The sequence below is a fragment of the Chryseobacterium sp. GW821-FHT04C04 genome, from assembly GCF_059420365.1.
In genome coordinates this window covers 357255-414925 of the sequence record NZ_JBWKTO010000003.1, presented here as the reverse complement: position 1 = coordinate 414925, position 57671 = coordinate 357255, and the positions used below count along the sequence as shown (strand labels likewise).

The following is a 57671-nucleotide window of genomic DNA, read 5'->3' as shown; positions in this document are numbered from 1 at the left end:
TAAAAAATAAATAAATGTTTGACATTCAGGAAATAAGAAGTCAGTTTTCTATATTGAACAGAGAAGTGAATGGTAAGCCTTTGGTTTATCTGGATAATGCAGCTACATCTCAAAAGCCAAATTCAGTTTTGGATGTCTGTCACACATATTATACAGAACTTAATGCTAATGTTCACAGAGGGATTCATACCCTGAGCCAGCTGGCAACAGAAGAAATGGAACTTTCAAGAAGAAAGATCCAGAAATTCATTAATGCTGAGCATGATTTTGAAGTGATTTTTACAAAAGGAACAACAGAAGGGCTGAACCTTATCGCTTATATTTTAACTCAGAAACTGCAGAAAGATGATGAGATCATTATTTCATATCTTGAGCACCATTCTAATATTGTTCCTTGGCAGATGCTTTGTGAAAGAACAGGAGCAAAACTTCGTGTAATTCCAATTGATGAAAACGGAATTCTTCAGATGGATCATTTTGACCAGCTTTTAAGTGAAAAAACAAAGATTGTTTCTGTAAACCAGGTTTCCAACGCGTTGGGAATTGTGAACCCTATTGAAGAAATTATTGCAAAGACAAGAAAGAATACAGACGCTTATATTGTGATTGACGGTGCCCAGTCTGCGCCGCATTTCAATATTGATGTTCAGAAGATGGATTGTGATTTCTTTGTATTCTCAGGTCATAAAATGTATGCTCCGATGGGAACGGGTATTTTATATGGAAAACGTGAGATACTAGAAGACCTACCGCCTTTCCATGGAGGAGGGGAGATGATTGCAACATGTTCTTTCGAAGGAACTACGTATGCAGGTCTTCCATTTAAATATGAAGCAGGAACACCGAATGTGGGAGGAAATATTGCTTTAGGTGCTGCTGTTGATTTTATGAATAATGTAGGCCATGCTAATATTCAGAATCACGAGAATGCTTTATTGGAATATGCCCAGAAGCAGCTTTTGGAAATAGAAGGTATTAAAATTTATGGTGAAAAAGCAAATAGAACAGGGGTGGTTTCCTTTAATCTGGAAGGAGTAGGGATTGCGTCTGATGTAGGAATGATCCTTGATAAAATGGGTATTGCGGTAAGAACAGGACACCACTGTACACAGCCTATTATGAACTTCTTTAATATTGCAGGGACGGTAAGAGCCAGCTTTGCTGTTTATAATACTTTCGAGGAAATTGATAGTCTGGTAGAAGGAGTTAAGAAGGCACAAAGAATGTTGAGCTAATTATACAATATTCATTATTATATAAATTAAAAAGCAGCTTAATAGCTGCTTTTTTCTATTCCCATGGAATACAATGGCATCGGCCATTAATAATAACCTGATAATATCCAATGGCGCATTCAAGGCAGATCTCTCCTCCAGCCATAATGCTTTTCATTTTGTCTTTGTTTAATTTTTTCATATTCAATGATTTAAAATGTTAATGGTGACATGAAGATAATTAAAAATATTACGGGAAAACGAATAAATCTTCCAAATTTTGGAGGGTTTATTCGTTTGATTCATGGAATATTCCAAACCAGGCTGTAAATAATAGACTTTGACAATCTCTGAGATAGGAATTTTTATATCTGCTCGTCTTTCTTCTTGGAGTAATTTTGCCTTAGTCTAAATTTAATTTAATGGAATTAATAGAAAAACTGAACTGGAGATTTGCAACCAAAGCAATGAACGGTCAAAAAGTACCACAGGAAAAAGTGGATAAAATATTAGAAGCTGCAAGACTGGCGCCAACATCCAGCGGGCTTCAGCCTTTTGAAATCATTGTGATCACTAATCAGGAGGTAAAAGAGCAAATTAAGCCTCATGCATGGAATCAGCCACAGGTTACAGACTGTTCGCATCTTTTGGTATTTGCTGCCTGGGATAATTATACAGAAGAAAGAATCAACAGTATGTTTGATCTTACCAACGAGATCAGGGGCTTTAAAAATGAAGGTTGGGAAAACTACAGACAAATGCTGTTGGGAACGTATCCTCAAAGATCTGCTGAAGAAAACTTTACCCATGCTGCAAAACAGGCTTATATTTCCTTCGGGGCTGCTATTATCGCAGCTGCTTTTGAAGAAGTGGATTCTACACCCATGGAAGGATTTTCACCTGATGCAGTAGATGAAGTGCTAAACTTAAAAGAAAAAGGGTTGAAAAGTGTTTTGTTGTTGCCAATCGGGTACAGAAATACGGAGTCAGACTGGTTAGTAAATCTTACGAAAGTGAGAAAGCCTAAAGAAGCTTTTATTACCGAAGTGAATTAATAACTCATTTTTTCTTATAAAAAATCCCTCTCAATTATTTTTGAAAGGGATTTTATTTTGTATGAAATAAACCTTAAATATTCGGTTTCCAGTCAACGACTGCTCTGATGAATGCTTCTGCATTTTCAACAGGAATATTAGGTAAAATTCCGTGTCCTAAATTGGCAATGTATCTGTCTTTTCCAAAACGGTTGATCATTTCAGTTACCATCTTCTTGATCGTCTCAGGAGTAGAATGAAGCCTTGCAGGATCAAAATTCCCCTGAAGGGTCATCGTATGGTTCGTTAATGTTCTTGCAAGCTCAGGCTTAATGGTCCAGTCAACACCTAAAGCAGACACTTTAGACATGGTCATTTCTTCAAGGGCAAACCAGCATCCTTTTCCAAATACAACAACATGGGTAAGCGGACTTAATGCTTCAACAATCTGATTGATGTACTGCCATGAGAATTCCTGATAGTCAGTCGGAGAAAGCATTCCCCCCCAAGAATCGAAAACCTGTACTGCAGAAACTCCTTTCTCTACTTTTCTCTTTAAATAAGCAATCGTAGTATCTGTAATTTTTTGTAATAATAAATGAGCAGCTTCAGGCTGTTGGAAACAGAAAGATTTTGCAATATCAAAAGCTTTACTTCCTTTTCCTTCTACACAATAACACAGGATAGTCCATGGAGAACCCGCGAAACCAATCAATGGAATGTCATTGTCCAGCTTCTGAAGAGTCAGTTCAATAGCGTCAAAAACGTAGCCTAAAGTATCATTCACATCCGGAGTTTCAATATTCTGAACCTGCTCCATTGTTCTGATTGGAGTGTCTAACCATGGTCCAACAGATTCCTTCATTTTGAAATCTATTCCCATTGCCTGAGGAACTACCAGAATATCTGAAAACAGGATCGCAGCATCCAACGGAAACCTACGGATCGGTTGTAAGGTAATTTCAGCCGCAAGTTCAGGGGTCTGACATCTTGTAAAGAAATCATATTGATCTCTTAAAGCAATGAATTCCGGCAGATATCTTCCAGCCTGCCTCATCATCCAGACAGGAGGTCTTTCAACGGTTTCTCCGCGAAGTGCTTTTAAATATAGGTCGTTTTTTATCATAATCTATTTAAACTAATATTACCGGCTATGTTCGGCAACTGATATTCTAAATTTTATTCCTGATCTCTCTTCTTATCAGCTCAAAGATCGAAGTCAGTGTATTTTCTTCAGAAGTGAAAATTTCTTTCTGTGTGTAATTTCTCAACTCACCAGAAGTCGTTTCACCAATTGAAAAAAGCGTCATCCCTTCCAGAGAATTTCGCCTTGCAAAACTACGAACTCCGCTCGGACTAAAAAATACTGCAGCATGATATTTTTCAGTTATTAAAGGATTGATTTCTTCGGTGTTATAAATCGTAACTTTTTTGTATTTAATGTTTTGTAAAGGAAGCTCCTTGTCCAGAACATTAATGGCAAGATTCCCACAGAAGTGGAGAAACTGTTCGTGCTGGCATTTTCCGATAATGAATTTCGAAAGAGTTTCAGCATTTTTCAGAACCTTAAATGTTCCAAACCCATGTTTCCTCAATTCCCTTTTCGTTTTTTCACCCACACAATAGATCTTATTGTAATTTTTTGCAGTGAAATTTTCATTGGGCTTAAACTTGTTTTTAAAAAACGAAATCACTCCATTGACACTGGTGAAAATCAGAGAATAGCTTTTCAGATCAAAAGGACTGATCATAATAGGCTTGGTCTTAATTACCTCAATACAGTCAACCGTGTTATCCTCTCCTAATTCTTTGGATATAATAGTCTGGTCTATATTTTTGGTAAATAAGATTTTCATGTCTGTAGGTAAAATTAAGAAGATGAAAAAATACGGTTATAAAGAATGTAAAATCTATAATAGAGATTTCTAGAGTTGGCTTTTGATTTCTGCCATTAATTCTTTTCCACCATTTTCTAGAACTACTTTTGCATACTTTTCTCCAAAATTTTCTGTTGGAGTATAAACAAAGTTTTCGTCTACGGCAATACTATTTTTACCATCTAAAGAGCAAAGTGCTGCTTTGAAACGGATCTGATCACCGATAATTTCTGCAAAAGCTCCAATAGGTGCAGTACATCCGCCTTCTAAAGTACTTAAGAAATTTCTTTCAATCTCTACACAGATCTGAGTCTGTTTATGATTGATCTGATGTACAATTTCGTTGATCTCAGGTTTGTCCGTGTGTCCAGCCACAGAGATTACTCCTTGTGAAGGCGCAGGAATCATTAATGGAAGCATCTCATAATCGATTTCCATTTTCATTCTTTTGATGCCGGCCAAAGATAAAATGGTTGCATCAAAATTCCCGTCTTCCAATTTTTGAAGTCGTGTCTGAATATTTCCACGGATGTCAGAGAAGTCAGTGTTTGGATAATTTCTCAGCCAAAATGCTCTTCTTCTCAAACTGCTGGTTGCCAGTTTGAGCTCATGGAACTCCTTGTTCCTGGCAGATTCTTTTCTGATCAGGATGTCTTGGGGATAATCTCTTTCCAGATAGGCGATCATCTCGATATTCTGAGGCAATAGAGTAGGAACATCTTTTAAAGAATGAACGGCAATATCAATTTCATCATTCAATAAGGCAATATCAAGGTCTCTTGTGAAAACCCCTGTAATTCCTAAAGAATATAAAGGTTGATTAAGGTTCTTATCGCCAGAAGAAACGATAGGAACAATTTCCGTTAAATAATTGTTGTTCTGAAGGTGCCTCGCAACCTCTCTAGCCTGCCAAAGTGCAAGTGCGGAATTTCTCGTTCCGATTCTAATGCTTTTCATTGAATTCGTTGTTTGGTTGTTCAACTAATATTTCGTGCATTAATTTACTAATTTCTTCGGCTTTTAAAGGATTGTCAATGATATATTTTGCAAAACGGTTGGTGATTTTCTGGATCATTTTGTCAGAAAGTTCCATGTCCGTGATGTTTATATATTTGTTCTTTCTATAAAAATTATGCATTTCATTGCGTTCCATGTTCTTTAAAACGGCTTTGAAATGATGAATATTTGGTGCTAATTTTCTCTTTTTTTCCCACTCAATGAAGTCTTTCATCAGTTCCTTGATAATTTTCTCCGCTTTCGGGATTTCTCTTTCTCGTTGCTGAATGGTTTCCTGGATCTGTTTTGAAAGCTCATCTACATCAATCAATGTTACATTCTCATTTTCGGTAACGTTCTTTTCAACATTGTGAGGAATGGAAAGGTCAATGATCAGTGTTTCTTTCCCATTGGGGAAGTGAGACTGGTTCACAATAGGATGTTTGGCTCCTGTTGCTACAATAAGAATATCGGTATTTTTTAATTCCTGGTCAAAATCAGAATAATCAACGTGAGGAATATTATATTTCTGGGAAATTTTTTCAGCTTTCTCCTGAGTTCTGTTGGCGATTTTAATTTTGGGCTGGTAAACATGCTTTACCAGATTTTCAACCGTATTTTGTCCGATTTCTCCTACTCCTAAAAGAAGGATGTTCTTTTCGGCGATTCTCTTTTGGCTATTTAAAATATAATGAACTGCAGCATAAGAAACAGAAGCAGCTCCATTGGAAATACCGGTTTCGTTTTTTATTCTTTTCGAAATCTGAATTGCTGCATTGATTGCTCTTTCCAGATAAGGGTTAGAATTCTGCCTTTCTTTTTTGAAACGGCTGTATGCTTTTTTGATTTGTCCGATAATTTCAAAATCTCCGATAATCTGGCTTTCAAGACCTGCCGCTACTCTGAAAAGATGAATCAGCGCTTCTTCCTTGGTAAGGATATTGGCAAATTGAAGAAAATCAGTAAGATGTACTCCAATGGTTTTGCAGTACTCTTCAGCAACTAAAAGGTAATTGGGAGAAGTGGTATAAATTTCGGTCCTGTTACAAGTGGAAACCACAAATGCATCCCCTAAATCTTCCTGGTGAACCCTGGAAACAAAGTTTTTGATGTTTTCATCAAAGAATGCAAACTTTCCTCTCGTTTCTACGTCGGCTTTCTCGTAGCTTATAGAAAGCACGGCAAAATTTGACGTTTGATGGATGTTGGAATACTGTAACATAAGCAGTCGCAAATTTACGCTTTTTTTAATTAATCATTCTCTGATAGTGTATATGATAATTATCGTAAAAAACTATAGGAAGTAGACGGTTTTGTAGGAAGCTAAAAAAAATAGTGAAGGTTGATGTGACGGTAGAAAGTAAGGGTAAAAATGCAAAAAGGTGAAAAAACGGATTTTCTTTAAATACTGTTAGTGAAGTTTTAAAAAGGAATTACTATTTTAATGTCGCTTTAAAGATTTGATCTTGAATTAGTTAATCAGGGTTTTTCTTACATTGGCCGGAAATTGCTGTCCTATACCCAAAAACAATTTTCAAATTCGCGTATTAACTTTCTCGGGCATATTGTTTTCTTTACCGTTTTTCTCATTTGCAATTTTGCTTTTCCGCCCTTTCAACGTCCCATTAATTTTAGTTTAACTCAAAGTCTGTAAACATCTAAATTGAAAGTTAATAAAGAATTGTAAATTTTAATAAAACTTTAACCAAATTAAGTTGGTGGGAAATTTCTTTAGTAGTCTTAAATTTATATCTTTGTAAACTTAAAATCAGAAGAAAAATATGAGTTTATTTGATATGTTTACGCAAGAAATTGCGATAGACCTCGGAACGGCTAATACCCTTATCATCCATAATAATAAAATTGTTATAGATCAACCGTCAATTGTTGCAATTGAACGTTCTACGGGTAAACCCATTGCTGTAGGGGAACAAGCTAAGCATATGCAAGGTAAAACTCATGAGGACATCAAAACAATCCGACCTTTGAAGGATGGGGTTATTGCAGATTTTCATGCTTCTGAACACATGATCAAGGAGTTTATCAAAAAAATTCCTGGGATCAAAGGTAGATTCATACAGCCAGCATTACGAATTGTAATCTGTATTCCTTCTGGTATCACTGAAGTTGAAAAAAGAGCGGTAAGAGATTCTGCTCAGAAAGTAAACGCAAAAGAAGTAAGATTGATCTACGAACCAATGGCAGCCGCAATTGGGGTAGGAATAGACGTACAGAAGCCTGAAGGAAATATGATCATCGATATAGGTGGAGGGACTACGGAAATCGCTGTAGTAGCTTTAGGAGGTATCGTATGTGATAAATCTGTAAAAATTGCAGGAGACGTATTTACCAATGATATTGCTTATTATCTAAGAACTCACCATAACCTTTATATCGGAGAAAGAACTGCTGAAAGAATTAAAATTGAAGTAGGTTCTGCAGTAGAAGATCTTGATGTAGACATCGAGGATATCCCGGTACAAGGTAGAGACCTTATTACAGGTAAACCTAAAGAAATTATGGTTGGATATAAAGAGATTGCCCGTGCATTGGACAAATCGATCATCAGAATCGAAGATGCAGTAATGGAAACACTTTCTCTTACCCCACCGGAACTGGCAGCTGATATTTACAAAACAGGTATTTATCTTGCTGGAGGAGGTGCGTTACTAAGAGGTCTTGCGGACAGAATTCACAAAAAAACAGGTCTTCCTGTATTTGTTGCTGAAGATCCGTTGAGAGCTGTAGTTCGCGGAACAGGTATTGCCCTTAAGAATATGGATAAGTTCAATTTCTTAATTAAATAATTTTAACTTTTTACGACTTTATATCTGAATGGGATTTTTGCTGAGATTATTTTCGAAGAACACTCTTTTCGTCTTCTTTATATTCCTGCAAATTATTGCTTTGGTTTTGATATTCTCCAGAAATGCAATGCAGAGATCTTGGGTAGCGGGTCAAACAGCTGCGTTCAACTCATGGGTTTCCGGATATATTGATGAAGGAGTTTCTTATCTGAAGCTAAAACAAATCAACGAAGATCTTGTCGTTCAGAATAAAGCCCTTATGACTGAACTCTATGGAAAAGACGGAACGAAAAATCCTGTTTTCAAAAGAGTTCATGATACCATTGGTGGAGGGCAGATCTATACTTTTGTTGATGGAGAAATTGTTTTCAACAGTATCAACAGAAGAAATAACTATTTTACAATCAATCGTGGGAGAAGAGACGGAGTTTTTCCTCAAATGGGGGTAATGGCACCAAAAGGTATTGCGGGGATTGTAATCAATTCTACAGATAGTTATGCATTAGTTCAATCCGTTTTAAGTGTAAACAAAATCAGAATTAATGCAGCACTTAAAAGCTCAGGATATTTTGGTACCTTAACATGGAATGGAGATAATTCAAGGGTCATGCACCTGGCGGATATTCCGAAATATGTTGCATTAAAAGTAGGAGATACCGTTGTTACTGATGGTAAATCGGCTATTTTCCCTAAAGGTGTTACCATAGGAACCATTGCAGGGTATTCTGTAGACAATAAAACCGGCTTCTGGGATATATCCGTTGAGCTGAGTGAAAAAATGGGAGCGTTGAATAAAGTGTATGTAGTGAAGAATCTTAAGAAAGCAGAAGTGCAGAAGATTCAGGACACTATGCAGGCTGTAATAAAAAAAGAAAATGATTAGCAGGACTTTATTTACTGATATATTGATCATGATTTTTCTTGTGGCATTACAGATATTTGTATTGAACAGGATTACGCTTTTCGGGAAATATACTCCGGTATTATATCCTGTCTTTGTCATGTTCTATCCCTTTTTTAGAAATAAATTTCAGTTCCTGGCATTGAGCTTTTTAATAGGCTTGTCTATTGACGGTTTCCTTAATACGTGGGGGATCAATGCATTTGCGACAACGTTGATTGCTTATTTCAGAACGTTGATCTTCAGGACTTCCACAGATACGTCTACGGACTTTTTCTCTTTTCAGTCCCTTCAATGGGCGCAGTTTTTGCTGTTTTTATTTTCAAGTATTTTCCTTCATCAGCTTTTATTACAGTATATCGAGTTCTTTAAGTTTAGCAGGTTTTTTGAAATATTATTTAATGTCTTGGTGACAAGTGTAATTTCGTTTATCTTTATAGTCATCTACGCATTAATATTTAAAATCAAACAAAAAGTTTGAACACACGTTATTTTAAAATCTTTTCCATCCTTGTTACGATCGCCCTTATTTTTGTGGCGAGGCTTGCGTATTTGCAGTTGTTTACAGACCGTTACGCACTGAATGCTGCCAATACTTCCATTAAGACTGAATATGTTATCCCTCAGCGCGGAGTTATTTTTGACAGAAACGGTAAAATCATGGTGGGAAACCAGCCTGCTTATGAGATATCTTTTACGCAGGGATTAATGAGGCCAGATTTTGATACACTGGGATTCTGTAGTCTGATGAAAATCAATAAAGCAGATTTTATCCAAAGAATCAATATTATTAAAAAAGAAAAATATTATTCAAAGCTGACTCCGATGACTTTTCTAAAAGATCTCAGCAGAGAAGATATTGCAAGAGTTCAGGAAATTATTTTTAAATATCCCGCTTTTACTATTGTACAGCGACCTCAGCGTCAATATGAAGTTTCTACTTCTGGAAATCTTTTGGGATATACCAGCGAAGTAAATGAAGCCGAAATTAAAAAAGATTCTGTGTATTATCTTCCGGGTGATTTTATCGGTAAGAAAGGGATTGAAAAATCCTATGAAAAAGAACTTCGCGGAGTAAAAGGAGTAAAATATATCCAAAAGGATATCAGACTCCGAAACGTTGGTTCTTACAAAAATGGGACTTTAGATAAAGATGTTATTACCGGAAAAGATATTACTTTAACAATTGATTACGACCTTCAAAGGACGGCAGAAGAAATGCTTGTTAATAAGCATGGAGCCATTGTTGCCATCGACCCGAATAACGGTGATATTTTAACTTTGGCAACAGGTCCTGATGTGGATCCGAATTTATTTACGGGACCTTATAAATCCAAAAATATTAACATTTTAAATAAAGATACGCTTTACGAAAATAAGCCCATGTTTGACAGGTCTGTTCAGGCAGCGTATCCTCCAGGTTCTACATTCAAACTGCTGACTGCTCTTGCTGCGATGCAAATGGGAGTAATGACCGAAAATACAGTTTTCCCTTGTGGCGGTGGATTTAATTATCGTGGATTAAGAATTAAAGGACACGGAGGAGCAGATCCCTTAATTCCATCCATTCAGATTTCCAGCAACTGTTTCTTCTCTTATGCTTATTTAGCAATTATCAATAAATATCCTGGCAATCCTTCCAAAGGGGTTGATGAATGGAAAAAAATCATGAACAGTTTCGGAGTCGGAGAATTTTTAAATAATGATCTGGCTTCAGGTGCAAAAGGAAGAATTCCAAGCGGTGAGTTTTATGAAAGAAGAATGAAATCTATTCTTAAGGCAAGCGGTTCAACAAAAGATTATAAAAACTGGGATCCTTTAGCAACAGGAGCCGTTTTCAACGGAATGGGGCAGGGAGATATTATGATCACGCCTCTTCAGCTGGCTAATTATGTTGCTGCAATCGCAAATAAAGGCTGGTATTATACCCCTCACATTGTAAAAGGTATTGATGGAAAACCAAATCCTGACCCGAGATTTAAAGTAAAACATAAGACCCTTGTTGATCCTAAGCATTTCGAACCGGTTTTAAAAGGAATGGAAGCGGTAGTTTTGAGAGGTACAGCGCGCGGATTAAAATCAAATGACTTTACCCAGCTGGCTAAAACAGGTACAGCACAGGTTCCGCAAGGAAAAGATAACTCAATTTTTGTATTAATTGCTCCTGCTGATAAACCCAAAATTGTGGTGGTTGCAGTAATGGAACATGCCGGATTTGGAGCTACCTGGGCAGGTCCTGCTTCTACAGTAATTGCAGAAAAATATATCACAGGAGATCTGAAACGTGAAAATCTTTACAAAAAGATGATCACTTCCAGTTTCATGCCCGAATATAAGAGACAATGGGTGATTGACCTTAAACGTAAAGGTTTATATGTTGACCCTAAACCTGATTCGATTAAACAAAAAAGAATAAAGGATAGCCTGGAGTTTGTGAAACAACAAAAAGCCAAACTGCAGAAAAGAATAGACGAAGAAACTAAAAACAATAAATCCGCTAAACCTGTAAAGCAATGAAATGGACAGAAGGAATAGATAAACTGGGCCTTGGGCTGTATTTCCTGCTTTGTATTTTTGCGATTGCAAATATCTACAGTGTTGACCAGAAACTGGGGGAGAAACAATTGGTCTTCTTTTGTATCTCCTTATTTGTGGGGCTTATTATATTCGTTGGAAGAAGTAAGTTCTTCGAGAATATGTCCGGGATTATTTATATTGGTGGTGTTCTTCTACTGGTAGGGCTTTTTCCGTTTGGTAAGGAGATTTTAGGACAAAAGAACTGGTATAAGTTTGGTAGTTTTACCATGCAGCCTGTTGAGTTCGCAAAAATCGGAACAGCACTTATGGTGGCCAATTATGTTTCCGGACCGGATTTTAATCTTAAAAATAAGAAGTCTCTATGGACTACTTTAGCGATTATTGGTGTTCCGGCAGTAGTTGTTCTGGCTATTCCGGATGTAGGTTCCATGCTAGTATTTATTGCATTTTTCATCGCTTTATATAGAGAAGGGCTTAGTGGTCTTTTATTCGGTGTAGGATTTGTTTTTGCCGGAGTTTTCCTGGTATCATTAGCGATTCCTCCCATCTATGTTGCAGCAGCTGTTCTGCTGATTGCCGGTGTTCTTATTGCCATGAATTATCATAGAATGTCATGGGATGTCATTTCAATTTCAGGAATTGCCGGATCTATTATTTTATTATGCGGACTGGCTTTCGGTTCTCCTTATGTTTTAGAAAAACTTCCTAAGCACCAGAGAGAAAGAATTGAGGTTCTTTATAAAGGTGAGAAAGCATTCAGAGATACTTCGGGATACAACTTATTATATTCCAAAACAGCTATTGGTTCCGGTGGGATCTGGGGCAAAGGATACCGTGAGGGATCTGTTACCCAGGGGAAATTCGTTCCGGAGCAGGAAACCGATTATATTTTTTGTACGGTAGGAGAAGAATGGGGCTTTTTAGGAAGTGCCACCCTTATCCTGTGTTATATGGTCTATATCGGAAGAATATACTATCTCGCGGAGAAACAAAAATCTACTTTTAACCGCGTATTCGGATATTGCTTTGCATCCATTCTGCTGATGCACTTTTCGATCAATTTGGGGATGGTTATGGGGCTTTTCCCTACGGTTGGGATTCCTCTTCCGTATTTCAGTTACGGAGGAAGTTCTTTGCTGGCTTTTTCTATCATGACCTTTATTTTCTTTAAGCTTAATTATTCGGATAAGAACAGCCTGGTATAACTGTCTTTGAAGAGAAAATATAAAATCGCAAAAGGACGAACGTTTTTACTGTCGTTTAAAAATCGGTCGGATGACGGAGTGTATTGTCATTTTATAAATCATAAAAAATATGAAAGAAGCTTATATCCTGGATCAGGATTTTGAAAATACAGATGTTTCTCAGTTAGAAAAAGGGGAGTACGAAAACTGCACATTCAGAAACTGTAATTTTGAATATGCAGACCTTTCCGGCTGCAGCTTTACAGACTGTGAATTTATCGAGTGCAACCTCAGCATGACAAAGCTTATCAAGACTGCTTTTCACAATGTGATCTTTAAAGAATGCAAAATGTTTGGGCTTCAGTTTAATGATTGTAATCCATTCGGATTATCTTTTAGATTTGATGCAAGTGCTTTGAATAATTCTGTTTTCTATCAAACATCCGTTAAGAAAACGATTTTCAAAAACTCTAAATTAATTGAGGTAGACTTTGCTGAATGTGATTTATCCAATGCAGCCTTCAGTAACTGTGACCTGTCGGGCGCTGTTTTTGACAATACAAATCTCGAAAAGGCAGATTTCAGAACCTCGGTCAACTATTCAATAGATCCGGCTTTAAATAGGCTTAAAAAGACCAAATTCTCCCTTTCCGAAATATATGGACTGTTATATAAGCTGGATATTGAAATTGATAAGAACAGCTGATCTCCATAGTCATGTACTGGCTGTTATAAAAGATATAATATTGATTCAATAGGAGTGGACTAAAGTCCGTTTTTCTTTAGATATCTATTCCATTGGCTTTATCCAACTAAAGCACATAAAAAAACCATCAGGAATCTGATGGCTTCATTATTTAAATCAATTATTTATAAAATTAAAAATTTGCGGGTGTAGCAGGAGTTGCAGATGCTAAGTTGTTGTAAGATTCTCCTTCTTCATTGATTACTCTTTTCGCGAATCTGAACTTAGGTCCCCAATAAGAATCATTCAGTGAAGAAATCATGACTCCTTTTGATGTTGCTGCGTGGATAAACTTGATCTCACCTTCTTCAGTAACACTTTCTACAATACCTACGTGAGAAATTCTTCTTCCATGAGAAAAGAAGATTAAGTCTCCTTTCTGTAGTTCTCCTTTTTCTATTCTTTCCCCTTCCTGAGCTTGAGATGCTGCTACTCTTGGTAAGCTAAGACCTGCTGCTGCTCCGAATACAGAAAGAACGAAAGCTGAACAATCTATACCGTTTCTTGTAGTCCCTCCGTATCTGTAAGGAGTTCCAAGGTATGTTTCAGCCTCTGTAAGGATACCATCAATGGTTTTATTATGTTTGATTACTTTCGCAATCTCAGAATTCTTAATTGCTTTTTTAGCATTTGCTATAGATGCAGCCTTTTCAGCAAGGAAAGAGTCAATAAGTCTCTGCTTATCCTGCTCCATTTTTTTGTTATCTATAGAAGCTAGTTTGGCATCTGTTTTGTATTCTTTTGCGTAAGTTGCTGGTTTTGAAACCACATAATTTGTAGCACACGATTGCATTGAAACTGTAGTAACTAAAGCAACTAAATAAAACAAAACTCTTTTCTTCATATATATTTGATTATCCGTGTTAAAAAGGAAAATTTATTTTCAAAAGCAATACAAAAGTAGAGATTCCAAATAAAAGACCCCTGTTATGATAATTATCAGGATCTTACTTTAACACATTTTAACATATTATTTACATATGTTAAAGAAAAAGAAACCGCAACAGCCTATTTTTGGTAAGTGTGCGGTTTTTTTTATTAAGATTCTTTAACAAACTTATTTCGGTTTATCCTTCATTAGTATGTTTTTTAATTTTTTATATCAGAAAAACAGATTGTAATTTTTGTTAATAAACAGATAGTTATGAGCCTATTTTGGGAGTTTAATTCTAATACTTTGTCCATCACGGATTTCTTCTGATGCACTCTTAACAATCACGTCGCTTGAGGATACCTGCCCAATGATTGTGGTGATCTCGCCATTCGCAATTCCTGAAGTGACAGGTACCCAACGGGCTATGTTTTTTTCTACTTTAATAACGAATACCCCCAAGGTAGAGTTGAGAACAGCAGAAGTGGGAACAGACAATGACTTGTTGTTTTCGCTTAAAGGAAGGATTACGTTGGCAACCATTCCCGGTAAAAGTCTTTTGTCTTTATTATAAACATCCATTTCCACCCATTGAGAGCGTAATTTGTTGTCTAAAGCTCCTGCAAATCTCGATACACTTGCTGTGAAGGTTTCACCCGGAATAGATTGAATTGAAAACTTTATAGCTCCGTTTTTATTCAACAGTCCGGTGTAAGATTCGGGGACATTTACAACCAAACGCAATCTGTCCTGCTGAACAAGACTGAACATCGGAAGATCTGATCCTTTTCCTGATGGCCCTACATACGCTCCTGCACTTACATTTCTCGTTGCAATGTTTCCGCTAAATGGAGCTCTGATCTGCAAATAGTTTTTAACATCAGCCACTTCACGATATGATGCTTTTGCGGCTTCCAATTGAGCCATATCAGATTTTTGAGCCGCTAAAGCCTGTTCCAGATCAAGGGCGGAAATTGTTCCCGGAGTTTTGCTGGTTTCTTTTAAACGGTCATACTTTGCCTTACTGGCAATATACAGCGCTTCCTTTGATTTCAAAGCTGATGAAGCAGCACTTTGCTGAGAATTGATCTCCGGGGCCTCTAAAGTGGCCAGCAATTGTCCTGCTTTTACTTCGTTTCCAACATCCACGTATAATTTTTTAACAAAACTGCTCACTTTAGCATAGACATCCACTTTCTGATAAGGCTGCAGCTCCCCAGGAATAGCTGTTGATGAAGAAAACTCTTCCTGCTTGGGATTCACCGTTTCAATTTCAGGGGATGAAGGCTCTGCTGATTTTTTTATTTCCTTTTTTTCCTCATGTCCACAGCTCTGCAAGCTGAAAACCAGTATGGTTGGGATGAGATATTTATATAATCGATTCATATTTTATTTTTAATAGCTTATTATTTTACAATTTCGGGCATAAAGTGAATGCTTTCTTCGTCTTCAGGATCAAGAGAAACACTTTGAGTGGTTGCTTTTCCTTGTCCCCATGCAAAGGCTAGCGGAAGAATGAAAAGGGCTGCAAAAGTAGAAGCAACCAAACCTCCGATCACGGCTCTTCCAAGTGGTGAAACCTGATCTCCGGCTTCTCCCAATCCTAAAGCCATAGGAATCATTCCCACCACCATCGCTAAAGCGGTCATTACGATAGGTCTTAATCTCAACGCTGCGGCTTCTCTGGCAGAAAGTAAGGCATTGCCATTATGTTTTCTTAATTGCTCTGCATTGGTAATTAATAAGACCGCATTGGAGATTGAAACCCCGACTGACATGATAATTCCCATGTAGGATTGAAGATTAAGCGTTGATCCACTGATAATTAATAAAGCCAAAGATCCTACTAAAACCGCCGGAGCTGTTGTCAATACAACCGCTGAAACTTTGAAAGACTGGAAATTGGCAGCCAGCATTAAGAAAATCACGACAATGGCAATGATCAGGCTGCTTTGTAAACTGCTTAAAGTTTCATGTAAAGTCTGGCTCAAACCAATCATTTGGATATTAAGTCCTCTCGGAAGCTCTCCGATATTATCAATAACTTTCTGTACATCTTTTGAAGCAGTTCCCAAATCGGTATGATTAAGGTTCGCGGTAACCGTTAATGTAGGCATTGCTCCCAGATTGTCGGTTTCGCCGTAAGTAAAGCTGTTTTTAATGGTTGCTACATCTCCCAAATTCGGTCTGTTGGCATTTTTCTGTAACGGAATTCCTGCAATTTCTTCTTTGCTGTTCATTTTATTTTCAGGAATCTGAACCTGTACATTGTAGCTATAGCCTGCTTTTTCATCCGTCCAGATATTTTTCTCCGTAAACCTTGAAGATGATGTAGAAGCCACCAGCGAACGTGAAATATCAGACATGTCAATACCCAGTTGAGCTGCACGAACACGATCAACATTGATGTCAAGCGCAGGATATTTTATAGATTGCCCTATCTGAACATCCCTTAAATACGGAATCTTTTTAAGCTCTGTTTCTATTTTTTTAGCATACGCCTCGTTCATGCTTTTATCTCTTCCCGATAATCGTACTTCAATTGGCGTTGGAGAACCTTGGCTAAGGATTTTTTCGGTTAATTCTATCGGTTCGAAAGATAATTTCATATCAGGATTAATGCCTTTGGCTTTCTCTCTGATTTTGTCTTTCAAATCATCCATGTTGGTGTGATAATCTTCATGTAAGCCCACCTGTAATACCGTTTCATGGGAACCGGCCATCCAAAGGTAAATCGGGCTTACCGAGAAAAGAGTAGGGTGTGTTCCTACATACGCAGAGGTGATCGAAACATTGTCTTTTCCTACAATTTCTTTAATTCCATCCAATAGTTTTAAAGTTTGAAGTTCGTTTTTTTCAATCCTTGTTCCGTCAGGGATACGCGTTCTTACCTGAAATTGATTTCCATTTACCTGCGGTAAAACATCTCGTCCAATACTGTTCAGGAATAAGGCAACCATTGCCATCATCAATATAATATAAGCTGAAACCAATATTTTTCTGTACGGCATGATCCGGTCTAAAAACTTCAGGTAACGGAATCGGATTTTTTCAAACAAGCTTACTTTTCCATCACGGTTGCTGTCTTCATTTTGAAGCAGAATTTCTTTCTGGCTCCATGTATCACTTTCGTCACTTAATCCAGCTGCCTGTAATTCCTCGGAATCCGTCAGAATATGTCCATCTTTTGCTTTGTGATGCTTCACCTTCATGATCCAGTTGGCCATGATGGGAACGAAGGTCTGTGCAAGAAAATAAGAAACAATCATGCTGAAACCTATCGCCAAGGCAAGAGGTAAGAATAATGATCCTGGAATTCCTCCCATCGTAAATGCAGGTGCAAAAACTGCCAAAATACAGAATAAGATCAGCAATTTCGGGAAGGCAATTTCCTTACAGGCATCCCAGACCGCGAGAGATTTCGGTTTACCCATATCCAGATGCTGGTGAATATTTTCTATGGTAACGGTACTTTCGTCGACGAGAATTCCGATGGCCAGGGCAAGTCCGCTTAAGGTCATGATATTAATCGTCTGACCGAAAAGATTTAAAAATAAAACTGCCGATATAATGGAGGTCGGAATGGTGAGTATCACAATCAATGCACCCCTGATGTCCCCGAGGAATAGAATGACCATCAATCCGGTGAGTATGGCGCCAATGGTTCCTTCACTCAATAAACTTTTAACAGAATTGATAACATACGTAGACTGGTCAAATTCAAAACTGACTTTCACATCATCCGGAAGATTGGATTGAATCTGTGGCAATTGTTTTTTCAAATTCTGAACTACATCCCAGGTAGAAGCATCGGCACTTTTAGCAATACTCAGATAAACGGAACGCCGGCCATTGACTAAAGCATACCCGGAAGTCATATCTGCTCCATCGGTAACTGTGGCAACATCTCTTAAGTAAAGATTCTGGACACTGCCTTTATACAAAGGGATATTTTCAAAATCCTTTACATTTTTAATCATCGTATTAGTCGGAGTAATATAATATTTATCTCCTATTCTTACGTTTCCGGAAGGTGCTGTCTGGTTGTTCAGACGTAAAGCTTCCACAAGCTGATCAGGGGTCATATTATGCTGGCGGAGCAAATCCGGGTTGGCATTGATGACCACTGTACGGATATTTCCCCCAAAAGGAGGGGATGAAACAATCCCCGGAATGGAGGTAAATGTCGATCGGACGTATACATTTGCGAGATCAAGCAATTCATTGTTTGATCTTTTGTCACTACTCAAAACAAGCTGCCCCACCGGAAGGGTAGAAGCATCAAAACGTATGATAAAAGGAGGGTTGGAGCCTGGCGGAAAGGCGGCCTGAATTCTGGTGGAAAACGAGTTTAGCTCTGCTGCAGCCTGTGCCATATCGGTTCCGGGATAGAAGTTAATTTTCATTAAAGTCAATCCCTGAATATTTTTGGTTTCAATACTTTTAATCCCGTTTACAAAGAGAAAAATATTGATGTATTGTTTGGCAAAAAATGCTTCCATCTGTTGCGGTGTATATCCGCTGAAAGGGTGAGAAACATAGATTACAGGTAAATCCAATTTTGGAAAAATGTCGACTTTAATAGAGCTTACCGACCGTAATCCGAAGAAAAACAGTCCGGCAACAATCACTAAAATCGTAATGGGTTTTCTTAATGCAAATCTTATTAAGTTCATTGAAATACTATTGATTATAATTGATATTAATCTTACAGTTCGTTTTCGAAAACAGAGAAGTCTCCCATGGCGGCAGCTTTTAACAATAAAGCATTCCACACATTGGTAATAGCGATATCTCTGTCTGTTTCGGCTCTTACCAATGCATAAATGGATTGAGACAAATCAACGAGATCTGTTAACCCATTTTTGTAGAGAACAGATCTCTGAATGTAAGCGTCTCCGGCAGATTTCAGCTGAACCGGAACCTGATCATAAATCAGGATGGCGTTTTTCCATTTATTATCAGATAAATCCAGCTGAGCTTTCAATTGTTGCTCTGCAAGGTCATATTCATGTTGTAAACCCTTACTTACATACTCCTGAGCGCTTATTTCCTTTGATAGCCTAAAGGTTTGAGTGAAGTTCCATGAAACACCGATCCCAAGAAGATAGTTGCTTCTTGTAGGGTGGATGCCATCCCAGTAAGAGGTGGAATAGTCATTTTGATTTTGTGCATATCCGTTTCCAAATCCTGAACCTCTTGTCTGGAAAATCCCAACCATTGAAAATGACGGGTAATATTGTGTTTTCAGGAATTGTTTTTCCTGTTCACTTACATTGATTCTGCTTTTATATAATGCCAATAAAGGATGGCTTTCCAGAGAAGAACCTTTTTCTGTGGGGAACTCTTCAGGAATTCTTTTTAATAAAGTGCTGTCGAGCACAAACTCCTGAGCCGGAATCCCCAGCAATTGGGCGAGTTTATTTTCCTGCTCCTGCTCGTTGTCTTTTGCTTTGGTGTAAGTAATCATTGCATTGGCGTAATCAGCTTTTGCAAGGGATAAATCAACTCCCGGAACAATGCCGTTTTTTTCTTTAACCTCAACGATTCTTCTGATCGTATCGGTTCTTCCGAGATTTCGGGCATAGGAAAGCTTTAATTTTTGAGCGGCTAAAACATTCAGATAAGCCGCCGTAACTTTTACTTTATGCTGGAAAATTTCATCGGATACATCTTTGGTGTCTCTCTGATTTTTAGATTCTGCAACTTTCACTCTTTGTTTTGCTTTTCCAAAAGAGAAAAACTCCCAGTTGACATTTGCTAAATATAAGGCTCCGAAAGAAGCGTTCCAGTTTTGATCAGGGAGCGGAAGTCCGGATGAAGCGACTCCATATCCTCCAAAACCATACAAAGGACCGTTTTGTCCGTTGACTGTTCCGTAATCCTGTTGAATACTGATGTTAAGATTAGGCAGGTATTGCCGTTTTGCCAGCTCTATCGATTCCTTTGATGATTGCCGATAAGATTCCTTGGCCTTGATAGATCCGTAATTTTGAACGGCCGTTTCCAGCGCAGACTGAAGTGTGAGAACTTCCTGTGCTTTTACGTTGTTGACAAAAAAGACGGATAATAATGCGAGAATAAAAACTCTTGAAAGCATTTAACGTATTTTTCTTTTTTCAAAGTAAAAAATACATTTTGAAGCAAATTTGAAGTTGGAAAAAATAATTAAAACGGCGATTATTTAGCAAAATTTACTATCTGTTCTACATTTTCAAAAGCGATTGTGTTTTCAGTTAATATCCTTTTAGAAATTGATAAATTGTGTACTTGGGTATTGTCGAAATAGACGGTAATACTGTGCCATCCGTCTGCAAAATCATAATGAACAGAAAAGTCATTTACCTCACAGATTTGTTTCACAATAGAAAGCCCAAGTCCTATACTTTCTTGGGACTGATTGCTTTTTTTGAATCTTTTAAACAGTTCCTGTGTGGGGACGTGGGGTGGCAGCCCGGTATTGCTGATCTGAAAGTAATTATGCGTTAAATGGATTTCAATTTTCCCTCCTTCAAGATTATGGCGGATTGCATTTGACAGGAGATTGCTCAGCAGAATCTCTGCTAATGCCGGATGAATTTTGACAAAAACACTCTTTTCACAATTCCTGTTTAAGGTAATATTCTTCAGGGCGAGATGATCGGCATACATGCATAATGCTTCTCTTTCCACACGGCAGAATTTCAACTCATCATCGGTCAGGAATTCGTTGTTGTTAAGCTTAGTCAGAAGAATTAATGAACGGTTTATTCTGCTCAGTTTATCAATAGAGTTTTGAATGTCCGTTAATAAAACAGCTTGATTTTCATTGATTTCCGTTTCTGAAAGCAATTCAATTTTGTTCTGGATAATGGCTAAAGGGGTCTGAACTTCATGCGAAGCGTTTTCTGAAAACTCTTTCATTGAAGCATAATCTTCCAGCGCTTTGTCTGTCATTGTTTTCAGAAATTCATTTAATTTTTTAAACTCTTTTGTGCTTGTTGGTAAAAGCTGCAGGCGTTCTTTTTTCTGAATACTGAATTGCTGCAGTCCATTGATGGCATGGTGAAAAGGTTTTAAAATAAATCTGGATAGAATTCTTGCGGTAATGAAAACAATGGCTGTGATTAATAGTACCTTCCAGAAAAAAGCAACCAGCATTCCGTCCATGATCTGCTGGGTAGCCGTAATATAGCCGTATGAAGATATCCTGTAAATTGTGTTGTCAACTTTTGCGTAGGAATTGATCAGGATTTTACATTCATTCTTTGAAACACCTTTATTTTCCAGACAGGTGTGAATAACCTCCGGTTCTATGGGGATATTTTTCCCTTTAAATAGGCTTACAGAAATTGGGAGTCCCTGGGATGTTTTTGCATGAGTTTCTCCTTTTTTTATCTGGTTGAGAACGTAGTTGTTGACGTTTTTAAGCCTTTCGATTTCAACACTGTCAAGGCGATGTTTTATACTGGTGTACGAAATATACATGCTTACAGGAGTGACGAGCAATACAATGGCAATAAACCAGACTGATATTTTATTCAATAAATTCATGAGCCATTATATTTTAAAGCATTAAACTTGTAACCCAAACCGTAGATGGTTTCGATATAATCATTTCCCTGGGCAGCCCCTATTTTTTTTCTCAGATTTTTGACGTGCTGATACACAAAGTCAAAATTAGCCAAATTATCTGTATAGTCGCCCCAAAGATGATTGGCGATGGATTGCTTTGATAATACGCGGTTTTTATTGACGAGAAAATAGAGCAATAATTCAAACTCTTTTTGGGTAACTTCCAGTCTTGCTTTATGAATGGCAACCTCGAATGTATCTGTATTTAATAGTATTTCATTGAATTTGACTTCACTGTAGCCGTCCATTTTTTTTCTGCGGTAAACAGCTCTTAATCTGGCATGCAGTTCTGGGAGATGGAAAGGTTTTGTAATGTAATCGTCGGCTCCTTTTTCCAGTCCGTTTATTTTGTCGTCTAATGCATTTTTAGCAGAAATAATGAGAATTCCGCTGTTGATTTTTTCGGTTTTAATGTAATTTAAAATATTCAATCCGTTTCCGTCGGGCAGCATAATATCCAATAAAATACAGTCATATGAATTGAAATTCAGGCGTTCCAGAGCTTCACTGTAATGGTAAGCGCATTCACAGATATAGTTCTCGCCTTCAAGATAATATTCCATGCTTTGGGCGAGTTCTTTGTTGTCTTCTACGATCAGGATTTTCATAATGAAAACAAAGGTAAAATTAAATTCTGTACCAATTTTGAAGTTGTGGAAGTCTTTGTCTATTAGTATTTTAAATAAAATAAAAAATTCCCCGGTTTTCCGGGGAATTTGAACTAATATGGAACTTTACAGAGGTTATTTTGTAAATAACATTTCTCTGTATTTTGTCATTGGCCAAAGCTCATCATCTACCATCATTTCCAAAGCATCAGAAGCTTCTCTGATAGGATCGAATAATGGTTTTACTTTGTTGCAGTATTGTTCTGCCTGTTTTTGGCTGTCTGATATATTTTTTGCCGTTTCTCTGGCTTTAAGAAGATCTTCAACACCAAGCTTGATTTTAGAAACATTTTCAGAAATGCTTGTAATTAAACTCATCTGTTCTTTCGCCAATGGCTTGAAATCTTTATCTCCGAAGATCTCTTTAAGACCTTTTACGTTTTCAATCAATCTGTTCTGATAGTTTAAAGCAGAAGGAATGATGTGGTTTCTTGCGATATCACCTAGAACTCTTGCTTCAATATCGATAACGGTAGAATATTTTTCTAATTTGATTTCATTTCTTGCTTCAACTTCTCTATGGTTGAAAATTCCCATTTCCTCATAAAGGTCCAGGAATTTTTTGTCCATTTCCTGTTTAAGAGCTTCCGGAGTCGTTTTAAGGTTGTTCAATCCTCTTTTCTTAGCTTCTTTTGCCCAGTCGTCAGAATATCCGTCACCTTCAAACATGATGTTCTTAGATTGCTTGATGTACTCTCTTAATACATTGAAGATCGCTTCATCTTTCTTTAATCCACCTTCGATAAGTGTGTCTACTTCTTTTTTGAAGTCGTTCAGCTGCTTCGCTGCAATAGTGTTCATTACAGTCATAGATTCTGCACAGTTAGCAGAAGAACCTACAGCTCGGATTTCAAATTTATTTCCTGTAAATGCAAATGGAGAAGTTCTGTTTCTATCAGTATTGTCTAATAAGATTTCAGGAATCTTTCCAACTACGTTTAATTTTAATTCTGTTTTCTCTTCCGGAGATAGTTTTCCGTTGGTTACTTTTTCAAGTTCTTCCAACACGCTGAACAACTGACTTCCGATAAATACGGAAATAATTGCTGGTGGAGCTTCGTTGGCACCAAGTCTGTGATCATTGCTTGCAGAAGCGATACTTGCTCTTAAAAGATCTGCATATTCATGAACAGCTTTAATCGTGTTAACAAAGAATGTTAAGAACTGTAAGTTTTTCTTTGGATTTTTTCCCGGGCTTAATAGGTTTTCACCTGTATCTGTTGCCAAAGACCAGTTGTTGTGCTTTCCGCTTCCGTTTACTCCTGCGAAGGGTTTTTCGTGGAAAAGAATATGGAAATGGTGTTTGTGAGCGACTCTTGCCATGATGTCCATCAACAAAGAGTTGTGGTCTACAGCAACGTTCACTTCTTCAAACATTGGAGCAAGCTCGAATTGGTTTGGAGCAACCTCGTTATGTCTTGTTGTTGCAGGAATTCCCAATTTCATACATTCAATTTCCAACTCTTTCATGAAGTTCATTACTCTTGTAGGAATAGAACCGAAATAATGGTCATCCAGCTGCTGTCCTTTTGCAGGAGAATGTCCTAATAATGTCTTACCTGTTAATACAAGGTCCGGACGTGATTGGTATAATGCTGAATCAACAAGGAAATATTCCTGCTCCCAACCTAAAGTAGGAGTTACTTTGGTAACGTTCTTGTCAAAATACTGCATTACATTTGTAGCAGCATCATCCACAGCGTTCAATGATCTTAAAAGAGGTGTTTTGTAATCTAATGTTTCTCCGGTATAAGAGATAAAGATGGAAGGAATACATAATGTAGTTCCCATGATGAATGCCGGAGATGTAGGATCCCAAGCTGTATAACCTCTTGCTTCAAAAGTATTTCTGATACCTCCGTTAGGGAAAGATGATGCATCAGGTTCCTGCTGGATTAGCATACTTCCACTGAATCTTTCAATCGCTCTTCCTCCTTCAATTGGGGTAAAGAAAGAATCGTGCTTTTCTGCAGTAGTCCCTGTTAAAGGCTGAAACCAGTGTGTGTAGTGAGTTGCACCTTTGCTCATTGCCCAGTCTTTCATCGCTACCGCTACCTGATCTGCGATATGTCTCTGGATCTTAGTTCCTTTTTTAATAGCATCCATAATAGAATTGAATGCTTCTTTTGTTAAATATTCTCTCATTGTTTCTTCTGAGAAAACATTTTTACAGAAAAGTTCAGATAATTTTGCAGGGATTTCGACAGCGTTGTCTTTTCTGAAATCCTTAAATGGTAGGGTTTCTAATGCTTTGAATCTTAAGGTTGACATATTTGGGTGATTTTTTACAGGGCAAATTTACGAAAAAAATGAATTGAAAACATTTTAACCCTAAAAAATTTAGGGGTGTTTTGAAAATTTATACAACTTAAACGCTTGTTTGGTGTTTTTAGAGAGGGGTGATTTGTATTTAAGTTTAAAAATGAATGACTGTAAATCCAGAAATAGAAACTTTTACTGTAATGTCCTTTTGAAAATAATCATATTAATAACAGCTGTCATGACTATTATGGTATTTGAAACAAATCTTTTATGACCACTTATGCTTGTCTAAATATAAGAATAAAATAGGGATATTCAATTTTACATTAAATAATTAAACAAAAAGGAGTGCAGATAGATCTTAAAATACACCTTCTTATCAATAGGTTTTAAACAACTTATTAAAAGACAGTTAAAATAAGATGGGCAAAGATTTTGTATATTTGTGTGAAATTTATTTTATGACAAATTCTAGAGCAAGAGAGACAACAGAAGCTATTGAAAGATTATACATCTCTATGAGACATTTATTTTATAGAGGATTTTTCAAGCCGGGAGGTGTTTCAGGAGAAAGTATCAGAAGTTTGTTGAAGACGATCAATCCGGAAATTTATGGAACCATGAATATTCCAAGCAAATTGGAACTTGACGGTTTGATGTATGTATTAGACAGACTTCCGGAAGGGATTGAAGAATGTGCTTTTATTCATCTTACATCTGATGAAGGGTTTGATAAAGGAAGTTTCGAACCAATTGTTCCAAAGAAAAGAAGAAGAAACTGTTATAGAATAGACGAACACCAGATGAATATTGAGGTTCTTTTGGGCCGTTCCGAAATTTATGACATTCTTACCCACCTTACCTTTTTATTTATAGAAGCGGATAAAATCCGTAATCTGGCTTTCATTCAGAATGAAAACTGGAAACCGACACGTGCTTTCAAAATTATAGAAGAAGTCGTGAAAGGGGAAAAGAAGTTCAGCAGAAAGGAAAAAGAAGTGGCACTTATTCATCTTTCTTCTTTAATAGGAAGATCTTTTGATGAAACGTTAAGAGCTTACAATACATTTGGTGATGATCATAATCCTGATCGTTTATTCAAAATCATCTACAACTTAGGAAAAGTAAGTCTTGAGGATGCAAAAGGAAGCAGAGAAAGAGAAGTTTATTTCAGCGCTATATTAAAGGAAAGAGTAGGACATCATTATTTTGGTGAGAAATGGGCCAACAAAGTGAAAGAGGTTTTATTTGATAACAACCTTCACATGCGCCCGCTTCATATCATTTCTGCCAACATGCACTCTGTGAAAAATATGCTGTATGCCAACAATGCCGTTAAAAAGAAACAGCATCATGAAATTGACTATAAACTGTACGAAGAGATTTCGAACAAAAAAGAACTTCGTGATAAAGTTTTAAAATATGCGTTGGATGAGGGAATGATTCATATTGCTGACAAGAGTGGAAGTAATATCGATGTTCAGATCATTGACCTCAGCAAAACAGACTTAAAGAATACACCGTTTGCAGACTGCAAGTTTTCAGGAGATGATGTGGTAATGGTATTCGATTATGCTTTTGGTGAGCAGGCTTTTGAAGTAATGGATGAGCTGTTGAGACCTTTTGAGCACAAAGGGGAAATATATATGATGAAGGTGAAGTCTGTTTCTATCATGGGGAAAGCCGGTATCCTTAACGGAGCGAAAGGTGATATCATGATTCCTACTTCTCATATTTTTGAAGGAACGGCAGATAACTATCCATTTGAAAATGCATTAAAGCTTGATGACTTCAATGATGATGAGCTGAAAGCTTTTGAAGGGCCTATGATTACCGTATTAGGAACGTCACTGCAAAACAGAGATATTTTATCTTACTTTATGAATACTTCATGGAAGGCAATTGGTCTTGAAATGGAAGGGGCACATTATCAGAAAGCTATTCAGGTAGCTTCTAAAATCAGACACCACATTTCACCGGATCTTTTTGTGATGTATGCGTATTACGCTTCTGATAATCCGTTAGAAACAGGAAGTACATTATCTTCAGGAGGTCTTGGTCTTACAGGAGTAAAACCAACTTATCTGATCACTCTAAAAATTCTTGAAAAGATTTTAAGAAGTGGAAAGAAAGAAGCTTCTGCTAAAAAATAATGATCATTCAATATTATAATATCAACCTCAGATGTATTTTGCATTTGAGGTTTTTTTCAACATACAAATGAAAGAATAATGCTCATGCTTAGTATTGATACGTCATTTTTCCTTCATCAATTTTATCAAAATAATTGCTTAAAGACAGGATGCGGTCTTTATTCACAGGATTAATATATCGCAGAAACATTTGTTCGGTGCTGTGGCCTGTAGCTTCCATCAACAGTGGTGTGGGAATTTTTCCATAAAAGTTGGTTGCAAAACTCCTTCGTCCTATGTGGCTGGACAGCGTTTCCCACTTTTCTGATTGCACTTCCTTACTTCTGTAGCCAACTCTTTTCCTGGATTTTAAAGATTCATTCAGGTGGGCAAGTTTTGCAATTTCTTTAATGTATTTGTTGTAATGCTGGATGTCCATTATTTTGGGAAAGCGGTTCTCATTGTGTTTAATGATGTGCAATACTTTAGGATGTAAGGGCAGAAAAATTTCTTTTTTTGTTTTCTGCTGTTCAAACGAAAGACAGGTTTTCCCTTCTATACTATGTAACTGTTGAGTATTAAAACGTATAAAATCCGAAAATCGCTGACCGGTATAACAGCTGATGAGCAACCAGTCTTTTGCGGCTTGCAATTCTTCTGGAACTGCTGTTTTTTGTATTTTGATGATTTCCTTTTCTGTAAGTGTTACCACTTCTTTTTTTTGCTTCTCCCTGCGCAACTCCAGTTCTCTTACACAGGTTCTGATGCCTTTTCTTTCTACAAAATTCAAAATGGTTTTGATAAAATGGATGGTGCGGTAGATTGTATTTTCGCTGTATTCTTCCTTTTTTCCAAAAATCATAAAATCCCTTATGAAATCAGAATCTACATTCTCAATATAAACGGATTTACATAAAAACCCTTCAAAACGTTCCAGGAGGCGTAAGAAAACTTTGTATCTTTTATAAGTGGAATGGCATATGAGTCCCTTTTTGCTGTCAATATACCATTGCATATAGTATAGGAGAGTGTTTTCTTGTGGTGGATCCTGCACTCCATTACCTATATTTTTTATTTTGCATACTATCTCACGGCGAAGAATTTTTTTATTATCAATATATCCTGTTATTTCCTTTTTTATACAATCCAATTTTGCATTGAGTATTTTATACTTCTTTATATAAATATTGCAGGGACGCTGTTTCTCTTTGTCCCAGTTTTCTTCGGAAATACTAAGGTTTGTGCAAAAATTGTATTTTTTATTTTGTTGATTGTCAGTAATTACCAGGTGGATGTTTTTCTGTATGCCACAATTTTCAGATAGGAAAAATTGAAGTGTCATTTTATAGGGTTTAGCGATTATTATCAGCTAAATTACCATAAAAAAAGTAGTCCTCTTTAGACTACTTTTTCAATGCAAATATAAACTTTTTTTTGAGAAACCTAATAATTTAAAATTCTGTTTTCTAGTTCATTGTGTATGCTTTGTTTCATTGATTTAATATTTATAGATAAAAAAAATAGAAAGATAAATTTTTATTGATGCCAATTCTTTATTCTAAAAATATTGATTTGTAAATCAATGGGTTAAACAATAGTCTAAAGAGGACTATTGTTTAATAATATGATGAAAAACATTCTGGTGAAAGAAAGTTTGTTTCCAATAGCATACCGTAAGTACGGTATGTCTATTGGCTTTTTTCTGCATTTCATCTCTGTGTTTTTATTTTCCCAAACTTTTAATAAAAATAATCCTGCAGTTATTATCAAAGGAAACGGTATTCTTTATGTAGCAGATGATTTTGACAGTTCAAAAACGAAAATCAGTACAGGTACAGGAAAAACCGAAATTTATATTGCAAAAGGTGTTCATATATATGGTGCGGAACATTTCGGAAATTCAACATTAAATGAAGAAAGAACAATTACCCGAAGATCGATAAAGAAAAAATGGGCTGTAAGTCCAAAATGTCAAAAAGCAAAACCTTACAAACCGGAAAAAAAGCTTCAAATCCTTTCTTATGTTAAACCTTTAGGAAATAGGCATACATTATTGGCATCGCCGGGTGGTTATTTGGGGTTTGCGGTACTGAACAATAATCCCGTTATCCAGAAATATCAGATTCTATACGAAGATTTGTATATACCCATATACTCTTTTGCCTGGGAAAACACTATTGCATTTTCATTTTGTGACTCTTCTCTTGTAAAAGAAAAAGTGGTGGCTCATTATTCCCGCCCCCCGCCTTTCATAATACTCTTTACTGCTTAAGTCTTTACAATTAGCTTTATCAAAGCTCAAAACTTTGAAAAAAGGATGTGAAGCATTTCCAACTTAACAATATTCAAGTTTACAAATTATCATCGTAAAAAATACATAGTATGAAAAACAAGTATTTATTAATTGTATTAATAGTGCTATTTCAAATAGCGAACGGACAGGTCGGAATCGGAACAACAGCACCCAGAGGTGCATTAGATATTAATAAGCCTACCACCTATAATATGGGCTTGGTGTTGCCTACGAACACTTCCACCGGAAACATTATAAACCCTCAGGGAGGAAATGTTGCAGAAGGAACTATCATTTATGACAGCAGCATGAAATGTGTAAAAGTATTTAACGGGACAGCATGGTCAAACTGTTTATGTGATGCTTGTTCCACAACACCTACCATAGCAGCGGACTGTACTCAAAGCGGATTTCAGGGTACTTATACAGGAGGTGTAGCATTATCTGGAGCAACATTTTCTGTGACGCTTACCAATAATTCCTTTTCCACAGCTACGATTGGTTTTCAGGCCAGCGACCTTACTTTAAGTGGTGTAACTGGAGTTACTGTAGCTTCTGTAACACCTGCATCGGTCACTCTTAACGCAGGACAATCTCAAGTAATTACTTACAGCTTAAGCGGAACACCTTCCGCATCCGGAACCTTAACAGGGTCATGGGCTAAGTTAAACTTAAGCTGTTCAAACTCTGTAGCCGTTCGAAAAACAGTTCGTTTTGCATATTGGTCAACGTATTCGATAGGAAGTACCGAACAAGCTGCCTACAATTCGCAACTCAGCAATGCTGCTAATTATGGAGCTTCTGGAACATATACAGGCAATTTTAATGGGTTTACTTTTACAAATATCACATCCACTTTATCTGGGCTTACAGTAGCTAATTTATTAAGTTCGTATGATGTTATAAGTACAGGATTTGCCAATATGACAGCTGCGGATGCAGCCAAAATTAAAGGGTTTGTAGATGGCGGAGGAGTTGCAATCATTCTTTTTGATTCTGGTACTGGAACCAGTCTGTTTAATGCGTTCGGAGGCACAGGTGCTGTAGGTTCTGGTGTAGCGACCGCAACAACCAATACAAATTCGATCAACAATGGAATATTTGGGAATACGACAAACATTCTGATAACAGGTCAGGGATCATTTGGTAGTGTCACAACTTCTCAATTACCTGCAGGATATACGCTTTTGGCAGCTAATGGAGCTGCTCCGCAAATATTTGTTGCCGGAAACCAAGGGAAAGCCATTTTCTTCTGGGATGAAGGAGCTTTCAGAGATACCTCAGTGGCAGGTACTGTGATTGACACTCAACAAGAGAGATTCTTGCATAATATCATGGCTTATGCTCTAGGTAAGGCAGGATTTTAATGTATAAAATCTGATCTAAAATAATGATGCAGTGCTTCTTTCTTTTAATATGGTTATAAAAGTATAGAAGACTGCATCTTTTAAATTATTAGAAAAAGAGAAATACTAACTGTCCTTAAAGTCTCTGTATAAAACTTAAAAGAGCTTAGAGGCATTTCCATTTTTGGGTTACAGAAGACAATAAAAAGTAAAACAATGGTAAATTTTAAAGAAATACATATAGGAAAGATGATTGAAAAAAGAGTTACAGAATGTAGGATAGAAATATTCCGGATCTGCAACTTTATGAAATGTTCACAGGAGGAAGTAAACAAAATGTATGCAGCCCAAAGCTTAGATAGCGAGGTTCTACTCCGCTGGAGCAAGCTTTTGGAATATGATTTTTTTAGGATTTATACACAACATTTGATATTGTATGCCCCAGCTAATGCTGAAAGAGGAATTGATAAAAAGACAAAGACGGCTCTTCCACAATTTAGGAAAAATATTTATACCAGAGAGATCATAGATTTTGTACTGGAGCTTATTGAAAGTGGAGAAAAAACAAGGTTTCAGGTATTAGAAGATTACAGAATACCTAAAACAACTCTTTACAAATGGATTGGAAAATACAGAAAATCAGTAGACTAATATCTATTAAACCTCAAAAAACCATGCAAAAATCTAACATTAATTATCAACAAATTTTCATGGATATTCTCGACGCTAAATATCCTGAAAAAAAAGCGGAATGCCTTTCTTTATTGAAAAACGAAAACCTTTCAGCAATAGATGTTATCAAGCTGAACCATAAAATATTCGGGAAAGCAGATAAAGAAACAGAAGCTTTTAATCAGAAACACCGTTCTTACAGTAAATCTGCTATTCTGAAAATATTAGACTATCAGAAAAAGAATAATCTGAATAACCTTCAGTTGGCGAATCATTATAAACTGAGCAGAAATACAATAACAAAATGGAAGAAACTTTTCTATGAAATGGATTAGCCAATACTCAGTCTTATAATTATTGTTTTTGCGATGGAGATCATCACAATCACTTTCCCACAAGAATGTCAGTTTTTCTAAAAAACTGACATTCTTTTTTTATTATTTATCTTTAGAAAACATAATATAGTAGCCCATGAGTTCAGTATCAGAATTATCAAAAAGGTTTAGGGAAGTATTACTGGATGGTCTTTGGATTGCCAATACGAATTTTAAAAATCAGCTTTCGGATGTTAGCTGGGAAGAGGCAGTGACGAAGTTGGATTCTTTGAATAGCATTGCGATGCTCACTTTTCATATCGATTATTATATCGCAGGAATTGTGAATGTTTTTGAAGGCGGAGATCTCGAGATCAAAGATAAATTTAGTTTTGATCTTCCTTCCATCGAATCTCAGGAACACTGGGAAGACTTATTACATACATTATGGAACGATTCAGAGAAGTTTGCTGTATTATTGGAGCAGATGCCGGATTCTAAACTTGATGAGGTATTTGTGGATGAGAAGTATGGAACTTACAGAAGAAATATAGACGGAATGATCGAACATTGCTATTATCATCTGGGACAGATTACTTTAATCAAAAAACTATTAAAAAGCAGATAAAAAGATATACAGAAGGATCACAGTAAATAAAGCTCAAAAAAAGAATTTAACAATTTTAATTAAAATCCATCTAAAACCATATCAAACAGAATAAAATCTCAGAATAACTCCTATTTGAGGTTCTTATTTAAATTACCTAACTTTAGAAAAAATAAAATTTTAAATGAGGAAATCGGCTGCAATCATTTTTGCGTTTATCATTTCACAATTTCAGGCTCAGCAAGGAGCTTATTATCAGCAGGCTGCGAAGTACAAGATGGATATTGATGTTAATGCTGAAAAATTTACCTACCAAGGAAAACAGACTTTAGAATATACCAATAACTCACCTGATGAGTTGAAGGTGGTGTATTTTCATTTATACTGGAATGCTTTTAAGCCCAATTCTATGATGGATCAAAGAGTGGCTTCCCAGGGGAAAAATGGTGACGGAAGGTTGCAGAAAGACGGAATCTCAAGATTGGCTTCTATTCCAAAAGATCAGGAAGGTGCTCAGAATATCCACTGGATTAAACAGAATGGAAAAGACCTGAAGTTTGAAGTTCAGGAAACCATTATGAAAGTATATCTGGCAGAACCTATTAAACCGAATTCTACCACTACTTTTACAATGGATTGGGATTCTGTGATCCCGCAGCAGATCAGAAGAAGTGGAAGAAACAACAGAGAAGGAGTAGATATGACAATGACGCAATGGTATCCGAAAATTGCTGAGTACGATTATGACGGCTGGTCAACTTTTGACTATTTGGGAAGAGAATTTCATGCTCCATTCTCCGATTTTGATGTTACCATTAAAATCAACAAAGATTATGTTGTAGGAGCAGGAGGAATTCTCGAAAACCCAGCAGAAGTAAAAGGTTATGATGCCAATGCTAAAATAAAAGCAGAAAAAGATAAGAAAGTAACCTGGAAATGGACAGCAAAAAATATTCTTGATTTTGCATGGAGTGCAGACAGAGATTATTCTGTAGAAAGCTTCAATGTTCCGGAAGGGCCAAAAGTATATCTGGTGTATCAGAAAAATGATAAAACAAAAGCGTGGGGAGAAACACAGCCTTATATCACCAAATATTTCCAGATTATGAATTCTCACTTTGGAAAGTATGTCTATCCTACCTACGCATTTATTCAGGGAGGAGATGGCGGAATGGAGTATGGGATGTGTACCATGATATTAGGTGAAGCTAAAAATGTTAAAGATCTATTGGGTTTAATGGCCCACGAAGGATCTCACTCCTGGTATCAGCAGATGCTGGCAACCAACGAATCTGTTCGTCCATGGATGGATGAAGGCTTTACAAGCTATGCAGAAGGATATACGATGTATCAGTTATTCCCGGAAGATCTTCCGAATCCTTTTATGGAAAGATTGGATGCTTACAGAAAGTTTATTAAAAAAGGAATTGAAGAACCTGCAGTTTGGCTGGGGGATCACCATGATAACGGGACTTCTTATACGTATGCTTCTTATGTAAAAGGTGAATTATATCTGGTACAGCTAGGATACATTATGGGAGAGCAGAATCTTGCAGAAACCCTAAAACAATATTATGATCAGTGGAGTATGAAACATCCTTCAGACAGAGATTTCCTTCACATTGCACAGAAGGTTTCCGGGATGGATCTAAAGTGGTTCCATAACTATTGGATCAATACCACAAAGACCATTGATTATGGAATTAAGGATGTAAAATACGATGCAAAATCTACAACCATTACCTTAGTCAATAATGGTCAGGTTCCTATGCCGATCGATTTTGGGGTGATGACCACTGATAAGAAAATAGTGACTTACCAGATTCCATTGAATATGACTCATACATGGAAAGAAAAAGATGTCTATGGTGATTTTAAAACAATGCCTTACTGGCCCTGGACTCAAAAAGAATATACGTTGACGATCCCTTACACAAAATCTCAGTTATCTGTTCTGGGAATTGATTTCAGCCAGAGAATTGCTGATGTGAACATAGAGAATAATTTTGTTGAAGTGAAATAATTAACACGAAATAAAAAAAGAATGGCGCGGAAATAAAATTTCCGCGCCGTTTAATTTAAAGAAGAAGCAATATTTTGGTCTTCCGATTTTTAATGATTTCCACAGATTCAGCAGGTTTTAAAGATGTTATCTTGCTCAATTGAGAAAATCTGCGAGAATTAAAAAGCATGAAATATTTTATTTCTCTAAAATATCATTTTGTTACAAACACCTCTCAGGAGGGGGAATGCAGCTTCCAGAAGGTTTGTTTTATAGTAAAGAAGTTTTTTAGGAAGGATATTTTTAAGATAAAAGTAATTTATGAGAGATCAAGGGGTAGTTTTTTATAAAAATCATTAAATTTATTCCCTCAAAATTAAGCAGGAATCTCAGTTATAGATTATGGGATTTCTTCTGAAAAATATGTCAATGAATTCAATCGTAATCAACGTAGGGAACAGCAATATCCGATTTGGGCTTTTCAATGGCGATAACTGTGATATTTCGTGGGTCATCAATACAAAACCCTACAGAACAGCAGATGAACTGTATGTACAAATGCTGATGCTTTACCAGACCTATAAAATTGATCCAAAAGATATTGATAAAGTCATTATCGGATCTGTGGTACCCCAGCTTACCAAGGTAATGAGCTCGGGGATCAAAAAAATTCATGGAACGACTCCTGTGATTGTTGACAGAGGAACTCCTTCGGGAGTTCAGGCAAAATCAAAGCAGATGGGGACAGATATCTATGCAAACCTTGTGGCAGCACACAATTTGTACCCTGGCAGGAAAAAGATTATCATTGATTTTGGAACGGCCCTTACAGCGAGTTGTGTGACGGAAACAGGCGAGACTTTAGGAGTGATTATTGCTCCGGGAATTGTTACCTCACTCAATTCACTGATCAACCAGACCGCACAGCTTCCGGATATTGAACTGAAAAAGCCAAAAACTGTTTTAGGATTGGATACGGTAACCTGCATGCAAAGCGGTATGGTATATGGATTCCTAGGTATGGTAGAAGGTTTTATCACCCGTATCAATGAAGAAGTGAATGATGACTGTTTTGTCGTTGCCACTGGAGGGGTTTCTCATATCTATAAACCTTTGACAGATAAAATTCATGTGATGGATAGGCTTCACACTCTAAAAGGACTTTATTTCCTTGGAAGAGATTTGTAAACTTAGAGAATTAAGAACAGCTGCTTAGCTTGAACCTCAGCTTTACTATTTAATATAATGAAAAAATTTCCCGTACTAGAAACCGAAAGATTGATTCTCTCCCAATTGGAAGAGAAGGATATTCCTTTCATCGTTGAATATCTTCAGCATAGAATTTTTTCTGACCTTACCTCCAATATTCCTTATCCCTATACTGAAAGTGATGCCATATCCTGGGTGAAAATGTCAAAAGAAGTTTTTGATGACCATACCGGTTATACGTTTGCTATCCGGAATAAAGAAGGTCAAATTATAGGAGCTATCGGGCTTCATGACAGGGATGATGATAAAGCAGAGCTGGGCTATTGGATCGGAATTCCTTACTGGAATAAAGGATATGTGACTGAAGCGGCAAAAGCGATAGTGGATTTTGGTTTTAAGGATCTGGAGTTCAATAAAATTTTCGCCACTCATTTTCTTCATAACCCTGCTTCCGGAAGAATTATGGAAAAGATAGGAATGGAGCAGGAAGCTATTTTAAAACAGGAAATGAAAAAAAATGGTGAATATTTTGATATTGTGAGATATTCTATTTTCAAAGACTGATTCCGAAAAAGTTTTTTTACCATTCCAGACATTATAAAAACAAAAGCAGAGAATATTGAAAAATATTCTCTGCTTTTTTATGCTATGATTAAAAGTCTATCTTTTGCTTTTAAAAAAATCTTTTACGATAGAAGAGCACTCAGCTTCCATAATACCAGTGATAATCTCTGTTTTCGGGTGTAGAGAAAGATGCTTATTAATAAATCCTCTTTGCTCATCCCTTGCTCCAATCACCACTTTTGAGATCTGAGACCAGGAAAGGGCTCCTGAGCACATGACACAAGGTTCCATCGTCACATACAGCGTACAGTCCTTTAAATATTTTCCTCCAAGGAAATTAGCTGCTGAGGTGATGGCCTGCATTTCTGCATGGGCTGTGACATCATTCAATGTTTCCGTAAGGTTGTGAGCTCTTGCAATAACGCGGTTATTAGAAACCACTACACATCCAATAGGAACCTCATCTTTTTCTAAAGCGGCCTCTGCTTCCTGCAGTGCCATTTTCATGTAATATTCGTCAGTAAACATTTAATCTGTCATGGTTAAAGTTAAAGGAAGAGTAAAACGATAGATTGCCGGATCCCCTTTTATCATGGCAGGGGAAAACTTTTCTGCCAGAGAATATAATGCAATTTCAGCCTGTCTGTTGAAAGTGAAATTATCACCCTGAGCATGAACATTGCTGATGGTTCCATCTTTTTCTACAATAAAAGCAACATCTGTTTTTACCATTTTTTCTTCAGAATATACCCCGTCAATGTACAGAAGATTGGCGACTTCCTGTCTCAAAGAATTGAGTCCGCCGGGATAATCGGCAACCTTTTCTGCATCTGGAAACTTTTCAGATGAGATGAGTTTGGGGCTCTTGATCGTGTTGAGGTCTTCCAGGTTTCTAACCCTTAATAAAGCTCCAATCAGTGCATTGTTTTCAATGCTGTCCATTTTTTTCATGAAATAGAGAAAGTCTCCTTTTATTTCAATTTTTTTTACGGTATTGGATTCTGCATCAAATTTTTTCTTGAATTCTTTATTCAGCATATTTCTGTGCTGGTTGTAATAATTTTTTACAAGCTTAAATTCTTCTTTCTGCTGTGACAGTAAAAAAGAAGAAATAAAACAGCTGATGCCAATGAATAAAGTTTTCAATAAGGGTATATTTATGTAAATATAACAAAAAATATGAGATGTGTTTCTTATTCTCAGCTTTCAAGATAACGGTTTAAAGATTCCTGCAGATGATTGCGGATGTCATCAACTAAAGCTTTAGGTTCCAGAACTGTTACTTCTTTTCCAAAAGAAAGAATCTCCTGCATAAAGTCGTAGGTGGGGTGAAGAAAGAACTCAAAATAGATCTCTTCCGGAGTTTCTTTGGTTTCCTTCTGTGATTGATGAAGAGGAAAGCTTCTGATATATTCTCCCTGATGGCGGCTGCATCTCAATACAATATTTTGGGGTTTCTGTTCTGCCAGATTCATCACTCCAAAAGCATTTTTGAAATGCTCTCTGAAGTTATATTTATACTTCTCCCTGAACTGATTTTTAGCCACATCCAAGTAATTGATTCTATCAAGACCGAATGATTTTAAAATTTTATCTTTTGTATCAATAGCGATGAGGTACCATCTGTCTTTGGATTCTTTTAATGCCAAAGGATGAACCTTTCTGGAGGTCATTAGTTTGTTTTTGTAATTGTAGTGCTCAAAAGTCACAACCCTTTTATTTCGGATGGCAAAAAAGAGGTCATAAAAATTTTCCACACCAGTAGGCTTCCTGCTTTCGAAAAAGATAAAATCGGAAAAATTGGGATGGGTATTCATGGCGTTGCTCACCTGAAAAGATTCCAATAGTTTTTGGTTGTATTCATCCACTTCCATGATCGGGCGGCTCTCAATATAATATCGGTTGTCCCCCTTTTTCTTGTTGTGAATAGAAAGATTGAAAAGGTCAGAAATCTCACGGATATCCCTCTGCAAGGTACGGATAGAGTAGCTCTTGATTTCTGCATCCTGAAATTCAAAAGAGTTTAAAAGATAGTCCTCCAGCTGAGAATAGGTAGCCGGAGAACTTTCTAATCTTTTAATTATTAAGGCATATCTTGTCAGATAAAAGTCTTTCTTCATAGTAAAGTTTTGTAAGACAAATATATGTGCTTAATGCGACAAAAGGTGTCGTGTTTTATTTTTTTGTTGGAAGTTTAGTTAAAAACTAATCAGCATATTTTTTAAAATGTTCGTGAGGGGTTTTTGATTGAGAATCATAGAAAAATAATGTGGCATCTTTTGATTCAACTAACTTTTTATAAAGGTTGTAATATGAAAAAAATTCTCCATATTTATTATCAGTCATTTTAATATTGTTAAAAATGTTTTCCAAGCTATTAATAGATAAAGACTGTTTTAGATCAAAGGTTTCTTTTAACCATTTTTCTAAAAAATCTTTAAAATCTTCTAAGAACGTTTTTCTACTTATATTAAAATCTGAATTACCCATCAGAAGTGAATATGTTTTTTTGTCATTATTTTTTAAATAAAGTAAAAAATCTTTGAATTTGAATTCAAAATCATTGCAAATAGTGATTCTTTTATTATCGTATGTATATAGTTTTTTCATTTTATGGTTTTTTAAATTTTAGTTCAATCCAATATATTTCAGCGGGTCTATTACCTCCGAGATCTAAAACATCCCAATCATCAATAGATACTTTTGTAAACCCATTCTTTTTGGCAATTTTTCCAGTAGGTGTATTAAATGCTGCAACTTCTTTAGATAAATTATTTTCCAAATAATCAAATGAAAATGATTTTAAGTTTGTAGAAGCTCCTCCTTCATATTTTGCAGCAGATAACCATCTTGCTTGAATTCCTTTTACTGAACTCCCTTGTTTTTCAAAAAATTCAATGGATTCTTCAATAATTTCAGTGCCAAGTCTTTGTTTTTGAAAATTTCTAGGAATATTAATATCAAAAGAAAGGTAGCCACCATTTGAAATGGCTGCACTTCCAATCTCAACATCTTGATAAAAATATTTTCTAACATTATTTTCATATTTTATTTTAAATCTACTTTTATAAATCTCACTTTGTTTTGGAATTTGCTCTTCAAGTTCTTCTTCTAAATTTTCAAAAATTTCTTTTGTTTCTTTTTCAGCTGTTTTTTCTTCTAACTTTTTAGCAAAATCATCAGATTGATTTCTTAATGCTTCATAATAACCATCCAAGTATTTTTGATACTCTTGTTCTGCTACTAAATCTTTTTCGGCTGACGTAGCTGCTTTTTTTAGTATAGAAGCTTCCTCAGCGGCTTTTGCTGCTCGGCCAGCTTTCAAAGCAGGAACAAGAATAAAAAGTATATCAGGAGTAAGTTCACCCAACTTTTTATACCAATAATATTGGTTGGTACCGTACTTTAAATACCAATCAGGGAATTCTTTTAATGCTATAACAAGTTTTGTCCAAAGCTTCTTTATGAAATTTTCAAAGTTAAAAACAAGCTCATTTAAAAGATTTTCAAAAGCTTCCCCCAGTGCATCAGTAAGTACAAAGCCAATACCATCTCTTGCGATAATCATGACTAAAGAGACTAAATCTATAAGCCCAGCTACAAATTCTAAACATCCATTCCAAAGACCTACTAAAAAAGCATTGAGATTGTAAATCTCGTTAAGCATTTCTCCTTCGGGTAAAATTTCATCTAATTTTTTTAGCCCATCATCTAATAAAGAAGAAAATTTTTCAAACAAATATAATAAAACATTATTCAGAATTTCCTTAAATATTTTTTCTACGACTGCATCGTTTTGATTGAATTTTGAAATGCTATCAATCTGTTGCTTAAACTTATTTTTTATAGATTCCTGTATTTCTTTTCTGTTTTGAGGAACGATACCATTAGGCAAAAAAGCAGGAGTAAATCCTTTATTCAATAAAGCATTCCAGTATTTTTCTTCTTCATATTTTTTGGTCCTCATCCAATGAGAAAATTCCAGAATCTTTTTAGGAATATTTAAGCCTAAATATTTGTCTCCTTGTAAAAAGAGTAAAAACCATGACATATCATCAAATTTCTTTTGATTAAAATCATATTTGATAGCTTTTACTAAAAGATCTTTTAGTTCTTTTGTATCAAGTTTTACTTCTTTGCTAGCCTGGACAAATTCAAGATTTGGATTGTTTTTTACTTCAAAGGGACGTTTTAGAAATTCTTCTGCTAATTCCTCCTCGTCTGTTTGCCCGAAAAAAGGATATTGAAAGTAAAGTTTTTTTATTGCTTCCGCTCCTAGTTTTACCCGGACAATTTTTCCAAAATCAAATTTTCCATCATCGGTTTCAATAAAAAATATAATTTCATTATTATCCGGTTTTACTTCTGGATTCGCATATTGTTTTAAAACTTCCTGACCGTCAGGATTGGCGTAGACTTTAAACTTTATGTCCCCCCAATCCTCGCTAATTGTGTTGTTGTAAAGTGCTGATGCTGAATAATTAAATTTTTTGGAAAGATCTATAATACTGAAATTGGATTCATTTAAAATTCTTGCTGGGCCATAATCTGCAATAGCCCAAGAAGGTAATTGCTTTTCCCAATATTGTCCAAAAGGACTATTTTTAAAGGTACTTATTTCCTCAAAAGTATTTTTTTTATTGTTGAATAAATTTTGTTCAAATAATCCATTATGAATGTTCTCTTCTGAAAGTAGGTTAGACATGGATAGATCACTGCTCCCTTTATTGTTTAATATCTCTAAACTCATTTTGTGATTTTTAGGTTAAAAAAGACAAGGGTTTTATCCCTCGCCCTTAATTGATTATTCTATTCAAAGGATAGTTACTTATTGATGAGTTTATTTTCTGGAAAAATCATCGCAAGTTTATTGTTGGAATAATGCTCTTTTATTGTTTGTTCATCTAGAACGAGAAGATCCAAATAGTAATCTTGATCAATCAATGCATAAGCATTTTTAAGTTTACATTTAGCCTGAACCAAAACATCCCAGTCTTTTCCTTCCAAAGTATCCCATTCATCAAAGGGAACCCGGCCTCTGCTTCCGAAAAGAAAGATCTTTTCCACAGCAGTTATATCATCAATCCTATCCTTTAAGGTCGTGAGGATATAAGGCAGCACTTGATCGTGCTGCCAAATAGCCTCGAGTTTTACTCGGCTCATGGTTTTATGTTTTTAAAGAATTAAATTAAAAATCTAGACAGAGCAATTTTTTCAGTATAGTCCTGGAAATCAATTGACTTGTTGTCTTTGTCAAAAAGTCTGTTTGAAGAACCTGTAAAATTGTCATTCGCAAATTTTATGTAAGCTATACCGTCTGTTGTGAAACTTAGTGTATCAGCGTCTTCGGTGTATGGAGGTTTTACAAATTTGAAATTTTTGATTTTGTCTATATCCACTCGAATGGTAACTCCGTTTTCTGTATTGGCAAAGGCTTCAATACCCTCTATTCTGGAAAGAGCACCAGCCAAATCACCATAAAGCTTTACCAGAGAATCTGTTTTAGACCATTTTGCATCTCTTACAATTTCAATGGTTTGTCCCATACATTCATATTTTCTGGGGAACTCACCTGCATCATCAAGATCACCAATGGTCTTATAAGACGCCGTACTGTCTAATTGTTTTAGTGAAAACTGGATCTGCTTAATACTTGATTTAGTTCCCATTAAAGAATTATCTTTCACGAAATTGCTTTCAGTGATAACCTCTCCCGGAACTTCAAAATCGTTAGGATCTTCAGCTGTGAAAGGCAAAGCGTGCCCTACTTTTAAGCCGATGCTTTCTGCCTGAAGAATATTTAATGGAGTAGGAAGTCTCGTAATCCAGGCTTTTCCTTGTTTTTCTCCTTTTGGCTGCTTCATTTCATCTACAATAGACAAGTAAAGCTTATCACCAATGACAGGAACTTCTCCACCACTCCAGATTTTTCCTGTTGCCATATAGAACTGGACAGCATCTTCAAATCCTGGACGAACGGTTGCAACCACTCTTGCCATACCACTTTGTAAGAATGCTCTGAATAAAGGATCTACATCTTCTGACTGGTAAAGTTTACTCCATTCTGTTTTGTTAGCCCAATAATAAGGATACAGATAATAAGAAAGATTTTCCCATTCAAAAGCCTGTTCCATGAACTTAAGGAAGGCAGTATATTTATCCAGATTTGAAGACAGGTCTGTTTCATAATCCATAAAAGTACTTCCTGTGGTTAAGCCTGCCATACCATATCCATGGGTAGAATTGGCAGATCTGTTGATCATATAAGAGATACAGTTTTTACGAAGAACCGTATTTTCAATCTGACGGTAGAATCCTGGGTTTGAACCTTTAATCTGAATACCAGTAGCTTTTTCTTCAGCTATCTTCTGTTCGTAAATTGCTAATGCTTTTTCGTAGCTGTCTATAATAGCTTTGAATGTTTTTTGGAACCATGCATTTCTTGATTCAGAAGTTAATTCTAAGTTCAGTTTTAGAGTTCCCTGCATAATCGGGCTTTCTCCGGTAGCGAAACTAAATTCAAGTTTGTTTTTGATATTCAGTGTTGTAGTTGTTCCACTTACCTGTGTGCTGTTGGGTGAACTAATCCAATAAGTACCTTGCCCTCCAATGGTCATGAAGGCCTGGTGTGCTCCTTTGAAGCTATGTGGATAAGTCTGGAACGTATAATCAACCGTTTTTAATAAATATCCTTCAGGAACTTCTACTTCTCCATTTCCATTGACGATCTGAACTTTATCATCATCTTTTCCTCCAAAATTTCCATCGCGTCCACTGAATGATTTACTGATACCAAAATACTCGGAAGGTCTTTCGTCAATTTCAGCATTGTATTTACTTACCCAATATTTTAATGCAGCTTCATTACTTAAAGAAGCATAATTTTCCAAAGGTAAATAGCTTGCTTTTCTCGGATCTTCAGGTTTTACGAGATCACTTTTTGTTGCTGAATTATCCAGAGTCATACCCAATGTATGAAGTTTAGCCGGCTGAGGAATCATAAATTCAAACATCAGACGTTTTCCATAATTATAGATCTGGTTTTTCATTAGTTTGTCAACCCAACGGAAAACACCGACAACATGCTTGTCTCCTTTCGTATTATCAAAGCCATGTTTGTTGTTTTCTTCAAACTCCTCAATGATTTTTTCGATCCTTTCCTCATGAACTTTAGTCACCACTCTGTCTAATGCTCTTGCTGTAACATCTTGTGCTTGGGTAAGTGCCTGTCTTGTACTTTCTTCTTTGGAAGAATGACTGGCATATCCTCCCGCCACTCCTGTGTTGATGGTAGCTGCCATTGCTCCTGTTCCTGTTTTCCAGCTTGCATCAAAATGTGCCTGTACATTGGTATCCCTTGATTCCTGCATCATTTTGGCAATTTCAGTCTGCATTTCAAATCTGGTAGCAGTTGTTGTATCGGTAAGTTTCTCTCTCTCAGTATCTGAAGAGGTCGTGGTTGTATTTTCGCTTCTTCTTAGCCTTCTTGTTGCTTTTTCGCGATATTCACGAGCCATTACATTTTCAATGTGAGCGACTTCTCCTTCTACATAAGCATGAGTAGTTTGCTCTACCTTAAGATAATCTGCAATCCCAATTTGTTTGAATCCAAATCCTGAAGGAATGTAAGCATCATCCGGCTCTTCGATAGGGTCCTTAATTTCATTTACAAATTCAAAAGCCGACGTGTAGCAGGATTTCATCGTGATGATCCTTGGATTGAAAGCCGTTACTTTACCATTCGTAAAGGTGATCTTTACATCCATTGTGAAGTTCTCAGTCTGAGGGATGTATACCCCGTCTGTAGTTGCAGATGCTAATAGTTTACTCAAAAAGATCTTATTTCCTACGCGGCTTTTTTCAAAATAAGTTCCCGAAATAGGGCCTGCATTGGTGTAAAAAGTATAGTTCATGCTGGCTACATTCCAGGAGGCATCAGGTACATCAATAGATAAATCCAGAGAGGTGAGTCTCATTATAAGTTTCGGACATAACTGATAAGTAAAAGGAATGGTTTCTACTCTGGAAACAGGAAGAAGGATTCCACCAATACTGGTATAGGATTCCGAATTATCTGTGATGTTATCCAGGATAAGCTTGTTGGCTCTTTCCGTTGCATTTGAAATAATATCTTTTACTTCAGAGAAAGTATTCCTGCCAGCCAGTAGATTATCGATAGTCCCTACATTGTCCATTTTTGCTTTAACCGGTTCTGAAAAATCATAGTCTAAAAGAGATAAAACGGTATCAATACTGTTTGGTTTCAATGCATTGACAAGTGTTCTCGCCTCAATTTCAGGACGGAATGGAAATTCGAATTTAGGAAGTTTCGGATAAGGAATTGCTTCCGGCTGGTGACAAGGGTCTGCAGGGTTATAGGGCTGGTCAGGTTTTCTGATCTCACAGTATTTTCTTCTAGCTTCTTCTAAACGAACATAATATTCATCAATGATGGATTGATTTTTTTCATTGTGCTCTTCTTCACTTCTTTTATACTCCTGTGCATACTCTTTATTATATCCTGTTTCAATAAGAGAGATCTCTTTTGCTAAAACTTCATATCTGCTAAGTAAGGCCTTCGCTTCCTGAATCTTTTGCTGCTTTTCCATGTAAGCAGAAGGAGCGGTAATTTCTCCTGATTCCCTTTCTGCCATTTTGGATGCAAGACCAATTGGATTAGCATCCGGAGTATCCAGCATCAGTTCTCTGGGAATTACAACTCTTGCAGATAATAGATCTTTGTATTCATCTCCGACTGGGGCTGAGTTTTTAGGGTCAAGAGTATGAGCAGCCAATAAAACCTGCATCAATCCTTCTTTAACATAAAAGTCTTTTTGAGTAGCAATCTGATAAATTAAGTTATTCCATAAATTGATAAGATTAGGGAATGCATAAGAAGGGGAAAATTTTACCTGATTCTTTTTCTCATTGAATTGATTATAAGAACATGTGTTTTTGTTTTTAGCAAGCCATAGTGCATAATCATATACTATTGTATAAACTTGTTTCAAAGTTTGAGTATCTGGAATGAAATTACTGTTTTGTTTATACAGTTGGGCTCTTTCTTTTAATACTCTTTGCTTAGAGCCATTGTTTGAAGCCACGGGTTTGTAGAAAGAATCATCACTTTTTAAGCTATCCGGAATGGTGATGAACTTTTTGTTTTCCTTTTCTTCATCAGGGAGTTGCGGGCTTCTTAAGCTTACAAATCTGAAAAGTGTTTGTGATGGGGTGTTGTCAGCTGAAGAACCAGCGATTTTGTTTTCAGTATTACTCATTTTGTAATTTTGTTAGGTATTTTATTAATTGAGTTAAAATGTTGAAACTTCTTTTTAATAGATAGGTCTCAGGTTGTAGTCTTATTTTTTTAGGTGGTTTCAGACAAAAGATATCCACCTTTACTCTTGATTTTCAGATTCATTATTTGTTGTTTTTTTAGAAATTTTCAGACATAGTTCTGGCTGTCCAGCATTTTTGTGAATGGTGAATTCAAAGGTGTTGAGAATGTTTAATGAAACTGCTGTACGCGTATTAGAAAGATTTCAAAGGTAATGTCGGACAGCGTCAGAACTTGTCGTGTTTTAAATTTTTATTTAAAATGTATCTTCTTCAAGTTGGTCTTCTTCACAGTCTCCTCTGAAGAAATTTTCAATGTCATTGAGATAGTTTTCGTAATCCATCTCAGTATTTTCGATATCGCTCCATTCTATGGTATAGAGATCTTCATCGAAGAGTATATTGTGATGGGGTGTTTCTATGTTTTGTGTTATAGGGTGTTGGTTATATTTTGAACATACTTCAGGCTGTTCAGCATAGGTGAATGTTGAATTCAATGGCTTTTAAAAGTTTTTATTGATTGTTGTTTTGTGTCTTTTTGATACTCCAAAGATAATGGTGCGAAACGACAAAACTTGACGTGTTAAAAAAAGATTTTCTACATTTTTAATATAATCTTTAGAGCTTATATTGACCTATTATAAGGTTATAAGATTATATTTTATTTTTGATGAGTTTTTGAACAATCAGATTCAATGTTTCTCTGTTATCATCAATATAGCTTAATCCGGCTTGTATCAGATTCTCAATATTAGACCTTCTTACATTATCCATTGCCGGAGAGGCATTTTTCAATGAAGGATTCAGGCGGTAATAGTTCTTTTGATTTCGGAGACCTAAAGTCTGAAACATTTGCTCCAACTGATAATCTACTGTTTCGGCATTCGCAGACATCAGAATGTCAATAATTGGACTTACCCAGCCTATTTTTCCGGATTTTTCAAGTCTTTTAAAAGGATAAGGTCTGGCTTCAATTCCGGTTCCGATAGAAACAATGATCATATCGTTTACACTCGGATGATTGGCTTTCTGATGATTTTTCAAAACCTCTGCAAAAGGAATTTTTCTTGCTTCGGCATAGGCACAAAGCGACGGATTATTGGCAAACATCCCTCCATCAATCAGGCTGAAAATCTGTCCATACATCGATTTGATCTGCACAGGGCTGAAATAGGTGGGAGCTGCGGAAGTTGCCCTGCAGATATCCTTTACATAGAAGTTATCTGTGCTGAGGTTGGCTTTCCATGAGTTGAAAAGTTTTGCCCTTCTGTTTTCAATGTCATAACTTGTTATCAAACATGGTTTTATTAATTCTTTTAATTCTAAATTTCCAAAAAAATCATTTAAGTTTTTTTCAAGCGCTTCCTGGGAAATTTTTTCATTCAATAATCCGAATGGATTGACCAGTTTTTCCCAAAAAGAAACCTGGAAGATGTCGCCGCCCTTTTCAGCATATAATTCCAATCCTTTCTGAATAGAATATTTTGCTTTTCGGGTTTCATCAGGAGATAGAATAATAGAAGCAATCAGACCGCCGGTGCTGCTGCCTGCTACCAGATCAAAATAATCTCCGAGCTTGGCAGCCGGTTTATCATAATACTGGAGCTGCTCTTCTATGTAACGCAGAATAATGCAGGTGATGATTCCCCTTATTCCACCTCCGTCCAAAGAAAGAATAGTTGTCTTTTTCATGTGATATTTTTAATGGTTTGTTAAAAGGACACATGCAATCTTAAATTTGCAGAACCTATTGATTTATCAGAAAAATAGTAAGGTTCCATGCTTAGATTTCATTGCTTTTTTCGTTGTTTTCTTATAAAGCAAAGGTAGGCTGGGGAAGCGACAGAACTTGTCGTGTTTTAATTATTTTCAAATAAATAATCACTAAAAAACAACATAATTCTGCTTGTCTCTGGGCATCTTCAACAGTGTCCTCCAGCTGGTTTTTACAAGGCCTTTTTGGGAAGGAATGTTTTTCTTTTCGAAGTGGGGAAGGTCCTTGAAAGTTTTCCAGTTTCCACCCCAATCCCAGCCATGGCGGGCAAAAATCTTTACACACTCGTACCAATCCGCAACTTTGTCATTATCCCAGTCTTTTACGGTATCCCAGCTTGCGGTTTTTCCGTCTATCATCAGGCAGATATCCACAGCAAGGCCATAATTGTGAATGCTTTGTCCTGCTTTGGCATTGGTCACCTTTTTTCCTGATGTAATTCTTCCGATGGCATAAAGCTTTTCCTGTTCTTCAAAAGATCTTAACCCTTGAGTGATTCGTATCTTGGCTCTTCCGGTAAGTGCTTCATCACATTCCTTTATAATCTGCTTCACTTCATCTCTTACCAACGGGTGAAGTTTCTGAATTCGTTCTAAGGTTACTTTGTCCATATTTCTTATTGTTATGATACAAAAGTATAGAACAGAAGCGACGAAACTTGACGTGTTTTATTTAAAATTCTACAATATTTAACCTGAGATAAAAAGGGAATATGAAAATAGACTGATGGCATCAAATTAATCTGCAAGCATAAAAAAAACAAGAAAAAAATTGCTTTTAAATTTTTAAAAATCAAATAGAAGTAGTAAATATGATGGACAAAAACACAATATCAAATGCATACCATCTTACCTTTTTTACTGGCTATGGTAGCAGCCATCGTACTGCTAAACATGTGGGCTGCCAGATTAAAAATTGCTTATCCGATTTTACTTGTTGTATTCGGACTTTTTGTTTCTTTTATACCTGGTTTACCAGTTGTAAAGATCAATCCGGATCTTATATTTTTTATTTTTTTACCTCCTTTATTATTTGAAGCAGCATGGTCTATTTCCTTTAAAGAGATGAAAAGATGGTGGCGTATTATTGGAAGCTTTGCCTTTCTGGTTGTTTTTTTTACAGCGCTGGCAGTGGCGGTAGCCGCTAATTATTTTATTCCAGGATTTACGATTGCTTTAGGGTTCTTGCTGGGAGGAATAGTGTCTCCTCCTGATGCAGTAAGTACAGGAGCTATTATGAAATTTGTAAAAATACCAACCACTACATCCGCTATTCTGGAAGGAGAAAGCTTACTCAATGATGCTTCCTCACTTATTATATTCCGTTTTGCTTTGATTGCCGTAGGAACCGGACAATTTGTATGGCAGGAAGCTTCCTTAGACTTTTTGTGGATGATTATCGGAGGGGCTGGAATTGGCTTGCTGCTCGCCTGGATTTTTGTACAAGCTCACAAGCGACTTCCTACAGAACCCTCATCAGATATTGCATTGACTCTTATTGAACCTTATCTCATGTATTGGGTGGCAGAGCAGTTTCATTGTTCCGGGGTTTTAGCGGTCGTTTGTGGAGGTTTGTATATGTCTGCCAAAAGGATGATATTTTTAAACAGCAGCAGTCGTATAAGGGGCTACAGTGTATGGGAAAGCTTTGTATTTATTCTGAACGGGATTGTATTTTTAATTATTGGGCTTGAGCTTCCCGAAATTGTTGGCGGATTGCGGTCAGAGGGAGTTCCTTTGAGGCTTGCCATCCAGTATGGAGTTTTGGTAACGGGTATTCTCATTGCCGCCAGAATAATAAGTGCATACGCTGCCATGCTGGCTACTTTGATTTTTCGGCCCAGTGTAGCACCACGTGCATCTTCTGCGAGGAGGCGTTTGCTGATGCCGCTTATCCTTGGATGGACGGGGATGAGAGGTGTTGTTTCATTAGCTGCTGCATTGGCCATTCCGATCACCCTTGAGAATGGACTTCCTTTTCCCAACAGAAACCTAATCCTCTTCATTACTTTTGTTGTGATTTTACTTACATTACTGGTGCAGGGACTTACGCTGCCGTACATTATCAGATATGGACATGTATTTGATGATTTTACAGATGAAGAGAAAGACAAACAGGCCAGAGAAGAAATAAAACAAAAACTGAAGCAGCATGTTTATCATTTTCTTAAAAATAAGCATGAAAGCGAACTGAGCAGCCATGCCGGAATAGAGCGAATACTGAAACATTGGGAAGAAAAAATACAGTCCGATGGCACGGAATGGATGAATGAAAAAACGAAAGGTGTCTTTTTTGAGATGTTAGAAAGCCAGAGAAAGTTTCTTGCAGAACTCAATAAGGATATTTCAATTGATGAAAGTATCATTCGTCATCAGCTTTATCAGATTGACCTTGAAGAAGAGCGGTTAAAAATGATTTAATCTGCAGAATAGCTATTAAATAATAATGTTTTTGAAAACAAAATTAAAGCACTAATACGACAAAACGTGTCGTGTTTAAAATTTTATTTATTTGTTTTTCAGATTGTTAAATATGATGTTAATTATAGTCTAAAAGATTATTTTATTCTTTAAAAACTATAATTTTGTATAGATATTTCTTATACACTTGTCATGTACGCTCTGGTAGATTGTAACAACTTTTTTGTTTCCTGTGAAAGGACTTTAGATCCTGCGCTTGAGGGTAAACCCGTTGTGGTTCTTTCCAACAACGATGGTTGTGTTGTATCCCGGAGTAAAGAAGCAAAAGACCTGGGAATTCCTATGGCAGCTCCGGCATTCAAATATAAAGAGCTTTTTCAGAAACATGATGTGAAGAGCTTTTCCGCTAAATTTGAATTGTATAATTATAAAAGCCAACAGGTCATCAATATAGCCAAATCCTACGTTATTGATCATGAAGTATACAGTATTGACGAGCTTTTTCTTGATTTAACGGGTTTTAAATATATTGATATGCATGAATACTGCCTCAAAATCAGAGAAGAGATTCTCCACAAAGAAAATATTCCCGTGAGTATAGGAATTGCGCCTACCAAGACCTTATGCAAAGTGGCGAACAGAATTGTAAAGGATTTTCCTGATAACTTTAACGGAGTTTACATCTTAGATACTCCCGAAAAAATTGAAAAGGCATTAAAATGGCTCAATATAGGAGATGTATGGGGAATTGGAAGAAGGCTTGCCATTAAAATGAATGACAATGGCGTCTATAAAGCCTGGGATCTTCTTCAGAAACCCGAAATGTGGGTCAGAAAAACGATGGGAATTCATGGAGTAAGGATGATCCATGAACTGAAAGGAATCCGCCAGCTGGAACTGGATGCTCCTTCTCCTAAAAAATCCATCGCGGTTACCCGAAGCTTTATGCAGATGCTTACTAAGAAAGGGGAAGTAAGAGAAAGGGTGGAAACTTTTGGAATGTATTGCTCAGAAAGATTGAGAAAGCAGAATACCTGTTGTAAAATGATCACTGTTTTTGTACAGACCAACCGCTTCAGAAAAGATCTTCCGGAATACAGGAATGCCATGACCCGGATTCTTTCCAATCCTACCAATTCATCCATCTTAATCGGAAGAGTGGTCAATGAACTTTTTGAGGCCGTTTATAGAGAAGGATTTCATTATAAAAGGGCCGGAGTTATGGTCAATGACTTTGTTCCTGAAGATCAGAGACAGATCGGCCTTTTCGAAGAAGATATACAAAATCAGCATCTTCCTGTGATGAAAGCGATGGATGCCATGAACAGAAAATTCGGAAAGGATAAAGTACGTCTTGGAAGCATGAGCGGAGAAAATACCTTTGGTCGAGCAAAACTGTCTCCCGAATATGAAGCCTTCCTGAAAAAGAATACCTTGCCGGAAGCGAACTTTAGGTTTCATTAAGAATTATTTTCAATTCAGAAACTTTTTTTATTTTCTCTCATACTTCCAGTTTCTCCCCTTACCCTCAGAAATCCATTCCAAAAACTGTTCCATCCTCTTATCTCTGGTCACTTCTGTTTTAGCATCAACAATCCAGGAGATATATTCTTTTCTGAATGATGGTGAAGCTTTTTCAAAAACTTCCAGAGCCTTTGGTTGAGCATCTAAAGCTGATTGAAAATAATCCGGAACTTCCATTTCCGTTTTGGAAGGGGCCGCTTTCTTCATGGTAACCCCCATATCCGTAAGTTCCATGGCTTCTTTAATGGCTTTTTTAAGCTGAGGTTTGGAAGGAAGGTCTTCGAGCATAGTGATTTTCCCTAAGCTGAACATTGAGTTTTTTTCAATATCCTGAGTGATTTCCTGCATGGTTTTCATTTCTTTTTCCAGCCAGAACCCAAAAGTACAGTGCTGTTTAAAAGAAGCCATAGCACAAAGATTTTTCCCTTTGTAGATAAAGTGAGGGAAACTCCATTTCATGGTTTCCTCTGCTTCCGGACAGAACTCATGGACGGTTTCACGGATATAATGCAGTATTGGTTTGGCAAAATCCTGTGATTTTTCAATATAAGCATCTATTTTTGAGCTGTATTTTTCCATCATTTTTATTGGAATAAAGATACAATTTCATTCACAAAGAATTTAACCTGGTCAGGTCTTCCTCTGTCATTTTTAGGGTTGTTGGAGTAGCTTCCTGTTTTTACAATCACCATTTGGTGTTCCGGAATCATAATAATATACTGTCCCTGAAGCCCCAGAAAATAATAATGTTTGATTGGATTATCATGATTGATCCAAAGTCCCATTCCATAAATGTTTTCGGATTTTTCTGTCGGAGTTCTCATCTGTTCAATAAAATCAGCATTAAGAATTTGCTGATCCCCAACTTTTCCATCATCCAGAAATAATTGTCCCAGTTTGGCAAAATCTCTTGCATTGGAATGAATACAGCAATAGGTTTTTTCCATTCCATAATCGTCTGTACTCCATTTTGCATTTTGTTCCATTCCCAAGGGAACCCAGAATTTTTCTGATAAATATCCAGCCAATGACTTATCGATTGCTTTTCTAAGGGCAAAACCAAGAAGCTGTGTAGAGCCGCTTTGATATTCAAATCGGGTTCCAGGTTCTTCTTTAAAATTTCTTGGGAATACGGCTTTTACAAGGCTCTTTCCGTAATAGGCTTTGGCATTAGGAAAAAAAGGATTGTTGTAATTTTCATTCCAGTCCAGTCCGGCTTCCATTTGAGCTAAGTTTTTAAGGGTAACCTGGTTTCCTAATGGCTTATTTTTAAATTCAGGATAAAAATCAGAGAACTTTTCATCAATAGAGGGAATAATACCTTCTTCCAGTGCTTTTCCCAAAAGCATGACAGTGACTGCCTTTGCCATAGAAAAAGAATTGGTTTGTGACAGTTGGTTGTATCCGTCCCAATATTGCTCATGAAGAATTTTCCCATTCCGTATCACTACAAAAGATGCTGTTTTGGAGTGTTTTAAGTTTTCAACTAAATGTTTCGGTAATTCTTTTTTGTTATAATCAGGATCTTCTTCCCACAACCGGGGTTCTTCTGTAGCAATAGGATTGCTAGGGAAAAGATTTCCGTCATCAATATAGGCACTTGATTTTCCTTTAAGATAGGTTTTGGAGATACCACTAAATAAATAATCATATCCCAGAAAATAAGCTGCTGCGGCACCTGCTACAGCTCCGCCTATCATATACTTTAATATTCTCATTTTTTCATGAATGGGTCTCTAACAAATTTAGAATAATTTGGCTATAAAAATTAAAATGAATCATCAAATAAGTTATTTTTGCTCTTATTGATGAAAACTATGACCAGAAAACTAATTGTATTGGGTTGCTTCCTATTTTCTATTATGGGAATGTCACAGATTTATAAGCCAATAGATACTGCAGATTACCTACAGAGAAAAGCATTTTTAAATAATTTTGAAGCAAATAATGAAGCGACTGTAAAGAAATTAAGGTCCCAATATTCCGGCAAAACAGGTTCTCAACTCTCTAAAATTTACAAAGAATTTGGAACTGACTTTGAAAAGCAGGTGAAAAATAAGGATTTTATCTTTAAATCTGAATTTGAAACCAGTATACACTCTATGATTCAGCGTCTTAAAAAGAATAATCCTAAAATTCCTCAGGATCTGAAAATTCTGATTGCAAAAGACAATACCCCCAATGCTTATTGTCTTGCTGACGGCACTTTTGTAATCAATATGGGGCTTTACAGCTGGCTCAACAATGAGGAGCAGATTGCTGCCGTGATTTCTCATGAGCTGGGACATAAAATAGAAGAACATTCCCTGAAAACCTTTTTAAAAATTATAGAACAGGAAAAGCTGGATAAAGTACTGGTTGAGAATATAAAATCAACCACGGCGAGCCAAAGTCAGAGCCAGAATCAAAAAGCCTTTGATATTGTAAAAAATACCGTGTATAAAAAAAGCGTGGAGAGGAGACAGAGTGAAATGCAGGCAGATTCTTTGGGCTATGTCATTTTTAAAAACAGCGATTTTAAGAAAGCAGAATTTGTGAATGCTCTTCAGAGGCTGCAGGATTTTGATACGATTTCACCCAGAGAATTGAAGGTAGAAACGTATAAAAAACTTTTTAATCTTCCCAAACAGGTTTTCAATGAAAAGTGGATGAAGAAGGAGGATTTTTCACTGTACAATTATAATTTCTACAAAGAAAAGCTGAATAAAGATTCTCTGGCTTCTCATCCTGAAGTGTCCAGAAGAATTGAGATGCTTAAGAAAACATTTGCGGAACTTAAAACTCCTATTGCCCCGGATAAGCCTTCAGATCTGTTTATAACATTAAAGAAAGCAGCAAGAATGGAGATTTTACCCAATTATTTCCACTCAGAAGATTACGGACTGGGAATTTATACCGCCATGCAGTTTTTACAGGATGAAGAGGAGGAAAAATATTATAAAAGCTGGTTAGGAAGATGTTTTTCCAAAATATATGAAGCGAGAAAAAACTACAACCTAAACCGGTATCTGGATAGGATAGAATCCAAAAATCAAAGTGAAAGTTATCAGCAGTTCCTGAATTTTATGTGGAACCTGAGTTTGGATGAAATAAAGAATATTGCAGACTTTTATCAGACGAATGAGACATTGGCAAAAGTAAATTGAAAATAATTAAGGAATCAATAGGAACGGGCTTTAGCCAAAACATAAAAGAAAGAACCCTGATGAAAATTCAGGGTTCTTTTTTATATTAGTAATTTAATTTCTCCAAACGGATCTTATTAAATTTTTCTTTCTCATTATACTCACGAAGAAGGATATAGCCTTCTTTTCCTACATAGGGAGTTACTGTATAATTGTCTTTTTCAGAAATAGGAACAGTTTCCTGTTTGAATTTCCCGTCAATAATAGTATTGATGAATAAATTCCATCTTTTTTGCCTTGTCACTTCATCTTTCAGGTAGTCACGATAGAAAAATACCACATCTTTTCCTCCGTTGAGGTATTGTGAGAACAGATAATCACTGTTTACCCATTTTGATTTTTCCTTTTCGAAAACCTGAACATTTTTTACTTTGAAATCTTTATCGGTGTAGATGTACACAAGATCAGTGGTTTTAGGAGCCGAATATTGTCCTGCCGGTTTATATTTTTCAGATAGAATCCCTACACTTCCGTCATTCATAAAATACATGTCCTTAGTCTGAAGCATATAGCCGCTTTCTACCATCCCATTTCTATTGAGTTTTGGAAGAAAAGCAGAAATATTAGGTTCATAATTAATCGCTTTGGTATCTACTGAAAAGTCGGTTTTGTTTAGGACCATTCTAGCAAATCCTACAGATTCAGAACTGTCATAGTTTCTTCCCAATAGAACTACTTTATCATCAAAGGTTTTATCATTATCAATCTTTCTGTAATTAGAGTAGAAGGATTCAATATTGTCTATGGTGTCATCTGATAATCCGGTAACTGGCTTATTGGAAGTTTCTTTTCCTGTTTTCATATCAAGAACCAGAAGACTGAATGTTTTCTGCTTCTCATTGACTTTTTTCATGATGCAGTACATGTAGTTTTCGTCTCTTTCCAGAACAGATAAAGTGGTATAAATTTTCTTGCTTCCGTCTGTATTGTATTTGTATCTCCAAACCTCCTTTTTGTTTGGATCAAACTTTATAAGGCTGTTGCTGTTCTCATACTTTCCATAATCTTTGTATTCAACAGCAAAGTAACCCCCTTCTTTCAATTCTCCTACAGCAGAAACGTAGTTGTACCCTTTGTCTTTTTTCTCATCACGGTTTTCCTTGCGCTGTTCTTTCCAGCTCTTAGGTTCATTGATCTCTTTGAAAGTCCCATTTTCCAGATAGTCATAATATATTTTTCGGGTAATAGAATTGGTTTTTGGATCGATTACCATAGAAACCGGAGTAAATACTTCTCTGCTTTTGACCAGAGAATAATCCATCATGGAAGGGTTTAAGATAATCTGCCCTTTAAAATCAACATATCCTACGTAAGATGCTGCGGTGATATCTCCTTCAAACTCTTTGTTGGCAACGGGGTTGAGGTTCTTGTCTAATACAACGTATTCAAATTTTTTGGTCTTATCACCGGATTTTCCGTAAGAATATAGAGAAACGTAACCGTAAAGATTGTCTTTATCATCGAATAGAGCATTCATTCCCACATGATCCCCGGCAGCTAGTGTCGTTAAATCCTGGGTTTGGGCAAATGCCAATGTCTGGATCACTCCAAACATTATGAGTGTTATTTTTTTCATGGTTAAAATTTGAGGGATAAAAATAATAAATTAACCCATATGTTGATAAAAATAAAAAAGCCCTGCGAACAGGGCTTTTACATTATAATTTAGAAAGTAAATTTCTGAAGTTGGTTTTCTCATCAATGATTCTTCTCAACTCTGAAACAGGAACTCTTTCCTGCTGCATCGTGTCTCTGTCTCTGATGGTTACTGTATGATCTACAAGAGAGTCGTGGTCTACAGTGATACAATAAGGAGTACCGATGGCATCCTGTCTTCTGTAACGTTTTCCAATCGCATCTTTTTCTTCGTAGAATAGGTTGAAATCATATTTCAGATCGTTGAAGATTGTTTCTGCATACTCTGCCAAACCATCTTTCTTCATCAAAGGAAGAATAGCTGCTTTGATGGGAGCAATCGCTGGAGGTAAAGATAAAACAGTTCTCTCAGAACCATCTTCCAATACTTCATCTCTTAGACAATGTGAGAAAATTGAAAGGAATAATCGGTCTAAACCTACTGAAGTTTCCACTACATAAGGAACATAGTTTTCATTTCTTTCAGGATCGAAGAACTGAAGCTTTCTTCCAGAGAATTCTTCATGCGCTTTTAAATCGAAATCCGTTCTTGAGTGGATTCCTTCCAGTTCCTTAAATCCGAATGGGAAGTTAAATTCAATATCAGCAGCAGCATTCGCATAGTGAGCCAATTTCTCATGGTCATGGAATCTGTAGTTGTCGTTTCCTAGACCTAGAGCTAAGTGCCAGTTCAGACGCTTTTGCTTCCACTTCTCGTAGAATTCTAGTTCCGTTCCCGGAGCTACAAAGAACTGCATTTCCATCTGTTCGAATTCACGCATTCTGAAGATAAACTGTCTTGCAACAATCTCATTTCGGAATGCTTTACCGATCTGTGCAATACCGAAAGGAAGTTTATGACGTGAAGTTTTCTGTACATTCAAGAAGTTCACAAAGATTCCCTGTGCTGTTTCAGGTCTTAAATAAAGATCCATTGCAGAGTCTGCAGAAGCACCCAGTTTTGTTCCGAACATCAGGTTGAATTGTCTTACTTCCGTCCAGTTTCTAGAACCTGTATCAGGATCTGCAATTTCAAGCTCTTCAATCAATGCTTTTACATCAGCAAGATCTTCATTTTCCAGAGATTTTGCCAGTCTTGAAAGAATAGTTTCCCTTTTTGCTCTGTATTCCAAAATTTTTGGATTCGTTGCAACAAACTGATCTTTATCGAAAGCCTCACCGAATCTTTTCGCAGCTTTTTCGATTTCTTTATTCTCTTTATCTTCAATTTTAGCACAGTAGTCTTCCACCAAAACGTCTGCTCTGAAACGTTTCTTAGAATCTTTATTGTCAATCAATGGATCGTTGAAGGCGTCTACGTGGCCCGATGCCTTCCATGTTGTAGGGTGCATAAGGATCGCCGAATCAATACCAACAATATTTTCGTTAAGCTGTACCATAGCTTTCCACCAGTATTGTTTGATATTATTTTTAAGTTCGGCCCCGTTCTGTCCATAATCATAAACAGCGGATAAACCATCATAGATCTCACTTGATGGGAAAATAAAACCATATTCTTTAGCGTGAGAAATCACTTTCTTGAAAACATCTTCTTGCTTTGCCATAATTTTTACGTCTGATGTGCAAAAATAATGTTTTTTATTGGGAAAATATTAATACCTGTAAGATCCTACATTAGAGATGGTCATCAAAAAGCATCCTCCCGCACCAATGATAAATAAAATCCCGGCCATAATAAACAGTAATATCTTTGCTATTCTGTATTTTTTTAATGGGACAAAAAGAATTGTAGCGATCGTTATAACGACAGCGATCACGATCAATTTTACAAAAAAGCCAAAATAGTCTGTCATTTTTTTAAAATTATGGTAAAACCTTATACTAATATAGAGATTTTATTTGAGGTTTAATCATCACCCTGTTAAGGAGCCGGGAACCTGCTTTCGCTGCTCGCTTTTTCTGAGTTTTGGGGGGGGGGGGGGGGGG

General features: G+C 36.4%; 48 protein-coding genes. 20 read left to right on the top strand and 28 right to left on the bottom strand.

Features of this window, described 5'->3' with window-relative positions; translation table 11 throughout:
* The first annotated feature begins 14 nt into the window (after positions 1-14).
* Positions 15-1235 (top strand): aminotransferase class V-fold PLP-dependent enzyme, encoded by a 1221-nt coding sequence (locus tag AC07UM_RS11725; protein ID WP_494683336.1) that lies wholly within the window; start codon positions 15-17, stop codon positions 1233-1235.
* Positions 1236-1290: 55 nt separating this feature from the next.
* On the opposite strand, the gene AC07UM_RS11720 is transcribed toward AC07UM_RS11725, so the two are convergent.
* Positions 1291-1416, bottom strand: coding sequence for a GNAT family acetyltransferase (locus tag AC07UM_RS11720; RefSeq protein ID WP_103235433.1), 126 nt, complete (start codon positions 1414-1416; stop codon positions 1291-1293).
* 220 nt (positions 1417-1636) lie between these two features.
* On the opposite strand from AC07UM_RS11720, the gene AC07UM_RS11715 reads away from it, so the two are divergent.
* Positions 1637-2269 (top strand): NAD(P)H-dependent oxidoreductase, encoded by a 633-nt coding sequence (locus tag AC07UM_RS11715; RefSeq protein WP_494683337.1) that lies wholly within the window; start codon positions 1637-1639, stop codon positions 2267-2269.
* 73 nt (positions 2270-2342) lie between these two features.
* Here AC07UM_RS11715 and hemE read toward each other — a convergent pair whose 3' ends face one another.
* From hemE to hemA, 4 genes are all read right to left on the bottom strand, one after another.
* Positions 2343-3374 carry a uroporphyrinogen decarboxylase gene (gene hemE / locus AC07UM_RS11710; RefSeq protein WP_103235412.1) on the bottom strand — a complete coding sequence of 344 codons (1032 nt, stop codon included), beginning with the start codon at positions 3372-3374 and terminating at the stop codon, positions 2343-2345.
* A gap of 46 nt (positions 3375-3420) precedes the next feature.
* Positions 3421-4104: a uroporphyrinogen-III synthase gene (locus AC07UM_RS11705; protein WP_494683338.1), complete on the bottom strand. Its 684-nt coding sequence runs from the start codon at positions 4102-4104 to the stop codon at positions 3421-3423.
* Between the two features lie 69 nt (positions 4105-4173).
* Complete coding sequence (hemC, locus tag AC07UM_RS11700; protein ID WP_494683339.1) at positions 4174-5082, bottom strand: hydroxymethylbilane synthase; 909 nt, start codon at positions 5080-5082, stop codon at positions 4174-4176.
* On the bottom strand, positions 5069-6343 hold the full coding sequence (gene hemA, locus AC07UM_RS11695) for a glutamyl-tRNA reductase (protein ID WP_109737820.1): 1275 nt from the start codon (positions 6341-6343) through the stop codon (positions 5069-5071). Before hemA ends, hemC begins: the two co-directional genes overlap by 14 nt.
* Before the next feature lie 559 nt (positions 6344-6902).
* On the opposite strand from hemA, the gene AC07UM_RS11690 reads away from it, so the two are divergent.
* The 6 genes from AC07UM_RS11690 (at position 6903) to AC07UM_RS11665 (ending at position 13257) form a co-directional block, all read left to right on the top strand.
* Positions 6903-7928: a rod shape-determining protein gene (locus AC07UM_RS11690; protein ID WP_103231746.1), complete on the top strand. Its 1026-nt coding sequence runs from the start codon at positions 6903-6905 to the stop codon at positions 7926-7928.
* 28 nt (positions 7929-7956) lie between these two features.
* Positions 7957-8811, top strand: coding sequence for a rod shape-determining protein MreC (mreC, locus tag AC07UM_RS11685; RefSeq protein ID WP_494683340.1), 855 nt, complete (start codon positions 7957-7959; stop codon positions 8809-8811).
* Positions 8804-9310: a rod shape-determining protein MreD gene (locus AC07UM_RS11680; RefSeq protein WP_105683113.1), complete on the top strand. Its 507-nt coding sequence runs from the start codon at positions 8804-8806 to the stop codon at positions 9308-9310. Before mreC ends, AC07UM_RS11680 begins: the two co-directional genes overlap by 8 nt.
* Positions 9307-11346: a peptidoglycan D,D-transpeptidase FtsI family protein gene (locus AC07UM_RS11675; RefSeq protein WP_494683341.1), complete on the top strand. Its 2040-nt coding sequence runs from the start codon at positions 9307-9309 to the stop codon at positions 11344-11346. The genes AC07UM_RS11680 and AC07UM_RS11675 overlap by 4 nt, the downstream gene beginning before the upstream one ends.
* Positions 11343-12572 carry a rod shape-determining protein RodA gene (gene rodA / locus AC07UM_RS11670; protein ID WP_494683342.1) on the top strand — a complete coding sequence of 410 codons (1230 nt, stop codon included), beginning with the start codon at positions 11343-11345 and terminating at the stop codon, positions 12570-12572. Before AC07UM_RS11675 ends, rodA begins: the two co-directional genes overlap by 4 nt.
* Positions 12573-12681: 109 nt before the next feature.
* Positions 12682-13257: a pentapeptide repeat-containing protein gene (locus AC07UM_RS11665; RefSeq protein ID WP_494683343.1), complete on the top strand. Its 576-nt coding sequence runs from the start codon at positions 12682-12684 to the stop codon at positions 13255-13257.
* Positions 13258-13429: 172 nt separating this feature from the next.
* On the opposite strand, the gene AC07UM_RS11660 is transcribed toward AC07UM_RS11665, so the two are convergent.
* The 7 genes from AC07UM_RS11660 to AC07UM_RS11630 all read right to left on the bottom strand — a co-directional run bounded on the left by AC07UM_RS11660 (position 13430) and on the right by AC07UM_RS11630 (position 24720).
* The gene (locus tag AC07UM_RS11660; protein WP_494683344.1) at positions 13430-14140 is read right to left on the bottom strand and encodes a C40 family peptidase; all 711 of its coding nucleotides are present in this window, start codon (positions 14138-14140) and stop codon (positions 13430-13432) included.
* 306 nt (positions 14141-14446) lie between these two features.
* Positions 14447-15553, bottom strand: coding sequence for an efflux RND transporter periplasmic adaptor subunit (locus tag AC07UM_RS11655; RefSeq protein ID WP_494683345.1), 1107 nt, complete (start codon positions 15551-15553; stop codon positions 14447-14449).
* 20 nt (positions 15554-15573) lie between these two features.
* The gene (locus AC07UM_RS11650; protein ID WP_494683346.1) at positions 15574-18843 is read right to left on the bottom strand and encodes an efflux RND transporter permease subunit; all 3270 of its coding nucleotides are present in this window, start codon (positions 18841-18843) and stop codon (positions 15574-15576) included.
* 32 nt (positions 18844-18875) lie between these two features.
* Positions 18876-20267, bottom strand: a complete 1392-nt coding sequence (locus tag AC07UM_RS11645) for a TolC family protein (protein WP_494683347.1) — start codon at positions 20265-20267, stop codon at positions 18876-18878.
* An 80-nt stretch (positions 20268-20347) separates the two neighbouring features.
* A complete protein-coding gene (locus AC07UM_RS11640) occupies positions 20348-21700 on the bottom strand; it encodes a sensor histidine kinase (protein WP_494683348.1) in 1353 nt (450 codons plus the stop codon).
* Positions 21697-22389 carry a response regulator transcription factor gene (locus tag AC07UM_RS11635; RefSeq protein WP_494683349.1) on the bottom strand — a complete coding sequence of 231 codons (693 nt, stop codon included), beginning with the start codon at positions 22387-22389 and terminating at the stop codon, positions 21697-21699. The genes AC07UM_RS11640 and AC07UM_RS11635 overlap by 4 nt, the downstream gene beginning before the upstream one ends.
* A 135-nt stretch (positions 22390-22524) precedes the next feature.
* Positions 22525-24720, bottom strand: a complete 2196-nt coding sequence (locus tag AC07UM_RS11630; RefSeq protein WP_109737817.1) for a glutamine synthetase III family protein — start codon at positions 24718-24720, stop codon at positions 22525-22527.
* Between the two features lie 452 nt (positions 24721-25172).
* Between AC07UM_RS11630 and AC07UM_RS11625 the strand changes: the two genes are divergently transcribed.
* A complete protein-coding gene (locus tag AC07UM_RS11625) occupies positions 25173-26864 on the top strand; it encodes a DUF6909 family protein (RefSeq protein ID WP_494683350.1) in 1692 nt (563 codons plus the stop codon).
* An 88-nt stretch (positions 26865-26952) separates the two neighbouring features.
* Here the strand turns inward: AC07UM_RS11625 and AC07UM_RS11620 are convergent, their stop codons facing one another.
* A complete protein-coding gene (locus AC07UM_RS11620; protein WP_494683351.1) occupies positions 26953-28185 on the bottom strand; it encodes a tyrosine-type recombinase/integrase in 1233 nt (410 codons plus the stop codon).
* Positions 28186-28467: 282 nt separating this feature from the next.
* Here AC07UM_RS11620 and AC07UM_RS11615 point away from each other — a divergent pair, with 282 nt between their 5' ends.
* The 8 genes from AC07UM_RS11615 to AC07UM_RS11580 all read left to right on the top strand — a co-directional run bounded on the left by AC07UM_RS11615 (position 28468) and on the right by AC07UM_RS11580 (position 35850).
* Positions 28468-29115, top strand: coding sequence for a hypothetical protein (locus AC07UM_RS11615; protein ID WP_494683352.1), 648 nt, complete (start codon positions 28468-28470; stop codon positions 29113-29115).
* 110 nt (positions 29116-29225) lie between these two features.
* Positions 29226-30503 carry a hypothetical protein gene (locus AC07UM_RS11610; RefSeq protein ID WP_494683353.1) on the top strand — a complete coding sequence of 426 codons (1278 nt, stop codon included), beginning with the start codon at positions 29226-29228 and terminating at the stop codon, positions 30501-30503.
* A 195-nt stretch (positions 30504-30698) separates the two neighbouring features.
* Entirely contained in the window at positions 30699-31133 is a 435-nt protein-coding gene (locus tag AC07UM_RS11605; RefSeq protein WP_494683354.1) for a transposase, read from the top strand.
* A 23-nt stretch (positions 31134-31156) separates the two neighbouring features.
* Positions 31157-31489 carry a helix-turn-helix domain-containing protein gene (locus AC07UM_RS11600; RefSeq protein ID WP_494683355.1) on the top strand — a complete coding sequence of 111 codons (333 nt, stop codon included), beginning with the start codon at positions 31157-31159 and terminating at the stop codon, positions 31487-31489.
* Positions 31490-31625: 136 nt separating this feature from the next.
* Entirely contained in the window at positions 31626-32096 is a 471-nt protein-coding gene (locus AC07UM_RS11595; RefSeq protein ID WP_494683356.1) for a DUF1572 domain-containing protein, read from the top strand.
* Positions 32097-32259: 163 nt separating this feature from the next.
* Complete coding sequence (locus AC07UM_RS11590) at positions 32260-34098, top strand: M1 family metallopeptidase (protein WP_494683357.1); 1839 nt, start codon at positions 32260-32262, stop codon at positions 34096-34098.
* A 408-nt stretch (positions 34099-34506) separates the two neighbouring features.
* Entirely contained in the window at positions 34507-35265 is a 759-nt protein-coding gene (locus AC07UM_RS11585; RefSeq protein WP_494683358.1) for a type III pantothenate kinase, read from the top strand.
* 57 nt (positions 35266-35322) lie between these two features.
* Complete coding sequence (locus tag AC07UM_RS11580) at positions 35323-35850, top strand: GNAT family N-acetyltransferase (protein ID WP_494683359.1); 528 nt, start codon at positions 35323-35325, stop codon at positions 35848-35850.
* A 96-nt stretch (positions 35851-35946) separates the two neighbouring features.
* On the opposite strand, the gene AC07UM_RS11575 is transcribed toward AC07UM_RS11580, so the two are convergent.
* The 10 genes from AC07UM_RS11575 to AC07UM_RS11530 all read right to left on the bottom strand — a co-directional run bounded on the left by AC07UM_RS11575 (position 35947) and on the right by AC07UM_RS11530 (position 47571).
* The gene (locus tag AC07UM_RS11575) at positions 35947-36378 is read right to left on the bottom strand and encodes a nucleoside deaminase (protein ID WP_494683360.1); all 432 of its coding nucleotides are present in this window, start codon (positions 36376-36378) and stop codon (positions 35947-35949) included.
* Positions 36379-36996: a hypothetical protein gene (locus AC07UM_RS11570; protein ID WP_494683361.1), complete on the bottom strand. Its 618-nt coding sequence runs from the start codon at positions 36994-36996 to the stop codon at positions 36379-36381.
* 53 nt (positions 36997-37049) lie between these two features.
* The gene (locus tag AC07UM_RS11565; RefSeq protein WP_494683362.1) at positions 37050-37970 is read right to left on the bottom strand and encodes a helix-turn-helix transcriptional regulator; all 921 of its coding nucleotides are present in this window, start codon (positions 37968-37970) and stop codon (positions 37050-37052) included.
* Between the two features lie 85 nt (positions 37971-38055).
* Positions 38056-38460: a hypothetical protein gene (locus tag AC07UM_RS11560; protein ID WP_494683363.1), complete on the bottom strand. Its 405-nt coding sequence runs from the start codon at positions 38458-38460 to the stop codon at positions 38056-38058.
* A gap of 1 nt (position 38461) precedes the next feature.
* Positions 38462-40600 carry a hypothetical protein gene (locus tag AC07UM_RS11555; RefSeq protein ID WP_494683364.1) on the bottom strand — a complete coding sequence of 713 codons (2139 nt, stop codon included), beginning with the start codon at positions 40598-40600 and terminating at the stop codon, positions 38462-38464.
* A gap of 74 nt (positions 40601-40674) precedes the next feature.
* A complete protein-coding gene (locus tag AC07UM_RS11550) occupies positions 40675-41013 on the bottom strand; it encodes a hypothetical protein (protein ID WP_494683365.1) in 339 nt (112 codons plus the stop codon).
* A 20-nt stretch (positions 41014-41033) separates the two neighbouring features.
* Positions 41034-45128: a hypothetical protein gene (locus AC07UM_RS11545; RefSeq protein ID WP_494683366.1), complete on the bottom strand. Its 4095-nt coding sequence runs from the start codon at positions 45126-45128 to the stop codon at positions 41034-41036.
* Positions 45129-45443: 315 nt separating this feature from the next.
* On the bottom strand, positions 45444-45683 hold the full coding sequence (locus AC07UM_RS11540) for a hypothetical protein (RefSeq protein WP_494683367.1): 240 nt from the start codon (positions 45681-45683) through the stop codon (positions 45444-45446).
* 157 nt (positions 45684-45840) lie between these two features.
* A complete protein-coding gene (locus tag AC07UM_RS11535; protein WP_494683368.1) occupies positions 45841-46878 on the bottom strand; it encodes a patatin-like phospholipase family protein in 1038 nt (345 codons plus the stop codon).
* A gap of 192 nt (positions 46879-47070) precedes the next feature.
* Entirely contained in the window at positions 47071-47571 is a 501-nt protein-coding gene (locus AC07UM_RS11530) for a M15 family metallopeptidase (protein ID WP_494683369.1), read from the bottom strand.
* 225 nt (positions 47572-47796) lie between these two features.
* Between AC07UM_RS11530 and AC07UM_RS11525 the strand changes: the two genes are divergently transcribed.
* Positions 47797-49380 (top strand): Na+/H+ antiporter, encoded by a 1584-nt coding sequence (locus tag AC07UM_RS11525; protein ID WP_494683370.1) that lies wholly within the window; start codon positions 47797-47799, stop codon positions 49378-49380.
* A gap of 192 nt (positions 49381-49572) precedes the next feature.
* Positions 49573-50844 carry a Y-family DNA polymerase gene (locus AC07UM_RS11520; protein WP_494683371.1) on the top strand — a complete coding sequence of 424 codons (1272 nt, stop codon included), beginning with the start codon at positions 49573-49575 and terminating at the stop codon, positions 50842-50844.
* Between the two features lie 27 nt (positions 50845-50871).
* On the opposite strand, the gene AC07UM_RS11515 is transcribed toward AC07UM_RS11520, so the two are convergent.
* Together AC07UM_RS11515 and AC07UM_RS11510 are read right to left on the bottom strand one after the other, a co-directional pair.
* Complete coding sequence (locus tag AC07UM_RS11515; RefSeq protein ID WP_494683372.1) at positions 50872-51486, bottom strand: YdeI/OmpD-associated family protein; 615 nt, start codon at positions 51484-51486, stop codon at positions 50872-50874.
* 2 nt (positions 51487-51488) lie between these two features.
* Positions 51489-52622 carry a serine hydrolase domain-containing protein gene (locus tag AC07UM_RS11510; RefSeq protein ID WP_494683373.1) on the bottom strand — a complete coding sequence of 378 codons (1134 nt, stop codon included), beginning with the start codon at positions 52620-52622 and terminating at the stop codon, positions 51489-51491.
* Positions 52623-52721: 99 nt separating this feature from the next.
* Here AC07UM_RS11510 and AC07UM_RS11505 point away from each other — a divergent pair, with 99 nt between their 5' ends.
* The gene (locus AC07UM_RS11505) at positions 52722-54050 is read left to right on the top strand and encodes a M48 family metalloprotease (protein ID WP_494683374.1); all 1329 of its coding nucleotides are present in this window, start codon (positions 52722-52724) and stop codon (positions 54048-54050) included.
* Positions 54051-54135: 85 nt separating this feature from the next.
* On the opposite strand, the gene AC07UM_RS11500 is transcribed toward AC07UM_RS11505, so the two are convergent.
* The 3 genes from AC07UM_RS11500 to AC07UM_RS11490 all read right to left on the bottom strand — a co-directional run bounded on the left by AC07UM_RS11500 (position 54136) and on the right by AC07UM_RS11490 (position 57538).
* Complete coding sequence (locus tag AC07UM_RS11500; RefSeq protein ID WP_494683375.1) at positions 54136-55665, bottom strand: hypothetical protein; 1530 nt, start codon at positions 55663-55665, stop codon at positions 54136-54138.
* 82 nt (positions 55666-55747) lie between these two features.
* The gene (locus AC07UM_RS11495) at positions 55748-57289 is read right to left on the bottom strand and encodes a glycine--tRNA ligase (RefSeq protein WP_494683376.1); all 1542 of its coding nucleotides are present in this window, start codon (positions 57287-57289) and stop codon (positions 55748-55750) included.
* A 48-nt stretch (positions 57290-57337) separates the two neighbouring features.
* Positions 57338-57538: a hypothetical protein gene (locus AC07UM_RS11490; RefSeq protein ID WP_494683377.1), complete on the bottom strand. Its 201-nt coding sequence runs from the start codon at positions 57536-57538 to the stop codon at positions 57338-57340.
* Positions 57539-57671 lie beyond the last annotated feature (133 nt).

Coding starts and splice junctions, on each gene's coding strand:
- AC07UM_RS11500 (WP_494683375.1), bottom strand. CDS start 55,665: ATGAAAAAAATAACACTCATAATGTTTGGAGTGATCCAGACATTGGCA.
- AC07UM_RS11720 (WP_103235433.1), bottom strand. CDS start 1,416: ATGAAAAAATTAAACAAAGACAAAATGAAAAGCATTATGGCTGGAGGA.
- AC07UM_RS11560 (WP_494683363.1), bottom strand. CDS start 38,460: ATGAAAAAACTATATACATACGATAATAAAAGAATCACTATTTGCAAT.
- AC07UM_RS11645 (WP_494683347.1), bottom strand. CDS start 20,267: ATGCTTTCAAGAGTTTTTATTCTCGCATTATTATCCGTCTTTTTTGTC.
- AC07UM_RS11665 (WP_494683343.1), top strand. CDS start 12,682: ATGAAAGAAGCTTATATCCTGGATCAGGATTTTGAAAATACAGATGTT.
- AC07UM_RS11545 (WP_494683366.1), bottom strand. CDS start 45,128: ATGAGTAATACTGAAAACAAAATCGCTGGTTCTTCAGCTGACAACACC.
- AC07UM_RS11520 (WP_494683371.1), top strand. CDS start 49,573: ATGTACGCTCTGGTAGATTGTAACAACTTTTTTGTTTCCTGTGAAAGG.
- AC07UM_RS11615 (WP_494683352.1), top strand. CDS start 28,468: ATGATGAAAAACATTCTGGTGAAAGAAAGTTTGTTTCCAATAGCATAC.
- AC07UM_RS11690 (WP_103231746.1), top strand. CDS start 6,903: ATGAGTTTATTTGATATGTTTACGCAAGAAATTGCGATAGACCTCGGA.
- AC07UM_RS11535 (WP_494683368.1), bottom strand. CDS start 46,878: ATGAAAAAGACAACTATTCTTTCTTTGGACGGAGGTGGAATAAGGGGA.
- AC07UM_RS11550 (WP_494683365.1), bottom strand. CDS start 41,013: ATGAGCCGAGTAAAACTCGAGGCTATTTGGCAGCACGATCAAGTGCTG.
- AC07UM_RS11680 (WP_105683113.1), top strand. CDS start 8,804: ATGATTAGCAGGACTTTATTTACTGATATATTGATCATGATTTTTCTT.
- AC07UM_RS11610 (WP_494683353.1), top strand. CDS start 29,226: ATGAAAAACAAGTATTTATTAATTGTATTAATAGTGCTATTTCAAATA.
- AC07UM_RS11650 (WP_494683346.1), bottom strand. CDS start 18,843: ATGAACTTAATAAGATTTGCATTAAGAAAACCCATTACGATTTTAGTG.
- AC07UM_RS11635 (WP_494683349.1), bottom strand. CDS start 22,389: ATGAAAATCCTGATCGTAGAAGACAACAAAGAACTCGCCCAAAGCATG.
- AC07UM_RS11530 (WP_494683369.1), bottom strand. CDS start 47,571: ATGGACAAAGTAACCTTAGAACGAATTCAGAAACTTCACCCGTTGGTA.
- AC07UM_RS11595 (WP_494683356.1), top strand. CDS start 31,626: ATGAGTTCAGTATCAGAATTATCAAAAAGGTTTAGGGAAGTATTACTG.
- AC07UM_RS11600 (WP_494683355.1), top strand. CDS start 31,157: ATGCAAAAATCTAACATTAATTATCAACAAATTTTCATGGATATTCTC.
- hemC (WP_494683339.1), bottom strand. CDS start 5,082: ATGAAAAGCATTAGAATCGGAACGAGAAATTCCGCACTTGCACTTTGG.
- AC07UM_RS11660 (WP_494683344.1), bottom strand. CDS start 14,140: ATGAAGAAAAGAGTTTTGTTTTATTTAGTTGCTTTAGTTACTACAGTT.
- AC07UM_RS11505 (WP_494683374.1), top strand. CDS start 52,722: ATGACCAGAAAACTAATTGTATTGGGTTGCTTCCTATTTTCTATTATG.
- AC07UM_RS11725 (WP_494683336.1), top strand. CDS start 15: ATGTTTGACATTCAGGAAATAAGAAGTCAGTTTTCTATATTGAACAGA.
- mreC (WP_494683340.1), top strand. CDS start 7,957: ATGGGATTTTTGCTGAGATTATTTTCGAAGAACACTCTTTTCGTCTTC.
- AC07UM_RS11655 (WP_494683345.1), bottom strand. CDS start 15,553: ATGAATCGATTATATAAATATCTCATCCCAACCATACTGGTTTTCAGC.
- hemA (WP_109737820.1), bottom strand. CDS start 6,343: ATGTTACAGTATTCCAACATCCATCAAACGTCAAATTTTGCCGTGCTT.
- AC07UM_RS11575 (WP_494683360.1), bottom strand. CDS start 36,378: ATGTTTACTGACGAATATTACATGAAAATGGCACTGCAGGAAGCAGAG.
- AC07UM_RS11565 (WP_494683362.1), bottom strand. CDS start 37,970: ATGAAGAAAGACTTTTATCTGACAAGATATGCCTTAATAATTAAAAGA.
- AC07UM_RS11625 (WP_494683350.1), top strand. CDS start 25,173: ATGACAAATTCTAGAGCAAGAGAGACAACAGAAGCTATTGAAAGATTA.
- AC07UM_RS11515 (WP_494683372.1), bottom strand. CDS start 51,486: ATGATGGAAAAATACAGCTCAAAAATAGATGCTTATATTGAAAAATCA.
- AC07UM_RS11705 (WP_494683338.1), bottom strand. CDS start 4,104: ATGAAAATCTTATTTACCAAAAATATAGACCAGACTATTATATCCAAA.
- AC07UM_RS11630 (WP_109737817.1), bottom strand. CDS start 24,720: ATGTCAACCTTAAGATTCAAAGCATTAGAAACCCTACCATTTAAGGAT.
- AC07UM_RS11715 (WP_494683337.1), top strand. CDS start 1,637: ATGGAATTAATAGAAAAACTGAACTGGAGATTTGCAACCAAAGCAATG.
- hemE (WP_103235412.1), bottom strand. CDS start 3,374: ATGATAAAAAACGACCTATATTTAAAAGCACTTCGCGGAGAAACCGTT.
- AC07UM_RS11620 (WP_494683351.1), bottom strand. CDS start 28,185: ATGACACTTCAATTTTTCCTATCTGAAAATTGTGGCATACAGAAAAAC.
- AC07UM_RS11555 (WP_494683364.1), bottom strand. CDS start 40,600: ATGAGTTTAGAGATATTAAACAATAAAGGGAGCAGTGATCTATCCATG.
- AC07UM_RS11605 (WP_494683354.1), top strand. CDS start 30,699: ATGGTAAATTTTAAAGAAATACATATAGGAAAGATGATTGAAAAAAGA.
- AC07UM_RS11495 (WP_494683376.1), bottom strand. CDS start 57,289: ATGGCAAAGCAAGAAGATGTTTTCAAGAAAGTGATTTCTCACGCTAAA.
- AC07UM_RS11525 (WP_494683370.1), top strand. CDS start 47,797: ATGCATACCATCTTACCTTTTTTACTGGCTATGGTAGCAGCCATCGTA.
- AC07UM_RS11640 (WP_494683348.1), bottom strand. CDS start 21,700: ATGAATTTATTGAATAAAATATCAGTCTGGTTTATTGCCATTGTATTG.
- AC07UM_RS11585 (WP_494683358.1), top strand. CDS start 34,507: ATGAATTCAATCGTAATCAACGTAGGGAACAGCAATATCCGATTTGGG.
- rodA (WP_494683342.1), top strand. CDS start 11,343: ATGAAATGGACAGAAGGAATAGATAAACTGGGCCTTGGGCTGTATTTC.
- AC07UM_RS11490 (WP_494683377.1), bottom strand. CDS start 57,538: ATGACAGACTATTTTGGCTTTTTTGTAAAATTGATCGTGATCGCTGTC.
- AC07UM_RS11590 (WP_494683357.1), top strand. CDS start 32,260: ATGAGGAAATCGGCTGCAATCATTTTTGCGTTTATCATTTCACAATTT.
- AC07UM_RS11580 (WP_494683359.1), top strand. CDS start 35,323: ATGAAAAAATTTCCCGTACTAGAAACCGAAAGATTGATTCTCTCCCAA.
- AC07UM_RS11510 (WP_494683373.1), bottom strand. CDS start 52,622: ATGAGAATATTAAAGTATATGATAGGCGGAGCTGTAGCAGGTGCCGCA.